Consider the following 57,671-nt stretch of genomic DNA (forward strand, 5'->3'; position numbering starts at 1 on the left):
ACTACATATGGGGAGAAGCTAATTCTGGAAAGTCATTAGCGAGGCCTATAGTAGCTCCAGAAGGGTATTGGGAGATACAAGTGGGTGAGTTAGGTACAAACGACAATGACTTTTCAATAGCAATTGCAGGACCTTATCCTAATCCTACTATTGGAGATGTTCAGTTTAAGCTAAATAATATTGTAGGAACTGTTTCTGTTAAAATCCGAAATATTCTAGGACAAGAACTTTATGCTACAACAATTCCACAAGGAAATGGTACAGTAACATTACAATTACAAGATAGCTGGAAAGGAACTCTTTTTGCTACATTCGAAGGAGCATTTGGAACTACAACCAAAAAAATTGTAAAGCTATAATAGTCAAAGTGTATAGTTAAAAGAGCCGTGTTTTACACGGCTCTTTTAATATAAATTCAGCATTAGAGGTGTATTTCGTCGATTAAATTTGCACTTTAAACTATATAGTTACATCTTGTAGGGGTATCTTTATTTCAATTCTGTTTGCTTATGAAATCCCCAAAATTCTTATTAATTATTTGTGCTATTTTATTTAGTTCGGTAATAGTAGCGCAACAACAAACGTCTACAATCGATGTAAATAAAGATGTTGATTTATTGGTAGTTTATGAAGCCTATGTTGCAGACGGATACGGTACTCCAGAAATTTATAAGAAATTAGCTAATGGAAATTATTTTAGAGATAATTATAAAGCTGCTGCAAAATGGTATGAAAAGCTATTTGAAACCGAGACTCCTATAAAAAAGATACATGCTTTTCGATATAAGCAATCGCTTAAAGTGTTGAAAAGAGATATAGCTTCAAATCCACACTTAGCTAAAACTAGTAAAATTTAAACTTTGCTATGTCTATGGCAATATGTGGCGTGATCATTTACCATTCCTGTAGCTTGCATAAAAGCATACATTACGGTGGTTCCAACAAATTTGAATCCGCGTTTTTTTAAATCTTTACTTATAGCGTCACTTAAAGCAGTATTGGCTGGAACTTCACTCATCGATTTAAAAGTATTGGTAATTGGTTTTCCATCTACAAAACTCCAAATGTATTTACTGAAACTCCCATATTCATCTTGAATATTCATAAAGAGTTTCGCATTTATTACAGCCGAATTTACTTTCAATTTATTTCTAATAATTCCAGCATCTTGAAGTAATGCGTCAATTTTTACTTGATCATAATGTGCTATTTTTTGATAATCGAAATCATCAAATGCAGCTCTAAAGTTTTCGCGCTTTCGTAATATTGTAATCCAACTCAATCCTGCTTGAAAAGTTTCTAATAGTAGAAATTCAAACAATGTGCGGTCTTCATAAACTGGAGTTCCCCATTCTTCGTCGTGATATGCCATGTATAATGGGTCATTTCCACACCATTCGCATCTTCTTTTTTCCATGAGTTTAAGTCAATATGTATTAAAATAAGGTTAAGTTTTATGAAATATTAAACCTTAAAAAATAAAGGTAGTAAGTTTAGCAATAAATTTACGTCATATCGCATATGAAAGCAGAAACTATTACTACAGAGTCAACAGCGTTGATTGAAAAGACATTAAACGCTTCCACTACCTATCAAGAATATAGGGATCTAGTGCACGATTTAGCTCAAAAAGATTTAAGTACTGGGCCAATTCAAACTGAAGCACTTGCAAATTATACAGGACTAAATAATGCGAGAATGCGTCGTTTAGATAAAACAATTAAAATTTCAGAAGAAACACAAACTCTTTTTACAAACTATTCAAAGAGCGTAACGTGGTTAGTACTAACTGAAAGTTGGTGTGGTGATGCTGCGCAATCAATGCCAGTAATAAACAAGTTAGCTAACATTGCACCTCATGTTGAAATGAAAGTGGCACTACGGGATGAAAATGTTGAACTAATGCAACATTTTTTGACAAATGGTGGAATGTCAATCCCTAAATTAATAGCAATAGACAATGCGTCTAAAGTTGTTTTAGGGGAATGGGGTCCAAGGCCTACTGTTGCTACAAAAATGGTAGCAGATTATAAAGAAGCTCACGGTGGTTTAACACCAGAATTTAAGCAAGATTTACAGGTGTGGTACACTAGAGATAAAGGGCAGTCAATTATTGATGATCTTGAGAAAATACTTTTATAATTATTCCTGACCAGGAAAATTATAGGTAATACTCCCTAATTGAATATTGGTAGTGCTTTTTGAAAACCGTGCTTCTTCAGCATAATTTATGGCGCTTTCAACTAGGCAGCCGTTAGTTGTTGAAGAGGCATTTTTATTATAATCTGTTTTAATTACAGCTCCGTTGGAATCTACTTCAATATTGATAACAACTTTTCCTACGCTTTCGCAGGTGTAAACAGGGTTTTTTAATAAAATAGCCGTTCTAGATTTTAAACTAAATGTGATGGTTGTTTTTCTACTGTAACCATTCGTTTTATTGTATTTCTTCTTTTTGCTTAGTGAACTAATATTTTCTTGATTTTTAGAAAGGCGATTTTTTGCTGCTTCAATAGCACTTTTAGTTTCACTACTAAGTGTGGTTCGGTTAGTTTCAATACTAGTATGTTTTTCTTGATTTAGAGGGTTTTCTAAACGTTCTTGTTCACTTTCTCTAATAAATTTCTCTGCTTCATTATAGGCTCTGTTTGTTTCAATAACCGAGTTGTTTAAAGCAGTTAATTTAGATTCTTCTTCTAATTCTGGATCAATTTCTAGAAATTCAATTGGAGCAGTTGTTGGTTCTTCAGGAATTTCTGCGGAAATATTAATACTCCATAAGCTTAGGTATAACATACCAAACAAAAGGCTTGTAATTAAAAATGCGCGATATGAATAATTGAAGTTCATGTAACTATTAAACGCAATTTTTATGCAAAAGTGAAGTTGCTAGCGTTAAAGTTAAACTAATTTATTTCTCTTCGGTGTTTGTTATTTCGGCTATAAATTGATCAACAGAAATTGCATTATCCACAGAGAAATCGCCAATTTTAGTTCTACGTAGGGCAGAAAGATGACCACCATTATTAAGTGCTTTTCCAAAATCGTGTGCTAACGATCTAATGTATGTGCCTTTACTACAAGCAACTCTAAAATGAATATTAGGCATTTCAATTCCTGTAATTTCAAACTCCGAAATGCTTATTTGGCGTTTAGGTATTTCAACCTCTTCACCTGCTCTAGCATATTCATAAAGCCTTTTGCCTTCTTTTTTTAATGCAGAAAACACAGGTGGTTGCTGCATAATATCACCAATAAACTGAGAAGTTGCTTCGTGTATCTGTGTTTCAGTAATATTACTAAAATCGAAAGTGTTATCAACTTCGGTTTCAAGGTCATAACTTGGTGTTGTTTCACCTAATGTAATTGTGCCTGTATACTCTTTATGTTGCGCTTGATAGGTTTCAATCTGCTTTGTAAACTTTCCTGTACAGATTATTAAAAGACCGCTAGCAAGTGGATCTAAGGTTCCTGCGTGACCTACTTTAATTTTTTTAATATCTCGTTCCTTTCTAATAAGCCAACGTAATTTATTGACTACTTGGAATGAAGTCCATTCTAGTGGTTTGTCAATAAGGAGTACTTGTCCTGTTTGGAACTCTTCTTTAGTAGTATTCTTGATATTCATTAATTAAGCATAAAGTCCTACTCCTATAGCAATAACACCTACAATTGCACAGTAAATTGCAAAGTAGCGTAGTTTACTTTTTTTAACGAGTGTAATCATCCAGGTACAAGCAACTAGACCGCAAATAAATGCAGCGATAAATCCAAGTCCAAGAGTTGTGAAGTTTGTAGTTTCGGTAGTTAATTCACCTCCTAAAAGGTCTTTTGCTATTTTTCCAAAAATTAGGGGAACTACCATTAAAAATGAAAATCGAGCAGCTTTACTTTTATCATTTCCTAACAATACCGAAGTAGAAATAGTAGCACCACTTCGTGAGATTCCTGGCAACATAGCCACTGCTTGAGATACACCTATGATGACCGCATCTTTAAAAGTTACAGGTTTTCCAGTATTTTTAGCTCTATCTGCAAACCATAATAATACTGCTGTTACAAGTAACATAGCTCCAACGAAAGCAACGTTTCCGCCAAAAAATGCTTCTAATTGTTCTTCAAAAAATAAGCCGACTACTACTGCAGGAATCATGGAAGCAATAATTTTCACTACAAATTGAGTTTCCTCATTCCAAGTAAATTTAAATAGTGCTGTTACAATTTCAATAATATCTTTTCTGAAGACTACTATAGTACTCAATGCTGTTGCGAAGTGTAAAACTACAGTAAAAAGTAAACTCTCTTCTGCAACTGAAGTGTCACCTAAAATTGCTTTTCCCAGCTCTAGATGACCACTAGATGAAACAGGTAAAAACTCAGTAAATCCTTGAATTACTCCAAGAATGATTGCGTCAATTACATCCATTAATTAATCGTTTTTTCTAGTGTCAAGTAAAATGGCGTAAACTTCAATTCCGAACCCAATTAATATTAATGCGGGAGCAAGTCTAATACGTCTCCAACTATAAATTTCTGGATTAAAAACATTTGGGTCGTCACTTCCACCACCAGCCATTAGGATAAATCCTAAAGCAATTACTGCAGCACCTATAAGCATAAACATATAGTTTTTACGCTCAAATATAAAGTGTACTTTTTCGTCTTCTTTTCGTTTTTTCTCTCCCATAATCTTATTTTATTTAAGAGTGATTTTGTGTTTTTTAAAATTCACTATAGCCATTTTGTGCTGTAAATTCTGTAAAAATTATTTCGTTTTCAATCCCTAATTGCGAGATGTGTTCACTAGTGCCAAACCAAAAATTATTGAGGTGCAAGGTAGCTTTTTTGTTCAATAACTTTTCTTTCAAAACCGAAATATCTACACCTCGCTCTAACCCTCTATCGATATAATAGAGATCTGTGTTCCCATCATAAATTACAATGTCAAATTCGGTACCTTTTCTAATTTTTGTTACTGTGATTTCTTTAATAATGCAATCTTCCGGTGTTACATTGTTACTAATGCAACCTTGCAATAGAAGTACTGTTAATACTAGTAAAAATCTAGTAATAAAGATCATCCGTTCTTAAATTTAAAAAACGTTGTGTTGCGATAAAAGTACTAATCCACGTGATGAATAATCCCATTAAAAATACAAAGCCAAATACCGCTCCTACCATTACTTTGTCTTCTATTAATTTTAATTCTGGAAAACTTTTATTGATGTAAAAAAGTACAGCAGCCATTCCAAGCATTGCTACTATAGCTCCAAAAAAGCCAAGTTTAATACTCTTCCAGATAAAAGGACGTCTAATAAATTGCTTTGTAGCCCCTACCATCTGCATTGTTTTAATTGTAAATCGTTTTGCGTAGACTGACAATCTAATAGAGCTGTTAATTAACAATACAGCAATTAATAAAAATAGTCCTGCAATTACTAAAACCCAAAAGGTGATTTTACGCACATTATCTGTTAACTTTTGAATTAAAGGTTTGTCATAAACCACATCATCTACAAAATCTTTACTTTTTAATTCGCTTACAATTTCTTCTACTTTTTCCGGAGTAACGTAATCTGCTCGCATACGTACATCAATACTGTTTTGTAATGGATTGTCACCCAAATACTCCATAAAATCTTCGCCTATTGTTGCAGCGTGTTCTTCTGCAGCTTCTTCTTTAGAAACAAAAACAGCATCCTTAGTGTAGTCAGCAAGTGCTAAACTTTGCTTTAATTGTGTAATTTCTACCTCTTTTGCCGTGTCTTTTAAAAATACCACAACAGGAATTTGTTCTTTAAAATAATCACCTAATTTTTTACTATTTAGGACTAACATTCCAAGTAATCCCAATAAAAACAACACAAGTGAGATACTTAATACGACAGAGAAGTATGAAGAAATCAATCGTCGTTTCTGAAATTTTTCAAAAGATGCTCCCATAGTGTGGTTCGTGGACTATTAAATTAAGTGTGTGTAAAAATACGAAAAACGAGCACAACATATTAGTGAATTTCAAATGGCTGTGAACATTAAAAATTAACGAAAATTTATAGGGTATGTTGTTGTATTAATATCAGTGTTTTTACTTCGGAAATTTCAAGTATTTGAAGCTTGTTAAATGTTAACTTCATTGAAAATATATATAGCTGAAAAATTATTATGACCAAACATCAAAATAATAGACAAATTTTCCCCCTTTAAAATTTCCGTCAGTACTTCTCATTTCCTAATTATAACCTTAAATTTGCCGCTTAAAATCTAGGAAACAATGAGTAAGTATTATTTTAATGAAATTGAGGCAAAGTGGCAAAAATATTGGGATTCACACCAAACATTTGCTGCAACTAACAATAGCGAAAAACCTAAATATTACGTACTAGATATGTTTCCTTATCCATCTGGTGCAGGGTTACACGTAGGCCATCCGTTAGGGTATATAGCGAGTGATATTTACGCACGTTACAAACGCCATAAAGGTTTTAATGTATTGCATCCACAGGGTTATGACTCATTTGGGTTACCTGCTGAACAATACGCAATCCAAACAGGGCAACACCCCGCAGATACTACAAGGGTTAATATTGAAGGTGGTGTTGACAAACAAGGAAACACCATTGCTGGTTACAGAAAGCAACTAGATAAAATAGGATTTTCGTTTGATTGGTCTCGCGAAGTACGTACCTCAAATCCAGCATATTATAAATGGACACAGTGGATATTTATACAATTATTTGAGAGTTGGTTTAATAACGAAACACTCAAAGCTGAAGACATAAAAACCCTAGTTACAATTTTCGAGAACTACGGAAATACTACAGTGCAAGCAGTTTGTGATGAAACTGTAAAAGTTTTCACTGCTGAAATGTGGCAGGCATTTTCAGAAACGAAGAAACAAGAAATTTTATTAAAATACAGATTAACCTACTTAGCCGAAACAGAAGTAAATTGGTGCCCAGCACTAGGAACTGTTTTAGCAAATGACGAAATTGTAAATGGTGTAAGTGAACGTGGAGGTCATACAGTTGTTCGTAAAAAAATGACGCAATGGAGTATGCGTATTTCAGCTTATGCAGAGCGTTTACTACAAGGGTTAGAGGGGATAGACTGGAGCGAATCTATAAAAGAAACACAACGTAATTGGATTGGTAAATCTGTTGGAGCTACGGTTTCATTTGAAGTAAAAGATCACGGAGTTAAAATTCCAGTATTTACTACTAGACCTGATACTATTTTTGGAGTTTCATTTATGACCTTAGCCCCAGAACACGAGTTAGTAGATCAACTAACAACAGCAGATCAAAAAGCTGAAGTTGAAGCCTACAGAGAAGCAACTTCTAAAAGAAGTGAGCGTGAGCGTATGGCAGATGTAAAAACCATCACAGGTGTGTTTACAGGAGCTTATGCAGAACATCCGTTTTCAAAAGAGCCTATTCCTATTTGGATTGGGGATTACGTATTAGCTGGTTATGGAACAGGAGCTGTAATGGCAGTACCTTGTGGTGATCAACGTGATTGGGATTTTGCAACTAAATTCAAAATACCAATCCCTAATGTTTTTGAAGGAGTTGATATTAGCGAAGCAGCACATACAGACAAAGAAGGAACTGTAATTGCAAATAGCGATTTTCTAAATGGATTAAAATATAAAAAAGCACTAAAGCTAGCCATTTACGAGTTAGAAAAATTAGGTGCAGGTAAAGGGAAAACAAATTATCGTTTGCGTGATGCTGTGTTTTCTAGACAACGTTATTGGGGAGAACCTTTTCCTGTGTACTATGTTGATGGAATGCCACAAATGATTGCAAAGGAACATTTGCCAATTCGTTTACCAGAGGTTGAAAAATACTTGCCAACCGAAGAAGGAGAGCCGCCATTGGGTAGAGCAGATGTGTGGGCTTGGGATAGCAACGCAAATGCTGTTGTAAGCAATGATTTAATTGATAATAAAACCGTATTTCCTTTAGAATTGAATACCATGCCAGGATGGGCAGGAAGTTCATGGTACTTCTTTAGATATATGGACTCTAAAAATGAAGACGTTTTTGCAAGTAAAGAAGCATTAGACTATTGGAAAAACGTAGACCTTTATATAGGAGGAAGCGAACACGGAACAGGGCATTTATTGTACAGCCGTTTCTGGGTTAAATTTTTACATGATAGAGGTTTTGTAACTGTTGATGAGCCATTCCAGAAAATGATTAATCAAGGGATGATTTTAGGAACAAGTGCTTTTGTAAATAGAATTGAAGGAACAAATACGTTTGTTTCTGCAACTAAAATTACTGACCAAAGTATACAGCCTCTACACGCAGATGTATCTTTAGTTAATACATCTGATGAATTAGATGTTGAAGCTTTTAGAAATTGGAGAGAAGAATTTAAAAATGCTGAATTTATAACTGAAGAAGATGGAACTTTTAAAGTAAGCCGTGAGGTTGAAAAAATGTCTAAGTCTAAATACAATGTTGTAAATCCAGATGAAATTTGCGAGCAATACGGAGCAGATACGTTACGTATGTACGAAATGTTCCTTGGGCCATTAGAGCAAGCTAAACCCTGGAATACAGCAGGATTGACGGGCGTACATTCATTCTTAAAGAAATTGTGGAAATTATACCACGGTGGAGAAAATGAAAGCTTTAACGTTTCAGAAGAAAATGGTTCTAAAGATGCATTAAAGACTTTACATAAAACAATTAAGAAAGTACAAGAGGATATTGAAAATTTCAGTTTTAATACTTCGGTATCAACTTTTATGATTGCAGTGAATGAATTAACTGCTCAAAAATGTAATTCACGCAATATACTTGAGCCTTTAGCAGTTTTGATTTCACCTTACGCACCACATATTGCTGAAGAGTTATGGAGTAAATTAGGAAAAACGGAAAGTATTGCTACAGTAGCATTTCCAGTTTTTGAGCCAAAACATTTAGTAGAAAGCAGCAAGAATTATCCTATTTCATTTAATGGTAAAATGAAGTTTACAATGGAGTTGCCGTTAGATTTGAGTAAAGATGATATTGAGGCTGCTGTTATGGCACATGAAAAAACACAGCAAATTTTAGATGGTAGAACACCTAAAAAAGTAATTGTTGTACCAGGAAAGATTGTAAACATCGTAGGTTAAGCTCAAGATGATGAAAAATTAATAGTGCTGAAAAAAGCGTGCAGCAAAAACTGCACGCTTTTTGCTATCTTTATTTTAAATAAAAACTCCTTAGGTATCTAAGGCAAAAAACAAGAAACAAAAATGATAGGATATTATATAGTTGCAGGTGTTATCTTTTTAGTAAGCTCATATGTAAGCAATAAACTGAAAAGTAAATTCAAAGAATATTCACAAATCCAGTTGCAAAACGGAATGAGTGGGAGAGAAATAGCTGAAAAAATGCTAGCTGATAATGGTATAACAGATGTTGAGGTAATCTCAGTGAAAGGCCAGTTGACAGATCACTACAATCCAGCAAACAAAACAGTAAATTTAAGTGAAGTGGTTTATTCGGAACGAAATGCAGCGGCAGCGGCAGTAGCTGCTCACGAAGTTGGTCACGCAGTGCAACATGCAACTGCATATAGCTGGTTGAAAATGCGTTCTGCTATTGTTCCAGCGGTAGGTATTTCTAGTAAGTTATCTAATATAGTTATTATGGCTGGGCTAGGTTTATCTGTAGCAGGAATGGCTTTTGGTAGCACAGTATTTTTAATAGGAATTTTGTTATTTGCTGTAACAACTGCTTTTACTTTCATCACATTACCAGTAGAGTATGATGCAAGTAATCGTGCATTAGCTTGGTTAGAAAATGAGAATATGGTAACACCAGATGAGCATGCAGGAGCAAAGGATGCGCTTAAATGGGCAGCAAGAACATATTTAGTAGCTGCATTAGGATCGTTAGCGACGCTTCTTTATTTTGTAAGTATGTTTTTAGGATCTAGAGATTAATTTCTAAAACAGTTCAAAATATTTCAGATAGTTTAAAAATATAAAAACCCCAATCAACTTAAGTTGATTGGGGTTTTTGCTTAACTATAAGTGCGATTAATTACCCAACAACAGTTGAAGGGTTATAGCCTAAGTATGGTACTTCAGTTTCAGTAAAATTAATACCGTAGCTTTCTAATTCTTTTAAAATAGGAGCGTATACTTCTTCTTTAATTGGTACTTGCACTCCTGGCGTTGTTATTTCACCGTTTAATATTTTTAATGAAGCCATTGCAACTGGTAATCCAACGGTTTTAGCCATTGCTGTGTATGTTTGGTCATCACCTTTAGCAACCATTTTACTGTCAATTTGATGTTTTTTGCCGTTAAGTTCGTAGCCGAACTTATGATACATAACAATCATATCTTTATCTTCAGGATCTAAAGTCCAGCTATCCTCAAGTATTTTTTGAAGGCATTGAGCTGGTGTAGCATCTTTGATTCCTATAACTTTTTCGTTGTTTAAAATATCAAGATCAACAAGTTTTTCCCACATAAGGTCATCTTGATCAATCTTTAAATTATGACGAAGTTTTAGCTCTACAGAATCTGTTGGTGAGTATGGTAAAAAACTATTTACAAATTCACGGTAACTTAGGTTTTCACTATCTGGTAAATAGTAGCTGTCATCTGTCATTCCTAATTGAACAAACATGTTCCAAGCTTTGCTGAAACCAACTCTTCTAATAGTACCTCTATATAAAGTAAGAACGTCTTCTAGTCCATAAATAGATTGATATTTCAGCGAATTTCTATTTGCGTAAACTTCAAACTTCCCGTAACCTTCTACTTCAATAAATTCGGTTCTACGGAACAATCTATTGTAAGGGATGTATTTGTATTTTCCTTCTTGTATAAACTCAGCTGCACCACCTTGCCCTGCTAAAACAACGTTTCTAGGGTTCCAAGTAAATTTATAATTCCATAAATTATTGTCACTTTCTGGAGCTACTAGACCGCCGGTAAAACTTTCGAAAAGGAGCATTTTACCACCCTTAGCCTTAATTCCATCGATGACTGACATTGCGCTCATGTGGTCTATACCTGGGTCAAGACCTATTTCATTCATAAACACTAAACCTTTCGCTTTCGCTCTAGTATCTAAAAGTTGCATTTCGTTACTAACATAAGATGCGGTAACTAAATGTTTTCCAAATTCAATACAATCCTTTGCGACCTCAATATGAAATCTAGCAGGCAGCATTGAAATTACTAAATCGCTATTTTCAACAGCTTCTTTACGTTGTGATTCATTAAAAACATCAAGTAATATTCCTCGGCCATTAGGGTGTCCACTTGTAAATTTTTGGGCATTCTGTATATTTAGATCGCCAATGGTTAAGAATAAATCTTCTTTCTCACTTTTGTCTAATAAATATTTAATCAAACTGGTAGCAGATCTACCTGCTCCTATGATAAGTATGTTTCTCATTTCTGCGTTTTTGGTTACCTTTACCTAAGGTAATAATTGTTACGAAAGTACTAAAATTGGAACAGTCTTCTATGGATATACTACATAAAAAAACAGTGCTCACCGCTTGCATTTTAGCAGCATCGTGCATAGCAATAGGCGCTTTTGGAGCCCACGGACTAAAGCAAATAGTGTCTCAGGATTCTTTAGCGATTTATGTAACTGGAACACATTACCATATGTATCATGCCTTAGCTTTATTAGTTTTAGGCTGCCTTCCTCAAATCTCTTCTAAAACACGTGCAACGGTGTTTTGGTTCTTTCTTTTAGGGACTGTCTTTTTCTCAGGATCTCTTTATGTATTAGCTTTAAAAAATGTGCTGCCTTTTAATGTTTCATTTTTAGGTCCTATAACTCCTTTAGGAGGTCTCTTGTTTATTTTAGGATGGTTGAGATTAGGATATGGAGTTGTTAAAAAATAAATTTTAAAACTTTTGCTTTATGGCAATGCCGAAATTTTAGTTACCTAAAAATAGCTATAAACAATTATAGCCTAGTGATAGGTGTATTTTGTTGATGAGGTTAAGCCAATGGGGTGTTTCGTTAATATTTCAGAATAAAAACAAAGTCTAATTGCCTTTAAATTAGAGGATAGTTTTATAGATAGTTGCCTAATTATTGTGGTTTGATATTTTGACTTATTAACAATCATCTGTAATAATAAAGGGGATAATATCACTAATAATATAAGCATTTTCTTATTTTTGCAGGACAACAATTAAAAACAAGTATGGCGGCTGATAACCAAACTACGAAAACGATTTCGATTGAACAATACGGAATCAACAATGCGAAAGTAAACTACCAACTTTCCTCTGAAGAACTTCATAATATAACAATACAAAAAGGTCAAGGTAAAGAAGCGTCTACTGGTGCTCTAGCTGTGAACACTGGTGAATTTACTGGACGTTCCCCTAAAGATCGTTTTATTGTTAAAGATGATGTTACCAGGGACAAGGTATGGTGGGGAAATGTTAATATCCCATTCCCAACGGATAAATTTGATCGTTTATACGATAAGGTTACTGATTATCTTGGTTCAAAAGAGATTTTTGTTCGAGATAGTTATGCTTGTGCAGACCCTGCGTATAAACTTAATATTAGAGTAATTACTGAGACTCCTTGGTCTAATATGTTTGCTCATAATATGTTTTTACGTCCAGAGGAAAGTGAATTAGATGGTTTTGACCCTGAGTGGTTAATCGTTAATGCACCTGGTTTTATGGCAGATCCTAAAGAAGACGGAACTCGCCAGCACAACTTTGCGATTCTAAACTTTACGAAGAAAATAGCTTTAATAGGTGGAACGGGGTATACTGGTGAAATCAAAAAAGGTATCTTCTCTGCTTTAAACTTTATTCTTCCAGTTTATAAAAACACATTGCCAATGCACTGCTCTGCTAACGTAGGGGATAATGGTGAAACAGCAATCTTTTTTGGACTTTCAGGAACAGGAAAAACAACATTGTCTGCAGATCCAGAGCGTAAGTTAATTGGTGATGATGAACACGGTTGGACTGCAGAAAACACAATCTTCAACTTTGAAGGTGGATGTTATGCTAAAGTAATTAACCTTTCAGCAGAAAATGAACCAGATATTTATAACGCTATAAAGCCTGGAGCGATATTAGAAAATGTAAAAATGGATGGTGAAGGCCACGTAAATTTTGCAGATACTTCTATAACACAGAATACTCGTGTTAGTTATCCAATATATCACATCGATAATATTGCAGTACCATCAATAGGGAAAAATCCTAAGAATATATTTTTCTTAACGGCAGATGCTTTTGGTGTGTTGCCTCCTATTTCAAAATTAACTCCTGGACAAGCTGCCTACCATTTTATTAGTGGGTATACGGCAAAAGTAGCAGGGACTGAAGAAGGAATAAACGAGCCAACACCAAGTTTCTCTGCGTGTTTTGGAGCGCCTTTTATGCCATTGCATCCTACTGCTTATGCTGAAATGCTAAGTAAGAAAATGCAAGATGCCGGAGTAAATGTTTGGTTAATCAATACAGGATGGACTGGTGGGCCTTACGGAACTGGAAGCCGAATGAAATTAAAGTACACTCGTGCTATGATTACTGCAGCCTTAGAAAACGAATTGAATAATGTTGAATATGCTAAGCATCCTATCTTTGGATTAGATGTTCCACAAACATGTCCTAATGTGCCGGATGAGATTTTAAATCCACGTGCAACTTGGGGTAATGAAAAAGCATACGATATTCAGGCTAAAGAATTATCAGATTCATTTAAAGATAACTTCAAGAAATTTGAAGAGCATGCAAATGAAGAAATTTTAGCTGGAGCACCAGCGGTTTAATTTTAAGACTTACAACAATTTAAAATACCCTATTTCATATAATGAAATAGGGTATTTTTATTTTAACTACTAATTGCACCTATTCTAGTTCAGCTTAGTTAAAATTAAACTATAAAAAAAGCGTCCAACGTTTTTAAGAACATTGGACGCTTTTACTATTGAGGTATAATCCTTCTTTGTTACTTCTTGTTAGCTTCTTTAATGTACTTTTCAAGAGCCATTGACATAGAAGGTGTTTCGGGAGTTGGAGCTAGTATATCGACTCTTAATCCTTTTTCTTTAACCGCTTTTACAGTAGTATTTCCAAAAACAGCAATACGAGTATCGTTTTGTTCGAAATCTGGAAAGTTTTCAAAAAGTGAATCAATACCACTAGGGCTAAAAAACACGAGTATGTCATAAAATACATCTCTTAATCCGCTCAAGTCACTTACTACAGTTTTGTAAAAAACTGATTCAGTCCAGTCAACTTTTAGGTCGTTAAGAACTAATGGTACTTCTGGCTTTAACTTATCACTTGCAGGAAGTAAAAACTTCTCTGTTTTGTATTTTTTAATAAGTGGGGAAAGTTCTGTAAAAGTACGTTTACCAACATAAATTTTACGCTTTCTATACACTACATATTTTTGCAGGTAGTATGCTACCGCTTCACTTTGACAAAAGTACTTCATAGAGTCTGGTACTTTAAATCTAAGTTCATCAGCAATTCTGAAAAAATGATCAACAGCATTTCGACTTGTAAGTATAATTGCTGTAAAATCTTTTAGGTCAACTTTTTGAGATCTTACTTCTTTTCCAGAGACGCCTTCAACGTGAATAAAAGGCACAAAATCTATTTTTACCTTTTGTCTTTCTATAAGATCAAAGTAAGGAGAATTCTCAACCTTAGGTTCAGGCTGTGAAATTAAAATAGTTTTCACTTTCATAAGCATGGCTTTTTATGAAAAATCGGTTACAAAACAACCTTGTAGATAATGATGTAAGGCGAAATTTCGAGAGCGCAAAGATACAAAATAAAATAAAAAAAATGCGGTAAAATAATACTGCGCTGTTCCTTGTAGCTTGAAAATAAGGCAATACCGTTCAAAATAGCTACTATACTGACAATAGTGAAGAAAATAAATGATGACATTGGGGTTATATAAACCAAAATAAGAACAATCGCCATAAATAAAATGGACATTAAATTGCGATAACTTAATTTTTGGTAAACATATTTGTCAACTATTGCTGAAATATTAAAAATCACCCCAATTAGTTTTTCAAGAAAAATTTTTGCACAAATAAAAAGGGTTAAACCAATACATATTTTTAAATATAGAAAGGAGTTGATAGATGTTATTGATGGGTTTTTCCATTTGTAAATAAGAAGTAGTAGTAAGCTAGCGAGTACAATTTGAACAATAAATAAGAACACATTAAATGGATGAATAACTCCGTCATTCCTTCCATAAACAAAAAAATATTTATTAGTTATTGGTAGTTTTAATAATTCTTGAAAACGTAATGGGTAAAGGATTTTGGTTAAAGCTACTAGAATGACACAACCTACTAAAATGAGGGTGATCCAATCAATATCAGTTGTATTTTTAAGCAAATATTCCAATCCTAAATTTTGAGATAAAGGTACGGTAAAACACAAAGTGTAAAAAGCTGCACAAACAAAATATTATATCCATCAACTCGTTTAAAAAAGGTAACTTTGCCAAAAAAAGAAGGATCTGCATGTCGCAAGCCCTAGTTGTAATTCCAACCTATAATGAGTTAGAAAACATTGAACGTATTATACGTAATGTTTTTTCACTACAACGTACATTTCATGTACTTATAGTAGATGATAACTCACCAGATGGAACGGCAGCTATTGTAGAAAACATGCAGGAAGAATTTTCTGGTAAGTTGCATCTTTTAAAACGAGAAGGTAAAATGGGCTTGGGAACAGCTTATATTGCTGGTTTTAAATGGGCTCTTAAAGAAACGTATGAGTACATTTTTGAAATGGATGCCGATTTCTCACACAACCCAAACGACTTAATTAAGTTGTATAAGGCTTGTGAAATAGATGGGTTTGATATGGCAATTGGTTCTAGATACGTAACTGGCGTTAATGTTGTTAATTGGCCTATGAACCGTGTTTTATTATCATGGGGAGCGTCAAAATATGTGAGATGGATTACTGGTATGGATATTGACGATACCACTGCAGGATTTATTTGCTATCGCCGAAACGTTCTTGAAAAAATTAATTTAGATAAAATTAAATTTGTTGGCTATGCTTTTCAAATTGAAATGAAGTTTAAAACTTATTTGAGTAAATTTAAAATTATAGAAGTACCAGTAATATTTACAGATCGTACAAAAGGAGTTTCAAAAATGAGTAGCGGGATTATTTCCGAAGCTATTTTTGGAGTTCTAAAAATGAAATTTAAAAGTATTTTTAATACACTAGACATATAATGAATACCGTACTTATTAAGAACGCGATGATTGTAAATGAGGGCAAAGTCTTTAACGGCGATGTGCTTATTGAAGGAGAGTATATTGTCGAAATTGACAAAAGTATTAGCGTAAAAACCGCAGATACACGCATTATTGAAGCAGATGGATTGTACCTTATTCCTGGTATGATTGATGATCAAGTCCATTTTAGAGAACCAGGCTTAACTCATAAAGCAACAATTAAAACGGAATCGCAAGCAGCTGTAGCTGGAGGAATTACAACCTTCATTGAAATGCCAAATACAGTGCCTCAAGCAACAACTATAGATTTACTAGAAGATAAGTTTGCTAAAGCAGCAAAGGATTCAGCAGCAAACTATAGTTTTATGTTTGGTGGAACAAATGATAACCTTGAAGAAATTTTAAAGGTTGACAAAAATAAAGTAGCTGGATTAAAATTATTTTTAGGGAGTTCTACAGGTAATATGCTTGTTGATAATCCTGAAATTTTAGAAGAAATTTTCTCTAAAACCGATTTGCTTATTTCTGTTCATTGTGAAGATGAAGAAACAATAAAAAGAAATTTAGCAGAAGCAATAAAAGAATTTGGGGAGGATATTCCAATTGAAAAGCATCCTTTGATTCGTAGTGAAGAAGCATGTTATTTATCCTCATCAAAGGCAGTTGAGTTAGCAAAAAAAACAGGAGCTAGGCTTCACGTTTTTCACCTATCAACAGCAAAAGAAACAAAACTATTTGATAAGCGTAAAGCTCTAAAAGATAAAAAGATTACTGCGGAAGTATGTGTACACCACCTTTGGTTTACAGATGAAGATTATGCTACAAAAGGGACTAAAATAAAGTGGAATCCAGCAGTTAAAACTGCAGCAGATAGAGATGGATTGTGGCAAGCACTTAATGAGGGTAGAATTGATGTGATTGCAACTGATCACGCACCTCATACATTAGAAGAAAAAGATAACGTTTATACTAAAGCACCTTCTGGTGGACCTTTAGTTCAACACGCTGTTGAGGCCTTGTTTGAAATGGTGAATAAAGGACGAATTACTGTTGAAAAACTTGTAGAGAAAATAGCTCATAATCCCGCTATATTGTTTCAGATAAAAGAGCGGGGATATATTCGTAAAGGCTATAAAGCTGATTTGGTTATTATAGATCCAAATTCTCCTTGGACAGTTACTAAAGAAAATATAGCATACAAATGTGGATGGTCTCCATTTGAAGGAACTACCTTTAAGTCTCGTGTTAAATATACGTTTGTTAATGGACAAATAGTTTATGATAATGGTAGAATATTAGAGGCAAATAAAGGACAACGTATAGAGTTTGATAGATAATTAATGAACCGTAGCGCTTATATATTATTAGTGAGTATTTTAGCTTTCGTTTCTTGTCAGGATGTAAAGAGGCCGGAAGAACCAGCTAATTTAATAGATAGGCCTACCATGGTGAAAATACTATCAGAGTCATATTTAATGAATGCTGCCCGTAGTGTTGCGAATAGGGATATTTCAAATAAGGGAATTAAGTTAGATTCAATTATTTATAATAAATATCAAATTGATAGTTTACAATTTGCGAAAAGTAATGCGTTTTACTCAGCAAATTTAGATGTCTACAAAGAGATTTTTCTTGAAGTACAACAAAATCTTATTAAAGAAAAAGAATTGCGAGATACATTGTATTCGCGTTATAAAAAAACACAGTTAGCAATTCGTTATCAAGATAGCGTTGATAAGGCGCAAATGGATAGCTTGAGAATTGTATTCCCTGAGATTTCGAAGGATAGTTTACAAAAGCAATTCGAATTACTTCAAGTTTTAGAGAATCAAAAAATAGTTTCAGGGATCGATGTTACACCTGCAGAATCTGATCAAGATTCACTTTTATAGCGGGGTATTACACGTGCTAGCGTTTCATTAAAAGGTGTGTATTTAAAATCTATTTCTTTCTCAATTTTACTACCGTCATACTTACTTATAGTATACAGTGAGTCTACGGTAGGTTTTAGTAATTTTCTTCTAGTTCTAAAGAGATTGTGCGAAAGCCAGTCAAGCTTACTGATGGTATTCAATTTCCATTTTGCAATAGATTTGTGTGGTGGTTTTTTGCCAAAATGTTGTGCCAATAATGTAAGTAGCTCCTTATAGTTTGGGTTTGTTCCAACAAGAATGAAGCGTTCGTTTTCTATTGAACTTTCCATAAGCAATGTTATTGCTTTAACAACGTCTATTACATCAACAACTCCTACACTTCCGGGAGTGTAAATTGGGATTCCTCTAGATCCAATATTCATAATAACACCGCTTCCTGTATTCCAAAATCCGGAACCAAAAATTACCCCAGGATTTACAATAACGGCATTTAGTCCTTCTTGTGTGCCTCGCCATACTTCCATTTCTGCACCATATTTAGTAAGGCTGTAAACATTGTTGTTTTCGTCTGGATTAAAATCAGTTTCTTCATTAATTAAACTTCCATCAATAGTATTGCCAATGGTTGCAATTGAACTTACATAACATAATTTTTCAATATTATTTGCTATTGAAAGATTAACAATGTTAGCTGTACCTTCAATGTTTGTTTTTTTTAAAGTATAATATTTCTTTGAGTCGAAACTTATATATGCCGCACAGTGATATACTTTTGTAATTCCTAAAAAAGCATCGTTCAATTGAGGAATATCGTTTAATGATGCAAAGTGCCAATTTATTTTATTGAAGAGCATTTCAGCATTAGAAGCGTTAGTGTAGTAATTGAAAACTTTTTTCACATTTTTAAAAGTGCTACTTTCCCTATGGATTGCTCGCACTTCTAGTCCTTTGCTTAATAGTGTATATAATAGGTGGCTGCCTACTAATCCTGTCCCTCCAGTTACTAAAATCATCCCACTAAATTACAGTATTATCAGCGGTAAAAAAAGAGGATTTATGTAAGTTTGCTTAAATTTAAATATGATGAAAATTTCAAATTTTATTGAAGAGTTACAATGGCGTGGAATGGTGCATGATGTAATGCCAGAAACTGAAACACACCTTATGGAAGCAATGAGAAGTGCATATGTAGGTTTTGATCCTACTGCAGATTCGCTTCATATTGGTCACTTAGTGCCTATAATGTTATTGTCTCATTTTCAAAAAGCAGGACACAAACCTTTCGCATTAGTAGGAGGAGCAACAGGAATGATTGGAGATCCATCTGGAAAATCTAATGAGCGTAATTTGCTTGATGAAAAAACATTACGTCACAATCAAGAGTGTGTACGTGTACAATTATCTCAGTTTCTTGACTTTGCATCGGGAGAGGATAATGAGGCTGTCATGGTTAATAATTACGACTGGATGAAAGAGTTTTCATTCTTAGAATTTATTCGTGATGTAGGTAAGCATTTAACGGTAAATTATATGATGGCTAAGGATTCTGTGAAAAGCAGATTGACTGGTGAAAATGTAGATGGAATGTCGTTTACTGAATTTACATACCAACTAGTTCAAGGGTATGATTTTTTACATTTATTTAAAAACAACGATTGCACACTGCAAATGGGTGGAAGTGATCAATGGGGAAATATCACTACAGGAACGGAACTTATTAGACGCGTAGCTGGTGGAAAAGGATACGCATTAACTTGTCCATTAATCACGAAGAGTGACGGGACTAAGTTTGGTAAAAGTGAAGGTGGAAATGTTTGGTTAGATCCGCAACGTACTTCGCCGTACAAATTTTACCAATATTGGTTAAATACAAGTGATGAAGATGCTGAAAAGTATATTAAAATATTCACTTTTATAGATAGATCTACTATTGAGGCTTTAGTCGCTGAGCATAAAGAAGCGCCACATTTAAGAGCATTACAAAAACGTTTAGCGCAAGAAGTTACTATTACAGTTCATAGTGAAGCGGCTTATGATAATGCAATTGCGGCTTCTGAAATATTATTTGGGAAATCAACTTCGCAAGATTTAAAAAACCTTGATGCCGAAACATTTTTAGATGTTTTTGAAGGTGTTCCTCAAGCCGAAGTTACAATGGCTGACGTTGAAGGTGGTCTGGATATTATTGGTGCTTTAGCCGAAAAAACTGGTTTCTTAAAATCTAATGGTGAGGCTAGAAGAGCATTGAAAGAAAATTCTATTTCGGTTAATAAAGAAAAAGTAAAAGACGATTATAAAATTACTAAAGCTGATTTACTAAATAATCAATTTGTTTTGTTGCAAAGAGGTAAACGTAATTACTTTGTATTACTTGTAAAGTAAAAGTGCCTACTATTCAATTCATATTTTTAACAAAAAAAATCCCCAAGCTTAAACTTGGGGATTTTCACATTAACTAACCAACCAATAATGAAAGAAAGTTAGAAACTTTCCTTTATCATAACATGGTAATAGACGGCAATTTATTAGTTCTCTTACAGGTTAGCTTTAACTTTAACATTATTTTAAACTATTAAAATTTCGGCTATAGAAAGTTAGTGACGTTAGGGTATGGTACTAAGGCACTTATTAGTAATGAAATGCTATCTTTTACTATAAGTGTAATACTTACTAAAATTGCCACAGTTAAAATAGCTACCGAAGTGTTATTGTTTTGTATTTCTTTAAACTCATCAACTCCTTTGGTTAGAATTGAGAATAATAGAAATGTTGCTCCATTGATAAATATGGACATGATAAAACCAATAAATAAATATAGTCCTGAATACATTATTAATTCTGGGATATCTACAATTTCAGTTTCTTGAAGTGATATGCGAATAACATTAGTTATAGATGGTAGTATTTCAGATAAAATTAAACCTATAGATACAATAATACCAGATGTGAAGATGGTAAATGCCATATTGTTTCCGCGAACGTCTGTTCCTTTTTTAAACAGTTTAATTAATACTTTATACGAGATAAAAATTATAAATATGGTAATGAGTATGGAGAATAGTATTTCCAATAGCGCAAGGGTGAATAATTGTGTGTTCATCTAGTTATTATTTACTTGTTAGTATGATGTTCCAGTGAGTTACGTCATCTGTATTTGGCGGGAGGTAGCCAAGTTTAAAATATTTACCTGTGGTTTCCCAAAGAGTGTATTTTTTACCCCTATATTCTTTATATGATCCTGTTGAAGGAATATTGAGTCCTATGATTGAATGTCTGTAAAAATCACTGTTTGCAATTGCAACATCGTAATTAAAATGCTTTAATATGCTGTAGATTATTACGGTTCGTGTATCACAATCGCCTTTTAAATTTTTAATAAACGAAACTGGATTTTGAACTCCAAAACGAACATTTCCAATACAGCAATCAGGACAATCATCTAATACATCCTTGATAGCATCTTCATAATATTTAGGCTCTAAGCAGGCTTCTTCAAATACAAATGAATAAGGTATGTCTTGTATACAAGAAACAACCATATCTGCAAATTGCATTTGATTTAGATTTTTTTCGGAATGAATATCTTTAAATAACTGCATAATCAAATCGAGTTTGGGAGCATCCATTTGGTCCATTTTAGCATACACTGAGCGCCAAAATGTTTCATTATTGTTATGTGTAAACGTACGCATATACCCTTGCAACTCTTGGTAATCATTTTTTCTAACAGTTAGATTTCCTTTGTAAGGATTACCGTAATTATCTTTCCAGTTTCTTACACTCGTATAAACAGGGATGGTATCGTTATTTTCAATGATGTATGAATTAGCGACAGTTTCTTCTTCGGAAAAAGAAGGATTAGGGGAGGCGAATTCAAGAAAGAAACTACCTATAAAATTTAATCCTGCTATGAGTATTCCAATAATAAGAAAATTACTGAGTAATGATTTCCAAGTGGGTCTGCCAAGTAAATAGTTACTCGCAATAATGGAAGCAATAGTTGCAACCATGAAACTAATAAAATCTGGTAAGCCTATAAAAAATTTAACTACCGCAAAGGAAACAATGGTGAAAACAAACACCACAAAAATCCAAAGACATCCACTATTTTTATTAGTTGCTTGTTGCATTAAAATACCATTAAATTACAACCTCTAATATCACTATTATCAAAGCGTCCTATAATTTCAAAACTTCCGTTAGATGCTATTTTTCCTAAATCTTGAGTAGCAATAAATGAACAGGAATAAACATTAGCTAAGTCAATAATATTAATGCCGCCAGTTTTGCCTTTAATAAGCTGTAGTGGGTCTTCTGGTTCACGCGTAAGTACTTTCATCCACGGAGGGCAATTGAATATGCCTTGACCTGTAGAGTATGCTTGAGATAACAACTCAGTCATTCCGTATTCACTGTGGATATTTTGAACTCCAAGTCCCTTGCTTAATTTTGCGTGTAGTTCCTGTTTAATTAGCTCTTTTCTTCGTCCTTTCATTCCACCAGTCTCCATGACAATGGTATTGTTAAGGTTGAAAGTTTCGTGTTCTATTAAATCTAGAAGTGCGTATGAAACCCCTATTAACAATGTTTTTTGTCCAGCAGCTTCTTGAATTTTTAAAATTTCGGCTAAAGCATTGAGGTCATTGAGGAAAAAACCACTTTGTGGATGGTGGCTATCCTTAATTAATTTGTCTGCCATATATACAAGACTAGATCCACCTTTTTCAAGGTAAGATGGTAACAATGCTAAAATGCAATAGTCACTTATTGCTCCGTATTGTTGTTCGAATGCTGTGGTGAAACTAGCTTCATAAAGGGAAAGGTCTGCAACGTAATGTTTACTTGTAATTGCTCCGGTTGTTCCGCTACTGCTAAATATAATTTCTGAAATTTTCTCTTTTGAAATAAGTGCTTTTTCTTTAAAAAACTGGATAGGAAGAAAAGGAATGTCTAAAACTTTACAAACCGTTTTAGGTGTTCTTTTTAGATGGTCACAAAATGTTTTATACACTGAAACGTTGTTATACTGATAATTGAAAACAGCAAGAGCTGTTGAGTCAAAATCTGTTTTCCAATTTATTTTATTGAGGTCTAGTTTCAAGTGTGTATTAGAATTAAAGTGAAGTAAAAATACATAATAAAAAAGGCTTCTGGAATCCAGAAGCCTTTTAAAATAGCATGTAAAACTAATTACTTAACGACTAATTTTTTAGTAGTTGTAGCATCACCTTGAGTTAATTGAACAAGGTAAACACCGCTAGTCAGGTTAGTGATGTTTAGTCTGTTTGTGTTTTGAGTTGCAATAACTTGCTTTCCTAATACATTAAAAACGGTAACTGTAATAGCTCCTTCGTTTTGTGAACCGATATTGATAAAATCGTTCGCAGGGTTAGGATAAATTGATAATGCCGAAAGGTCATTGTCATTAAGTCCTAAAATTGTATCAGCATCTTGACCGTCGCGTGCAGTGATGTAGTAACCACCATCATCTTCACGCTCTGTAATAATACCAGCAATAGTAGATTGTGTTGTAGGTACAACTTGGTCAATATAATCTGCATCAAAGAAAGAAGTACGGAAGTTAAATGATCCACCACCATTTGAAAGTGGGAATACTGTACCAACAGTCCAGTTTGTATTTGCAGAATTGTCAATTACAACATCTTGTTCAATTTGTACATATTCACTTTCGTAATCACCAGGATTAGCAGCTAACGTTGCGATACTTACCACTTGAGGTGTAATTGTATTTGCAGTACTTGAAGGTGCTCCAGGGTCTGCAGATGGAGAAAATTGAATCATTCCGTTAAATTCTCCTAATGTTCCAGCAATACCAGTTAATCCATCACCAATAGCGTATGTAGTAGTAATAATATCATTATTGTCATCAATTAAAATTGCAGCAGTAGCATCTTCAATAAACTTTTGAGATCTAAATGCTTGTTGGAAAGTTAAAATTGCTTCGCCAGTTAAAACATAGCTATTTCCAATTACACCTGCTCTTAATTCTGCTATAGTTGCAACGTTTGCAGTTGGTTCGCAAGTAGGAGCGTTGATAGTGTTTGAAAAGTCACATAATGTGCTAGTAACTGTGTAGTCAAAGTTTACACCTTCATTTACACCAGTAATAAGAATTTCACCTGTTACTGCTGTTGATGGATCATCACCACCTACCGTACCTGCAGTACTGTTAATAGTATAAGTTTCTGTTCCACCACCTGTAAATCCTAAAGTAGTAGTGTAAGTGTCAACACCTGAAGTTACAGCATCACAAGAAACTGAAACTACAAATAAGTTTAAATCGCATACTGAGCCACAATCAATATTTGTAGCTCTTAATGTAGGAAGTCCTACACAATATGTACCGTCACTTGCTCTTTGGATTGACTCTGTGTCAGCACCATTATTGTTAGCATCTTCGTTGTATTGAACAGTTTCTCCAAGACCAGTTAACAATTCTAGATCGTCATCATCATTAGTTCCATAAACAAGAGCGTCAATTAAACCAGTTGTAGTTGTAGCTGATCCACTTGGGAAAGAAGAAGCTGCAGCTTGGTAAATAGCAACTGCATCAGCACCATTTTGGATTACGTTATCTGCACCTAAAGCAATATCTACACCAGGAACTGCGTCACCTCCAATAATGAAGAATCCATTAGCATCAGTTGAAAATCCAGTTAGGTCAATTGCATCTGAATAACTTAAGTCATTGCTTCCATTAAATAGAACAACTACGTATCCATCAAGAGAAAAGTTAGGGGCTGCAGATAGTTCAATAAATTCCATAGTATCTGTACCAGTTTGATCTGCATCAAGCTCATTAATAGCTATTTGTCCAAAAGAAAGACTAGCGGTTAATAAAGCTAGTAAAAAAGTAATTTTTTTCATTTTAAAAATGGGTTTTGATTGTTCCGCAAAGATAGTCAATTGGTTGACTTACATTAAAATTCGATTTAATATTTAACGATAGCTTAATATTCGAGGGAAACATTCTAAGTATCTTTGATCTTTTAATAGATTATAGAGAATTTTTTGAGATATTTAATAATGTATCTTTGTTCTATATTTCAAAACTGACTTCGCGAGAATGAAAAAAAAAGAAATTACCATATTATTAGTTGATGACGAACCGGATATCCTAGAAATAATAGGGTATAATTTGTCTAGTGAAGGCTATCAAGTTGTAACTGCAGAGAATGGATTACAAGCATTGGCTAAGGCTAAAAAGCACAAGCCACATTTAATAATACTTGATGTGATGATGCCAGAAATGGACGGTATTGAGGCTTGTGAAAAACTAAGAGAGATTTCAGATTTATCCGAAACAGTTATTACATTTTTAACTGCTCGTGGTGAAGATTATTCTCAAGTAGCAGGTTTTGATGCGGGTGCAGATGATTATATTACTAAACCTATTAAGCCAAAAGTGCTTATAAGTAAAGTTAAGTCACTTCTTAGAAGGTTTAAAGCTCCTGAAGAAAGTCAAGATGTTAAGTTAGGGAACATGGTTATCAATAGGGAAGAATACAAAATTACTTTGGGTAAAGATGAAATTGTTCTTCCTAAAAAAGAATTTGAACTATTGTCTTTACTTACTTCTAAACCTGGAAAAGTATTTAAACGAGAAGAAATTTTAGATACTGTTTGGGGAAATGAAGTAGTAGTTGGAGGAAGAACTATTGATGTTCATATTAGAAAATTACGAGAAAAAATAGGAGATAAAAAAGTAAAAACTATTAAAGGTGTTGGCTATAAATTTGTAGTTTAATGACAGAAAATTTAGGGACAAAATATCGATTTGCTACTGTTACGACAACGTATATCACCTTGACACTTACTAGTGTTTTAGGTGTTTTTTTTTACATGTCGCAAACTCTTAATGTTTTGTATTTACTATTGTTCTTTGTTTTGTGCTTTTTAATATGCTTTCTTTTTATCCAATCTCGATTAGAAAAATTAATTTACAGGAAAATTAAAGATATCTATGATGAGGTTTCTCTTTTAGAAGCTACCTCTTTTTCTAAAAAACAGATTTCAACAGATATGGAAACCCTTACCAAAGAGATAGGGCGTTTTGCAGAGAATAAGAAGTTAGAAATTGAAACATTAAAAATTAGAGAGAATTATCGAAAGGAATTTATAGGAAATGTGTCTCACGAATTAAAAACGCCACTTTTTACTGTTCAAGGTTATATACTTACTTTGTTAGATGGTGCTATGAAGGATAAAAAAGTCCGGAAAAAGTATCTAAAACGAGCTGAAAAAGGTGTTGAGCGGCTTATTTATATAGTCAAAGATCTTGATATGATAACAAAACTCGAAGTGGGTGGGTTATCACTTAATAAAACAGATTTTGATATTGTTAAACTTATAAAAAATGTTTTTGACCTTTTAGAAATGAAAGCTTCAAAAAAGCATATAGTATTAACTTTTGACAAAGAATATGCCTCTCAAGTTTTAGTTTACGGCGATGAAGAGCGTTTGCAGCAAGTACTAACTAATTTAATTGTAAATGCAATTAAATACGGTAAAAAAGATGGTACAATTGAAGTGAGTGTTGAGCATTTAATTAAAAACAAAGTGATTGTTAGAGTGACTGATAATGGTGAGGGAATTGAAAAAGAACATATTCCTAGATTGTTTGAGCGTTTTTATCGCGTTGATAAAAGTGGTTCTCGAAAAGAGGGTGGAAGTGGTTTAGGCCTCGCTATTGTTAAGCATATTGTAGAAGCTCATAACGAAAAAATCTATGTTGAAAGTCAGTTCGGGATTGGATCTGAATTCTCATTTACGTTGGAAAAGGCAAAATAATTTTTTAAAATTTTGCTCTGTTTGTACATTCTTTAGACCTTTATATTTTGAGATTTTATCAAGTTTTTTTGCGCTAAATTTAGACTGTTTACACGAAGGAACTAGACCAAGTTCTTTTAATCTTTTTGCTAAGTATTCTTGTTCATATTGTCCTGGCGTAGGAATGAAAAATGCTTTTTTATTCATTACCGAAAGATCCATTATTGTTGTGTAACCTGATCTACATACTACCATCTCACATTCGTTAATAACTCTAGCTAAATCATCGGTTTTTAAGAAGTTTACTACTTCAACAGCACCTACAGTTGTTCGAATTTCTTTAGTTTCCACAACGCCTCTTACCATTAGAATAGTTCTTCGGTCGTTTTTAAATTCTTTTAAAAGTTTTTTTTCTAAAATACTTCTTTGTGGTTCTGGACCAGAAAGTAATATTAAAATGTCGTACTTCTTTGGTACGTTCTCGTATACCATTCTACTTAACGGACCAATGTATCTAGTGATGAATGTTTCTTCTGAAATATGCCCTAATTTGCCACTTAGGTTATCAGATTTTGCATGGTCAGGAATCCAACATTCATCAAATTTTTTAATAAGTTGTTGGTGTATGCTACTTGATAACGATGAAGTGATGCCACTTAGCACATTTAATTGATGGGTAAGAAAAACTGAAGGAATTTCTTTATGTCGAGCACCCCATCTATTATCACTAATTATTCCTTGAATATTAAATGCCTCAACAATCTGTGCCACTGCTTTTTTTTCGACCGAAATATTACTAACTATATGAGGTATCTGAGTAAGAAGTTTCCATTTTAAATTCTCTCCTTTTTTAGGGTATTTTATGTTGTAAGAAGGTAATTCGAAAGCGGTAAGCGTTGGAAATTCTTTTTTAAGTAACATTAAAGCATCACCATCACTAGCAATAATAACCCTATAACCAAGTATAATTAATTCGTTAATTATAGGAATACAGCGCGTTGCATGGCCTAAACCCCAATTGAGCGGAGCGATAAGTATGGTTTTGCGTTGCATCATAAAACAAAAGTACTAATAATTGCTGCCAGACTATATTTCCTTAATTTTACCAAAAAATTAAATTTTGGGTAGTAAAAATAAATTAAAGCGCTTTAGAGAGAACGATACGTTTTCAAATGTCCTACAACCAACACGTGAAGAAGCAGTTGGTGATTTACTAAATTTAAAAGGCAATTGGCGCAAAAACTTTTTCAAAAACGATAATCCTATAGTATTAGAATTAGGATGTGGTAAAGGTGAGTATACGGTAAATCTTGCAAAAAAGTTTAAAGACAAAAATTTTTTAGGAGTAGATATCAAAGGCGCAAGATTTTGGCGAGGAGCTAAAACAGCATTAGAAGAAGCTATTACTAACGCTGGCTTTTTGCGTACACAAATTGAACTTGTTGATTGTTTGTTTGCTGAAAATGAGGTTGATGAAATCTGGATTACATTTCCAGATCCACAGATAAAATACAAGCGTACAAAACACCGTCTCACTAATGAGGAGTTTTTGACTAAATATAAAAAAGTATTAAAACCAGACGGAACTATGCATCTTAAAACAGATAGCGAATTCATGCACGGTTATACATTAGGCTTACTTCATGGGTTAAAATTACCTATTGAATTTGCGCATCATGATGTGTATGGAATAGGTGACGAAGCTCCAAGTGAGGTAACAGGGATTCAAACCTATTATGAGTCGCAATATCTAGAAGTAGGTAAAAAGATTACTTATATTAGATTTAAGTTCAAAGCTTAAAATTTAGTACCTTCACGCTAGAACCCACTAGATGTCTATTTTTTTTAATTTTATTATTGGATTTGTAGCTGCCTTTATAGGGGTGATTCCGCCGGGATTGCTCAATATGTCAGCTGCAAAAATTAGTAGAAATGAGGGGAGAAAAAAGGCGCTACTTTTTTCAATTGGCGTATGTATAACTGTAATTATTCAAACATTTGTAGCATTACTTGCTGCACGATACTTAGATAATAATCCAGATATCATTAAAACACTGCAGCAGGTTGCTTTAGGGATATTTATTTGCCTTACAATATATTTCTTTTTCATAGCTAAAGATACAAGAAGAATGCCGCCAAAAGAGTTACAGTCTTCTAAAAAGCGATATTTCTTCAATGGCATGTTGATAGCTGCAATCAATTTATTGCCTTTGCCTTATTGGGTGTATATTAGTGTTACATTTTCAGCATTTGGTTGGTTTTCATTTGAAACCTATTCGTTATTAACGGCAGTAATTGCTTCAGCACTTGGAACATTTTCAATGCTGATAATTTACATTCAGTTTTTTAAAAGAAAAGATTCTACAAAGGAATCTAATGTAAATATGAATTATATTATAGGAGCCATTACTGCAATAATTTCCATTATTACAGCTTTTAAAATTTTCAAAGACTTTTAGGCATGGCCGAAATGGGATTTTTCGATAAAGTCTATGCTGTAGCAATACAAATTCCATTTGGAAGAGTTACAAGTTATGGTGCAATTGCTAAATATTTAGGTGCTGCTAAAAGTGCGCGAATGGTGGGCTGGGCAATGAATGCTTCGCATAATATGGAAGATGTGCCAGCGCATAGAGTTGTAAATAAAAAGGGTCTGCTTACAGGAAAGCATCATTTTGAAGGTACAAACCTAATGCAACAATTACTAGAGAGTGAAGGTGTTGAGGTTGTTGATAATCAAATTCAACAACTAGATGTAATTTTTTGGGATCCCCAAGTTGAACTACCAGAGTATTTAGGTGATAATTTGTAGTCTTTTTTCAAGATATAGTCAATAGTTTTCCCTTTTATTAAGTATTTATAATTCTAAAATTTCAGAAGAAATTTTACTTCTATATAGCTATAAATCATTTCGATTAGGCTGCTTTAAATTCTGAACATTTCGGAGTATATTTGCATTTAGAATCAATCTTAATAATGAACGTGAATAAACAAGATGTACTTCAGGCATTGTCTACAATTTCAATTGCAGGCGAAGGGAAAAATATGGTCGAAAGTGGAGCTGTTACTAATGTAATGACTTTTGCAGACGAAGTAGTAATAGATTTAAAAATTGCAACTCCAGCAATGCACATAAAAAAACGTGCAGAAGCAGATATCATTAAAACGATACAAGAGCAGGTTTTTAAAGATGCTAAAGTACAAGTTAATATTTCGGTTGAAGCTCCAGTGAAAGAGGCTAATCCTAATTTAATTAAAGGAAAAGCAATTCCTGGAATTAAAAATATTGTTGCCGTCGCCTCTGGAAAAGGAGGTGTGGGTAAATCTACAGTAACTGCTAACCTTGCGATTACCTTATCTAAAATGGGTTTCAAAGTTGGTATCCTAGATGCAGATATTTACGGACCATCAATTCCTATTATGTTTGATGTAGCTTTAGAACGACCATTATCTGTAACTGTAGATGGAAAAAGTAAAATGAAGCCGGTTGAAAATTACGGTGTAAAGGTACTCTCCATTGGTTTTTTCACAAAGCCAGATCAAGCAGTTATATGGAGAGGTCCTATGGCTGCAAAAGCATTAAACCAATTAATATTTGATGCAGATTGGGGAGAGTTAGACTTTATGTTGTTAGACTTACCTCCAGGAACTGGTGATATCCATTTAAGTATTATGCAATCATTACCTATAACGGGTGCTGTTGTAGTAAGTACGCCGCAAACAGTTGCACTTGCTGATGCTAAAAAAGGGGTTGCTATGTTTCAACAAGAAAGTATTGATGTTCCTGTGTTAGGTATCGTTGAGAATATGGCTTACTTTACGCCAGCAGAACTCCCTAATAATAAGTATTATATTTTTGGTAAAGAAGGTGCTATGCATTTAGCTGAAGATTTAAATGTACCATTTTTAGGAGCACTTCCTTTAATACAAAGCATTAGAGAAGCTGGAGATGCAGGGCATCCTGCGGCACTTCAATCAGGTACTAGTATTGAAGAGGCTTTTATTGAAATTACCAAAAATATTGTTCAGGAAACAGTAAAGCGTAATGAATCTTTACCTCCAACTGAAGCTATTAAAATAACAACAATGGCTGGTTGCAGCGCAGTAAAATAATACTATGACAGATACTGAATTAACTGAAAAAGTAGAAATAGCTTTAGACGAAATCCGTCCATTTTTACAGAGTGATGGTGGTGATATTGCATTGTTGTCAATTGAAAACGGTACTACGGTTCGTGTTCAGTTACAGGGTGCTTGTGTGGGATGTAGTGTTAACCAGATGACTTTAAAAAGTGGTGTGGAATTAACGATAAAAAAACATGCACCACAAATAGAAACAGTAATTAATGTGGAAGGATGATTTTTGTCATTTAAAGTATCTGTTACTTTAAATACATTTGTCTCAAATTTTGATTTTTTATGATTAAAACTGATATACTTATTATTGGAGCAGGTCCTACTGGACTTTTTACAGTATTTGAAGCAGGATTATTAAAACTGAAATGTCACTTAATTGACGCTCTTCCCCAACCTGGCGGACAGTGTAGTGAAATTTATCCAAAAAAACCCATATACGATATACCAGCTTTTCCTGAAGTATTAGCGGGTGATTTAGTGGATAATCTAATGAAACAGATTGAACCTTTTCAACCTGGCTTTACTCTAGGGGAACGTGCTCAAACTATCGAGAAATTAGAAGATGAGACTTTTGTAGTGACTACAAATAAAGGGACAAAGCATCACGCTCCTGTAGTTGCAATTGCAGGTGGATTAGGGAGTTTTGAGCCAAGAAAACCACCTATTACAGGAATTGCAGATTACGAAGATAAAGGTGTAGAATATATTATTAGGGACCCAGAATTATATCGTGACAAAGATGTAGTTATAGCGGGTGGTGGAGATTCAGCATTAGATTGGTCCATTTTTCTAACAGATGTAGCTAAGAGTGTAACGTTAATTCACCGAAGAAGTGAATTTAGAGGAGCGCTAGATTCTGTAGAGAAAGTTCAGGAATTGAAAGACGCCGGAAAAATAACGTTAATTACTCCTGCCGATGTCGTTGATGTTTATGGGGAGGATAAAGTTGAAGGTGTTTCTGTAAAAGTAGGTGCCGATGTTTCTAATCTAACTTGTGATCACTTTATTCCACTATTTGGATTAGCGCCTAAATTAGGACCTATTGCAGACTGGGGTCTTGAGATTGAAAAAAATGCAATAGTTGTAAATAATAGTTTAGATTATCAAACAAATATTCCAGGAATTTACGCGATAGGTGATGTGAATACCTATCCGGGAAAATTAAAATTAATACTTTGTGGTTTTCACGAGGCGACGTTAATGTGTCAGAGTGCTTATCAACGTATTTTTCCAGATAAACGTTATGTAATGAAATATACTACAGTGGGTGGTGTTGAAGGTTTTGATGGAACCAAAAAAGAAGCGCCAAAAGCCGTAGTAAAAGCTATAGAATAATGGATAACCCAGATATTACAATACATATCACAGACAGAGAAGGTGTTGAGCACGAAGTGCAAGCGCCTACTGATATGAATATGAATTTAATGGAAATAGTGCGTTCATACGAGCTTGCTCCTGAAGGTACAATAGGTATCTGTGGAGGTATGGCTATGTGCGCCTCTTGTCAATGTTATGTGGAAAGTGATACTCAGCTGCCAGAAATGGGAGATGATGAAGAAGCGATGCTTGCAGAAGCGTTTCACGTAAAGGACAATAGTAGGTTGGGTTGTCAATTACCAATTACTCCAGAATTAGCAGGATTGAAAGTAACTTTAGCTCCTGAGGAATAGAGTAAGTACTGGTTGTAAATATTAAAAAACGGAATGATGCCAAGGGTTTCATTCCGTTTTGTATTTTATTAACTTTTGAGGTCCCTCAAGTACTCTTTTATTAACTTTAAGTATACCGTCTTCTGTGGTAGTTATGTGCCATTTAATTAACGAAATAGCGCCATTTTCTATCTCAAGACCTGTAATGCTTCTTGGATGAACACAACTTCCATCATTGAAAAATGCGATGTCTCCAGGTTCAGGAAACCTTGGTCTATGTGTATGTCCAATTACGGTAAAAATATTTTTATTATCTGTAATCCACTTTTTTGTTCGGCGCTCAACCTTTATGAGTTCTTTGTAGTTTTTTGCGGGACTTGTAGGGTCTCCAATCCCGAAAATCTGCATTTGCCTCCATACAGCTCTTACCATAAACCTATTAAATTTCCATCCTCTGTAGTTCATCCAGTCTGCTTGGTGACCGTGAAGTAAAAAGAGCTCTTGCTTTGTAGTTTCGTGTTCTAGAATTAAACCTTCAGAAAAAGTGATTCCGGGGAAAAGTGGTTTGTTAGTATTGGTTACTTTATCAAAATAGGAGTATAGTGTTTTTTCAACATAGCTTTGATTCCTATAAACCATATCATGATTTCCAAGTAATCGATGCAGTCTTCCTTCCGCATAAAAAAGCTTCATTAAATTGAATATGTTTTTATGTGCTTCTAGTATTGATTGGAAATTATCGTTTTCCCATAATTCATCTCCATCACCAAGTTCACAATAGGTAAAACCTTCGGTGTAATAGTGTTTTAATGCGTGGTAATAGATGTTACGATTGTTAGAAAAGTCGTCCGCAAAACTATTATCTCCTCGATGACAATCACTAAAAATAACAAATTTGCTCTCGTCGTTAAATGAAACACGCTTTGCGGTTTTATAGGTATTAGAAATGCGAGATTGCGAGGACATATTTGATCTTTTGTTAAAGATACAATTTGCAATCAATTTTTTCTTCTGAAATTTTAATGAGATGTTACAGTTTTTAGTGAATTATACATTAAATACTGATAAGTAATTTCAATTATTAATTGAAGCCCTCATTTAAAAATATTTTACAGGTAGATTCAGATTTAATAGCCATTAGCTATTTATTGGAGTTGTTGTTAAGGCTTTTTTTATATTTCGCATAATTTGATCTTTTACAAATAATTATTGGGGTATTCTTTTAATTATTTTAAACTACTTAAGTTTAATTGCCGATAAATTAAGATTATCACTATCTGTTTATCTTCCTTCTTCAGTAAAGTCAAAGAAATTTAGTAATTTTTTTTGTATTTTTATAGTCTCCCTTGTTTATAGATGTATCGTTTTAATTTCTTTAATTAAATTTGTAATGCTATGAAATCCTCATTTAAATTATTTAGTTTACTTTTTTGGTCACTATTTTTACTTAGTTGTCAAAAAGAAGGATTTACATTAGAAAACACATCTATTGTAAACGATTCTCAACACGATTCACACTTGAGAGTGAGCGTTGTGAACGCAGAAGATATTCCAGAAATTTTAGATTACATAGAAGATAAAACAGATCAAAGTTTTAAGGTTTCTTTAAATGACAACTCAAATAGATCTGAAGGTAATATAGCTGTTGAAATAAATACTGATAATATTAAAGTGACTATAGATGTCGATAATATTATAAGTTATAGTTTTAAAGCCACACCAATTAATCATAATAACGAGATACAGATTATTAATTATATTGTTGCTAGGACAATTGATAATCAGCAATATTCTTATATAATAAATTACAAACCTAACCCTGATTGGTTTGTAAGTAACAGTGAGGCTTTTGATCTGACAACTTATACTGGGGAAATATTGTTTTATACAAACGATGGTACTCTAGTAAGTACGTCAAACTTAGAAGATGGGATATTAATAAATACTATAAACAGAGAACCCTGTCCACCAGATGATGGAAATAATACAGTTGGTGGAGGGGGTTCATCTGGTGGAGGTGGAAGTACAGGAGGGGGTGGTAGTACAGGAGGGGGTGGTAGTACAGGTGGGGGTGCTGCTGGAAGCCCTACTTCTGGTGGTAATGCTGTTTGTACTTGTTTGGGTCATGCATGGGGATCTGCAGGGTGTACTTGTAGTACTTATGAAATTATTACTACAATACAAATACAGCGTATCTCAGATCCTAATGTGCTTAGTATGCTACAAAGAGGTCCTTGTCCCGGACCAATAATAATCGAACCTTGTGAACGTACTTCTGGCGAGGATCCTTGTCCACCTGAAGGTGGAGGTATTGCTGTAAATATTTATGGTGATATTGCAGATATATTGAGTGGTTACGAATTGCTTAAAGAAACTTCATTGACATTTGTTGAGGAACAAGTAATTCAAGAAAATGCATTGGTTGCAAATCAACTACTTAACTTGATTGATGTTAGTCAAAAAGACATAGATTTAGCTGCAGCATTTATGACGTTGAAGGTTATGTCAAATGATAAAATAGATGGGCCTTATAATAATGCGTATTACAATTTAATTGATGGTTATACGGATACTGATTTAGCCGTACATAACCCAATCTGGGGAGCATATTTTTCAGCTTATTGTGCAGTCTTAAGTGCAGAAAACCCTGATTGGTCTGAATGGCGTATTTATTGGGAAGCTTCCAAGGAAGTAATTCATGTGACCCTAGATATTGGAGGGTTGGTTCCTGGGTTAGGAGAAATTTGTGATGTTGTTAATGGAGTAATTTACACAATAGAAGGAGATGGTGTAAATGCATCTCTTAGTTTTGCAGCAACAATACCTTTGGCTGGATGGATATCTACTGGTTCAAAATATGCTTTTAAAGCATCTACATTAAATGGTAGCCAAACAATTATTACTTGGGTTGTTAAGGCTAATGGTCTAATCGATTTTGGATCTAGAAGAAAGCTTGCTCAAGTTTTGGGTACAGTTGGTGTACCAGATACACACGCACATCATTTAATTACTTGGGCAAAAAGAGAACATCCTTTAGTTCAAAAGGCTGCTAATTCACCAAATGCTTTTCATATGAATGAAGCTCTGAATGGAATTCCAAGACCTTCGAGTTTACATTTGACAGGACATAATATTTATAATACGAAAATTGAACAGATATTAAATCAATTTGATAATTTATATCCTAATTTAGGCAATGATGAAGCTTATGATTTTATTGAAGGACTTACAAATCATATTAGAGATATTATTATGACAAACCCAAATTTAAATTCTGGACAAATTGCAGATTTAATAATATTTCCAAATTAATGAAATTTTACAAAATAAGTAATAGTAATAATTTAAATGAAGTTGGGTACTATCCTCATTGTGAAAGTATGAAGGAAGTAGGTGATATTCAAAAAGATATTATACCGTTTGATGGTAGGATAGAAATAAATTTTATTTTACCACAACCTAAACTAAATAAAAAAGCAAAACTTAATAACCTAATTGGTGTTGCTGCTATACCTTCTAGGTTTTTAGTAATAGATGATTCGTTTTTAACATTATTATCAAAATATGAAATCGGCACATATCAAAAGTGGAAATTACAGAGTTGGCAGAATAATAATTTAATTGATAAATACAATTTATTTATCATTAATGACACTGCACAACACAAATACATCAATTTTGCTCAAAGTGAGTTTTATGTAGGGAGTTTTAAAGATTTTAAGTATAAGGGTAATGTAATTGAAGTGAAAAATTATGAAGATTATCTTTTTAGAAAAGAAAAATTAAGAGAAAATAAATTATGGCTAAGAGAGTCAAAAGTAGTTTTTAATTTGCAAGATGTTGATGTAGATATGTTTCGGTTTATTAATGCTCCTTGTGGAGGGTATTATGTCTCTGAGAAATTAAAAAATACGATTGAAGAAAATGGCTTGTCTGGGATAGCATTTCAAGAAATATTGTGAATTGGTAATGTAAATAGAATTCAAGTTAAATTCTAAAAATTACAAAATTAGCTGATATGAAAAACTTATTATGAAAATGAAATCTTCATTACATCTTTTCTTTTTATTAGCTTTCACAAGTTGCTCAATTTCAAAAAAAGTGAATGACTCAATTTCTCAGCCCAAAACATTTGTGTTCAAAAAGGAAATGTTCTCTAATGAGGAAGGAATCATAAGTTTAGATACGAAAACCGACTCATTAATAGACACTGAGTATAATCAAAACAGATATGATTTATTAGCTATTAACAATCTTCTGAAAATGCAGATGACAGATTTTTTAACCAAAACCCCAATAGTAAATATTCACTTGGAGATTATTAAGGACTCCATCTGGCGACATAAAACGCAAGATGGAGTTATGCTGGGTGATTATATAATGATCCATAAAAATAGTGGTGTTCTGCATTATTATGATAAATTAAAATCTTGGAATTACAGAAAACATGATCTTTTCGCTGAAAATCATTTATACGAATTAATTGAAAATAGAGATAATCGAAAGGAAATAAATGGATATGATTGTTACCAACTAATCTTGATCCTTCAAGAAAATGATAGTGATTTTGGAAACACGATTTATGAAATGTATGTCACTAATCAAATTAATTTACCTATTCATTCAGTAATTAATCTCACTAAATTAGTTTCAAATACTTTTCCAATGGAAATTAGTATTTCATCAGAAAAATCACCTAATATCTCAGAAAAGTATACACTAATAGAAATGGATTAATATCATTTCTTGGTAATTATAGATATTTCTAATATTTCGGCATAAAAAAAGCGCCCAATGTATGAGCGCTTTTTAAAATTATTAAAATTTCGGCTTACTTAAAAGCGTTCAATCCTGTAATATCAAATCCTGTAATTAGTAAGTGAATGTCGTGAGTTCCTTCGTAAGTAACTACACTTTCTAGGTTCATCATATGACGCATTATAGAATACTCTCCTGAGATTCCCATACCACCAAGCATTTGTCTTGCATCGCGTGCAATTTTTAATGCCATATCTACATTGTTACGTTTTGCCATTGAAATTTGAGCAGAAGTTGCCTTGTTTTCATTTTTCAATTGACCTAAGCGTAAACAAAGTAATTGAGCCTTTGTGATTTCGGTAATCATTTCAGCTAATTTTTTCTGTTGTAATTGGAATTGACCAATTGGTTTTCCAAATTGGATACGCTCTTTTGAATATCTTAATGCTGTGTCATAACAGTCCATTGCTGCGCCAATTACACCCCAAGCAATACCGTATCTAGCAGAGTCTAAACATCCAAGAGGAGCTCCTAAACCAGATTTGTTAGGTAATAAATTTTCTTTAGGTACTTTCACATCTTGGAAAATAAGTTCGCCAGTTGCACTAGCTCTTAAAGACCATTTGTTGTGTGTTTCAGGAGTTGTAAAGCCTTCCATTCCACGTTCAACAATAAGACCGTGAATTCTTCCTTCTTCGTTTTTAGCCCAGACTACAGCAACGTCACAAAAAGGTGAATTTGAAATCCACATTTTAGCACCATTTAATAAATAATGGTCTCCTTTGTCTTTGAAATTTGTAACCATACCTCCTGGGTTTGAACCGTGATCTGGTTCAGTAAGTCCAAAAGATCCCATCCACTCACCTGAAGCAAGTTTAGGTAAATATTTAGTACGTTGCTCTTCATTACCGTACTTCCATATTGGGTACATAACAAGTGAAGATTGAACAGAAGCGGTAGATCTAACACCACTATCACCACGCTCAATTTCTTGCATGATTAAACCATATGAAATTTGGTCAAGTCCTGCTCCACCATATTGTTCTGGAATGTATGGTCCAAAAGCACCAATTTCAGCTAAACCTGGGATAATACTTTTAGGGAATTTAGCTTCTTGTGCAGCTTCTTCTATAATAGGAGAAACATCGCGCTTTACCCATGAACGGGCAGCATCTCTAATAAGTTTATGCTCTTCAGTTAATAAATCATCAATGTTATAATAATCTGGAGCTTCAAATAAATCGGGTTTCATATATTTTTTTTAAAATAATGGCTAAAAGTCTCTTTTACTGTTTTGTAAAATTAACTTTTAGCCATTAAATAATAGGATAAAATTAGAACTATTTTATTATCAATTTGTGTGTTTTAATGCTTCCTTCAATTGAAACATTCATAAAATACACACCACTTGGTATATTCTCAATATTAATAGTTCCAGTTGTTTGTGATATTGATTGATTGAGTAATTGCTTCCCAGAAAGATCAATAATAGATACTTGATCAATAATGTTATTGGCAGATAGGTTTACGTTGTTGCTTGCTGGATTAGGATAAAATTCGAATGAATTAAAAGCATTATTATTTGTACCTAATATGTTTTGAATATTTATAGGTCCAACCCAATTGCTAGTGAAATCACTATCACATAATGCGCGAACATAAAAACTGTTGTATCCGCCTTGTGGTACGTCAATAAGTTCTTGTGTGCTATTTACGATAATGTATGTTTCATCATTAATAAGACTGGTTCTTCCGTATAATACTTCCCATTGTGTTGCATCTCCATTTTCCATCCATTCTACAAGTATATCTCCGTCAGTATTTGTTTGATAACCATTAAAGTCAGTTGGATCAACACATAATGGCTGGAAGCTAGTTCTGTTTTGGAGGTACATTGAAACAGGAATATATCCTTCATCGTTTACAAACTGTGCATCTGGGACATCAATTTTGATTTCGTGTGTTCCTGCAGCAAGATTTCCTAGGCTTATTTCTCTAATAGGAATTACATCGCCAGGACACCAGTTGTTGAATGATAGCCAAAATCTAGTTGTTCTTGGGCTTGGAGAATAAATTCCATTTCCTTGTGTATTGTATTGACGCCAAGGTTCACATGATTTTCCTCCAGGAATGTATTCTTTAACAAGTGTATTGTCTAAATAAACAAAATGATCTCTTCGTTCATATTCTTCACCACCAGCATTTGCTCCGTGATTTGAAGTTATTAAGAATAAGCTCAAATCTTCAACAGCTTGGTCTAAAGTGAAACTTACAATTTTAGTTGTTTCGTCAGGGACATCTGTTCCGTTATAATTGTTTAGTTGATAATTGTCTAAGAGTGGAAGGATAAAATTGTCATTTGGAAATGTTTGACTACTATCTGTTTCAGTTGTTAAAACTAATGTGCCATAAAAAGTGTCTATTCGTCCATCACAACCAGCAACTTGTGTTTGTGCTGCATATGGTACTCCAAAAACATCAAGTTCCATCCAGAAATCATATTGAGCAGTTAAAGTTGGGTCATTTAATATTTCAGCAACATTGTCCATTGTAAATGTAAATGGCACCTCCATTGGAGCGTTATTTTTATTCATAAATGGAGTGATAAATCTTGAGATTTCAATTCTATCAACTTCAGATGAAACATACGTGGCTTGTCCTGTTGGAACCATTGCAAGGTAAACTCTTGCAATTCTATCATAGTTATCGCAAGCTGCTTTTAATGTAACGTCCAGTGTAAGTTTATTACCAATGGCACTTAACTGGTCTGCGGTCAATTTTACAGCATAATTAGAGTTACTATGTCTTAATACTTCAGGTGGCATAGGTTCGTATAAATCTGCTTCGTCTACTAATCCGGCATAGCCGTCATAGAATAGTACTTCATCAAATACAGTGATTGATGTTGATTGTGCGAAAATTGAATTTGCAAAGAGAGTTGTAAAAAACACTGCAATTGCAACTAGAGATGTAGCTTTTTTCATAAAGTAAGTTTTACATAAAGATACTGATTCTATAGTTTTTCACAACTCTCAAAAATTCAGGTAATTTAATGGAATGAAAAATCTATAAAACGTGCTTTTAAAACTACATTTTAAGGTAAAAGTCTTTAACTAATTCAATATATTCTGGGGTGTATTTATGACGTTCAATTTCAATAGTCAAAGTGGTAGTATTAGGAGTGATTTTGTCAAATCCTAATTCTAACATAACTCTTTTAATAGGTGAAGATTTTGTTCCTTTAACGTTACATTTTTTTTGAAGATGTAAATGATGTTCTTCGGAAATTTTAAGAAACTCAACCTCTTCCTTTTTAGGAATAATTACAACAAACTTTCCAATTTCAGAAAGTAAATGTGCTGCACAGACTATTAAATGTTGAAATGGCATAGCGTCTGTAAACCTAGCGGTATCTCTTGCTTTGTCATTCGTTTTATAATCTTCTGTGTAAAATGGCGGATTGCTTATTATAAGATCGTAAGGTTCTTCCTCGCTCATTTCTGTGGCAAATTCCTGAATTGACGCATGATAACAAAATAGGCGATCTCCCCAAGGAGAGTTTTCAAAATTTGACGTTGCTTGTTCAAAAGCGTTGTCATCAATTTCAACAGCTTCAATATTTTCAGCATTGCTTCTTTGTGCAAGTATCAGAGAAATTACTCCTGTTCCTGTACCAATGTCTAAAATATTTGAGGGATAGTTTTCAAGGGATGCCCAAGCTCCAATTAACACACCATCTGTTCCTATTTTCATAGCACATTGGTCTTGATTAACGGTAAACTTTTTAAATTTAAAAGGGTGGGTACTCACGATAGGTACAATTCAATCAATCCGTCTGGAACATCCATTGTTATAGTTTTAGATGCTCTGTCAAGTTCTAAAATAAACTGGTCGTTAATAGGGATAAGTATTTCGGTACCATCTCTGTCAATTACAAATAAATGCTGTGCTGTGTGATCATTCACTGCAGTTATAGTTCCCACTGCTCCAAAATTTTTATCGATAACTGTAAATCCAATAATTTCGTGATAGTAGAATTTAGTTCCTTCTAGTTCGGGAAGAAACGTAAGTGGTAGGAAAAGCTCTCTACCTATAAGTGCATCGGCACTTTCTTCGTCATAGCAATCTTCAAACTGAACACGTAAAAGTGTAGATTTATGAAGTGAGCTTGACTCAATAAAAAATGGAATCAGTGTTTTGTGTTGTTCCACAAAAACCGATTCCATTTCTAGAAATAGTTCGGGTTCGTCAGTATCTAGTTTGATAAGGAGTTCGCCCTTAAAACTGTATTTTTTAACGACCTTGCCTACGAAGAAACAGTCCTTCTTTTGCATAGTCTTTCAGTTTTATTCGTCTTCTTTAGCTACCTCAGTGTCCGCTGCTGCTGCACCTTCTTCTGCTGCTTGCTCTAAAGCTTCAACTTCTTCTGTCGCATCTACAGCAACTTCAACTTCTGGAGTTTGTGCAGCAATACGAGCTTCGTTAGTTGCTTTTTCAGCAGCTAAAGCTTCGGCCTTTAATTTTTCTTTAGCATCAGAAAGAGATGACTTTTTAGAATCTACAGCTTTCGCTTTTTCTTCTAACCAGTTATTGAACTTTTCTTCAGCTTGCTCTTCTGTTAAAGCACCTTTACGTACACCACCAGCTAAGTGATTTTTCATCATTGCTCCTTTGTAAGAAAGGATAGCACGAGCTGTGTCCGTAGGTTGTGCTCCATTTTGAAGCCATTGTACAGCTTCATCGATGTTTAGTTCGATTTGAGCTGGGTTTACTGTTGGATTGTAGATACCTAATTTTTTAAGGTATTTACCATCTCTTTTTGAACGGCTATCAGCCGCTACGATCCAGTAAAAAGGTTTCCCTTTTTTACCGTGTCTCTGTAGTCTAATTTTTACAGGCATAGAATTAATTTTTGAAGTACGCGACTTCGGTTTTAATTATAAATTGTTTCCCAATGAGGATTTTAAGATAAAGTTTTCGATAACTGACACTTATAATCTGATTTTGGGTCTGCAAAGATACTGTAAAATATCTTTGTAATTCAATCGTTTGTATTAAATTTTATACATTTGCACAACCTATTTATGTCCCCGTTTATTATGAAAAAGTTATTATACTTATTTTTTGCTACTTTAATTCTCGCATCTTGTTCTGAGAATATTGAAGATAATCGTCCTGCATTGCAGGGAGTCATTAATAATGAGTTGTATAGAGCGATCGATGCACAAGCTGTTAGAGGTCTCGATGGTGATTTGACTATAACAGGTTTAACAACAGGTGATGATTTGACACTGCGTCTTTCTAGTGCTACCGCTGGAACTTATAGCTTAGGTGACGATAGTCCAAACTACGCTAAGTTTACTACTCCCGGTGGTTTTACATATAATACCAACCCTGATGGTAAAGGTGAAGTTGTAATTACACGACTAGATCAAGCTAACCAAAAAGTATATGGTTCGTTTGAGTTTGACGCTATTATCGCTGGTTTAGATACCATTTATGTAAGAAACGGTGTCTTTTTTGAAGTTCCATACATTCAGCAAACAGAAGAAGATATAAACGATAATCCAGAGATAACTTGTTACGCTGGAAATTTTGTAGCGCTTATTGATAATGACCACACTTTGTCTCAAGGATTAAATATTTGTATAACGGCGGTGGCTAATGAAGATCAAATTGTAATTACTGCAACTGATCCTGATGAGAAAATTGTTGTTAGAGTACCTGTAACGGCTGGGGTAGGACAAAACCCATTACCTGCAGAAGGATTTAGTGCTTCGTATACTAATCTAGAAACAATGGTTACTGAAGAGGCAAATACAGGTAACTTCATTGTGTTAAGTCATAACATAAACGCGAGACTAATTAAAATAACTTTCAATTTTATTACAGATAATCACATAATTGATAGTGCAAGTTTAAATGTAACATATCAATAATAAGGTAGTGATCTTATTACTCATTTGATTGAGTATTTATAAAACTAAAACGTTCAGGATTTTTATTCTGAACGTTTTTTTTTGGTGTAAAACTGTGAACAACTCAACATAACTTTTAACAGAATAAAAAAGTAGAAATTATTACATTTACAAAGAGCAGTCTCTGTTTGTTTTCTTCGGAAATATTAAAGTTTCAATCACTTTAGGAGGTGTTAAATTCTTAAAATTTCCGAAGTGATACAGCTGCTCAATCCTCTTTAATTCTATATTTATTTATGTACTTAATCTTTGATACTGAAACTACTGGACTGCCACGTAATTGGAACGCGCCGTTAACAGATAGTGATAATTGGCCTCGTTGTATACAGATTGCTTGGCAACTGCATGATGCAATGGGTAACGTTATGGAGCATCAAGATTATTTAGTACAACCAGAGGGATTTAATATTCCTTTCGATGCTGAAAAAATTCACGGAATTTCAACAGAGCTAGCCCAACAAAAAGGTGTTACGCTAGATCAAATGATGACGAAGTTTCAAGAGGCATTAACTAAAACTAAATTTTTAGTAGGACAAAATGTTGGGTTCGATCTCAATATTATGGGAGCCGAGTTTTTACGTTTAGGAATAGAAAACCCGCTTCCCGAATTTCCTGTACTTGATACTTGTACTGAAACTACAGCACAATTATGTCAAATTCCTGGAGGACGTGGAGGTAAATTTAAATTACCAACACTTACAGAGTTGCATACCTTTTTATTCAATGAAGGTTTTGGAGAGGCGCATAATGCTACGGCAGATGTGGAGGCAACTACACGTTGTTTTTTAGAATTAGTACGTCGTCAATTATACACCATTGAAGAGCTTGATGTACAGCCAGATTATTTTGAAAATTTCAGCAAGGAAAACCCAAAAGAAATTGAAATAATTGGGCTCAAACACATCAACCTTAAAAAGGCTTCAGAGAAAATTAGGAAGCAGTTAGAGGCAACTAAAATAGTTGATGAGATTTCAACGAAAGAGCTTGAAGAAAACATTGCAAATCTTGAAGATGTTCCTTTTGCTCATTTACACAACCACTCACAATATTCCATTTTACAATCTACATCTAGCACGCAAGATCTAGTAAATGCTGCAGTTGCAGATAATCAACCAGCAGTTGCTATTACTGATAGTGGGAATATGATGGGTGCCTTTCACTTTACACGTTCAGTAAATAATTATAATAAAAGTCTTGATGATGCTTATAAGGAGGCATTAGCGGCATATGATGCTGTGGATGATACGGCAACAGATTTTGATGGAGAAGTGCCAGATAAACCTGAGAAACCTACGCATTTAAAAGCTGTTGTTGGTTGTGAGTTTTTTGTATGTGAAAATCACTTAGATAAAAGTCAAAAGGATAATGGTTATCAAATTATTCTTATTGCTAAAAACAAAAAAGGATATCATAATTTAGCGAAACTTTCGAGTATAGCATATACACAAGGGTTCTATTATGTACCTAGAATTGATAGGAAAATTATTGAAGAATATAAAGAGGATGTAATTGTACTTTCTGGTGGAATGTATGGTGAAATCTCAAGCAAGTTATTGAACATAGGTGAGAAGCAAGCTGAAGAAGCTTTGCTTTATTGGAAAGAAGCGTTTGGTGATGATTTCTATTTGGAAATAATGCGCCATAACCAAGAAGATGAGGATAGGATTAATGAGACGTTAGTGCAGTTTTCTAAAAAACACGACGTAAAGTTAATTGCTGCTAATAATACTTATTATATAGAAAAGGAAAGTGCTAATGCTCATGATATATTGCTTTGTGTTAAGGATGGTGAAAAGCAAGCAACACCTATAGGTAGAGGTAGGGGTTATCGTTATGGATTGCCAAATCAAGAATATTATTTTAAGTCGCAAGACGAAATGAAGTCTTTATTTAAAGATCTTCCACAGGCTATTCAAAATATTAGTGATGTTATAGAGAAAATAGAACCTTTCAGTTTACAACGAGATGTATTACTGCCTAAATTTGATATTCCAAAAGAATTTGAAGTTCCTGAAGATGCAGTTGATGGTGGAAATAGAGGGGAAAATAAATTTCTTCGTCACTTAACATATATTGGTGCAAAGAAACGATATGATGCCTTTAAGGAAGAAACTGAAGAGCAAAAAGAAGAGCTAGTTAAAATTAAGGAGCGTTTAGACTTTGAGCTAGATGTAATTGAAAAAACAGGGTATCCAGGATACTTTCTAATAACAGAAGATTTTATTAGAGAAGCCCGAAATATGGATGTTTCGGTAGGTCCCGGTCGTGGATCTGCAGCAGGATCTGTAGTTGCCTATTGTTTGTGGATTACAAATATTGACCCTATAAAGTACGATTTGCTTTTTGAGCGTTTCCTAAATCCAGATCGTGTAAGTATGCCCGATATTGATATTGACTTTGATGATGAAGGTCGAAGCAGGGTAATGGATTACGTTATTGAGAAATATGGTGCAAACCAAGTAGCTCAAATTATTACCTATGGTACCATGGCCGCAAAATCTGCTATTCGTGATACTGCTAGAGTACTAGATTTACCTTTGAGTGATGCAGATCGAATTGCTAAGTTAATTCCAAACATGACGAAGCTTAACAAGATCTTCGCAATGGATGAGAAAACACTTCGAAGTAAATTTAGAAGTGATGAGTTGCCTAAGGTGCTTGAATTAATAGCACTTAGTGATGGAATGGATTTAACAGCTGAGACTGTGAACCAAGCAAAAATTCTTGAAGGATCTGTTAGGAATACAGGAATACACGCATGCGGGGTTATTATAACACCGGGAGATATAACTAATTATGTTCCAGTTGCATTAGCAAAGGATAGTGATTTGTATGTTACACAGTTTGATAACAGTGTAGTTGAAAGTGCTGGATTACTTAAGATGGATTTCTTGGGTCTCAAAACCTTAACCTTAATTAAGGACACAGTAAAAATTGTAAAACATAAACACGATATATTACTTGATCCAGATACTTTTCCGCTGGATGATGTAAAGACATACGAGTTATTCCAGAGAGGGGAAACAGTAGGGATTTTTCAATATGAATCTGCCGGAATGCAGAAATATATGAAAGAATTGAAACCTACAGTATTTGCAGATTTAATTGCAATGAACGCCTTGTATCGTCCTGGACCTTTAGAGTATATTCCAAGTTTTATTAGACGTAAAAATGGAGAAGAAGATATAGAATATGACCTTCCAGCAATGGAGGAATATTTGAAGGAAACATACGGTATTACAGTATACCAAGAGCAGGTGATGTTGCTTTCGCAGAAATTAGCCAACTTTAGTAAGGGTGATGCCGATGTATTGCGTAAGGCAATGGGTAAAAAACAGAAAGCAGTACTTGATAAAATGAAACCGCGTTTTATTAAAAATGCAGTAGCGAATGGTCATGATGCAGAAAAGCTAGAAAAAATCTGGAAGGATTGGGAGGCATTTGCAAGTTATGCCTTTAATAAATCGCACTCTACGTGTTATGCTTGGATTGCTTATCAAACAGCTTATTTAAAAGCGCATTATCCAGCCGAGTATATGGCTGCGGTATTGAGTAATAATATGCGAGATATCAAACAGGTTACATTTTTCATGGAAGAATGTAAACGAATGGGGCTTGAGATTTTAGGTCCAGATGTAAATGAGTCTTTTTACAAATTTTCTGTAAACGATAGAGGAGCTGTTCGTTTTGGTATGGGAGCGATTAAAGGGGTTGGTGAAGGAGCTGTCGCTACAATAGTTGAGAATAGAAAAGAAGAAAGATATAAGTCAATCTTTGATTTGGCAAAACGAATTGATTTAAGAGCAGCAAATAAAAAAGCATTTGAAAATCTAGTACTAGCTGGAGGATTTGATAGTTTTGAGCATAATCGATCACAGTATATGCACGATGAGGGAGATGGGACTCCATTTTTTGAAAAGGTGTTAAAGTATGCTGCAAAATATCAAGAAACCGAAAATAGCAGTCAAGTAAGCCTCTTTGGTGGAAGTAGCGAAGTCCAAATTCCTGAACCAGTTGTGCCACCTTGTGAAACTTGGGGTACAATGAAAAAACTAAAACAAGAGCGCGAAGTTGTAGGTGTTTATATCTCCGGACATCCGCTAGATGATTTTAAAATTGAAATGCGCTCATTTACAAATTGTCAAGTTTCCGATTTTAATGAACTGGAACGCCATGTAGGTAAAGAGCTTAGTTTTGGAGGAGTAGTAAGTGATGTCCAGCATCGTGAAAGTAAGCAGGGTAAAGGTTGGGCAATATTTACGATTGAAGATTATAACGATAGTTATGAGTTCAAAATATTTGGCGAGGAGTATTTAAAACTTCGACACTTTTTAGTTCCTAATAGTTTTATACACGCCCGAGTTTATGTTAAAGACGGTTGGGTAAATCGCGATACAGGAAAGAAAAGTGAGCCTAGAATGCAATATAATGGCATGCAATTGTTGCACGATGTAATGGAGAGCAATGCTAAAAAATTGACCCTTCAAATGCCTATTGAGCAATTACAAGAAAAAGAATTAAAATTTCTTACCGAAACGTTAACGGCTCATAAAGGTGATCGTCCATTATACTTTACCATATATCAAATGGAAGAAAAAGTGAAGTTGCAAATGCCAAGTAGGACTCATAAAATTAAAATATCTAATGAGCTCATTGAGGCTTTAGATGAGCAGCAAATAAAATGGCGACTGAACTAAATGTAAAATTCAACTAAATTGTTTTCACTTTTGTTGCGTATTAAAATTTTGGCTTTGCTATAAAAATAGTTGATGTGTCTATCGACGATTCTAATATGCTGGTTGTAAGGTTTGGAACAAAAATTGACTACTTTTGTGTATAGATTTATTAACGTTATTTCCTCCGCAAGTAGGAAATCAAAATTTAAAAAAAATGGCATTAGAAATAACAGACGCAACATTCGAAGAAACAGTATTAAATAGTGATAAACCAGTAGTAGTAGATTTCTGGGCAGCTTGGTGTGGACCTTGCCGTATGGTAGGACCAATCATCGATGAACTAAGTAATGACTACGAAGGAAAAGCAATTGTTGGAAAAATGGACGTAGATGCAAACCAAGAATTTGCAGCTAAATACGGAGTTCGTAACATTCCTACAGTATTAGTTTTTCATAAAGGTGAATTAGTAGGTCGTCAAGTAGGTGTAGCGCAGAAAAGTGTTTATGCTGAAGCGATTGACGGTTTATTATAATCGACTATCACATAAAGTAAAAAAGACTCGGCAATATGTCGAGTCTTTTTTTTGGTTTAAAATTAAGGAGTAAAAATTGATGAGTAGGTTTAAAACTTCGGAAATTTTACTGATTGAAGCCTGTGATATTTAATAACATTATAGGACTTAAAATTAGTATATTTGAACGAATAATATGAATTTGACTGTCTATTTAGGCATACTATTAATGGCTTGATTTAAAGCAAGCGTAGAAATGAAATAAGAAATGAGTACAGAGAAAAAACAAAAAGTTCAAGATAGAATAGAGCAACAACAATTAGATGACCGCACCATATTTTTATGGGGTCAGGTAGATGATAAAAGTGCGCGTCACGTTGTTGATAGATTAATGTATTTAGATTTGCTTAATCACGAAGAAATTAAATTGTATATCAATAGTCCAGGAGGTTATGTAACATCTGGTTTTTCAATGTACGATACTATTAAAAATATTAAAAGTCCAGTTTCTACTATATGTACAGGTCTTGCTGCTTCTATGGGAAGTATTTTACTTTCAGTAGGAGAAAAAGGACGTCGTTTTATACAGCCTAATGCTAAAGTGATGATTCATCAGCCAAGTGGTGGAGCTAGAGGTCAAGCAAGTGATATCGAAATCACGGCTCAGGAAATTTTAAAAACTAAAGAAGTTAGTGCAAAAATTTTAGCTGAAAACTGCGGACTCGAATTCGATAAAGTGATGAAGGATTTCCAAAGAGATCATTGGATGGATGCAGCTGAGAGTGTAAAGTATGGTATTGTTGATGGAATAATGGAATAATTTATTAGTCAATAAATTTACCAATAGATTAGAATAAAAAGATGTTGCTAAGTGGTTTTATTTAAAATCACTTAGCAATTTATTATAAAACTATCCCGAAGGATGAATATAGAAAAAGAAATAAATGAAATTACAGGTTTTAAAAATCTGGAGCTTTTAGCGATGCAAGTTGTTGAGGGGTTTATTTCTGGTTTGCATAAGTCCCCTTTCCACGGGTTTTCAGCTGAGTTTGCTGAGCACAAAATTTATAATAATGGTGAGAGTACTAAACATATTGACTGGAAATTATATGCCAAAACTGATAAGTTGTACACCAAGCGTTATGAAGAAGAAACTAATTTACGTTGTCATTTAATATTAGATAACAGTAGTTCTATGCATTATCCCTCTATGAAAGAGATGGATATTCATCATTTAAATAAAATTGGTTTTTCTGCACTTGCTTCTGCTGCTATTATGAATTTAATGAAAAGGCAGCGTGATGCAGTAGGGATGAGTATATATAGTGATGAATATGAATACTACGCAAGTGAAAAAGGAAGCGAACGTCATCATCAACAATTATTAAGTAATCTTAATAATGCAATATCACAATCACGTGTTTCTGTACAGACAAAAACATACAGTCATTTACATTTAATAGCTGAAAAGTTAAAACGACGAAGCCTAGTGTTTTTGTTTACTGATATGTTTCAAAGTGATAAAGAAGAAGAGAAGCTTTTTGAAGCTTTACAGCATTTAAAATATAATAAGCACGAGGTTGTTTTATTTCACACTTATGATAAAGAGAAGGAATTAAAGTTTGATTTTAACAATCGCCCAAAGCGTTTTATAGATGTTGAAACTGGAGAACATGTAAATGTATATGCAGATAATGTAAAGGAAAACTACGAAGCAGCAGTTCAATTTTACTTCGATGAGCTTGCTGTAAAATGTGGACAGTATAGAATAAAATACGTTCCTGTAGATATTAATGAAAGCTTTAATGCTATTTTGACCACATATTTGGTTGAAAGAGGTAAGTTTGGATAATATATTTTAAAATTATTTTTATTGTATTCTGTTAGTTTTGAATATTTTAAAAAATCTTTTTATTTTTTTTTGAATTTTTTTAAAATAAATGTTTGTAGATATCAAAGGTAGTTTTATATTTGCACTCGCTTGTAGCAATATAAGCAGAGACATGCTAGTAAAGTCTTTAAAATAGTAGCACGGTCTGGTAGTTCAGTTGGTTAGAATACCTGCCTGTCACGCAGGGGGTCGCGAGTTCGAGTCTCGTCCAGACCGCAACTTTTTGATAACACTTCTAAAGTGGTTTAAATCAAAATAAAGATGTTGTGTTGAGTTACTTAAATGTAACTTGTGGTTTAAGAAATTAGACCGATGAGAAGCTTTATCAATCTTATGATTGGTGGGCTTTTTTTGTTTTAGGGCAGTTTTCAAATCCCTTAATATTTCAGAAACAATCTTACTTATTATTATGTGCAGGGCTTTCTAAGGCTCGCTAATGCCCATTTTTATTTATAAATTTATTAATAAAGTACTCATTAAAATATTGATTTTTTATTAATTTTTAAATAGCTATCTCTCTATTATTTATCCTTTTAGCGTTGATTTAACATTTAGTGTTAATCTATATTAATGTTCTATGAGCTTACTGATATGACAAGTATATTTATGTGAACTTTAAATTTTATAGCAATGAGTACAGATGAAAAAACACCAAATCAAGACGAGTTAACCTCGAAAAAGGATAGTGCAATAAATAAAAAAGCTAATGAAGCTGATGGTCGTGAAATCAATCATCAAGTGGAGCAGCGTCGCGATCAACACAAACCTAGAGATAATGCCTAAATTAATAAGTTATGGAAGATAAAAATAAGAAAGATACAGATAAACAAGAAAGTCTAAATCCGGATAGAATAAAGGGGCCTCAAAAGGAGAAACATCAAAATCAATACGGAAATCAAGACGAAAGAACAAGAGTCCAATAATTTAAAACTATAATATGAGCAATACTAAAAAAGCGCCCTTGTTAAAAAAGAACTTGAAAAACGAACAAAACATAGAGAATCAAGACTATCCTGGAGAACCTAATGCTAAAACAGATCCAGATGTTAAAGGTTCAAAGAATACTAAAGACGTGCCTGAATCTAACGATCCAGCTGGATATGATAATAAAGGTAATGACAAAGAATCTCCTTCTGGACAACGCGATAATAATTAATGTTTTTAGAAATAAATAATTAAAAACCTGTACTATATGTGCAGGTTTTTGTAATTAAAGGACAACTTTTATATACAACTAATCAATACCAAATGATACAGATAGCGATAATAGGATTTGGACCTAGAGGACTAGCTTGTTTAGAAAATATAATTTTAGAAGTTAGTAATCAATCTAAATCTAATGAATTACAACTTTATGTTTTTGAACCCTCTAAAAACCTAGGTACTGGTAAAGCTTGGAATATAGACCAACCTAAAACCAACTATATTAACATTTCAGATCACGCCTTGCAAAATTTGAAAGGACGTGAAACTATACATTTTAATGATGTTGAAATCCCTTCATTTCCTTCATATACACAATGGTGTCTAGAAAACAACAAAGTTGAAAAAACAGACGGTAATAAAGATTTTTATCCTCCACGTTCGCAAATGGGTAATTATCTTAATGAACGTTCAAATAGTATATGTGCTATTTTAATCAAAAATGATATACTGACAGTTTATCGCGAAAAAGTGATTTCTATAATCAACAAGAACGATTTTCAAATTATTAATACAATTGAACGAGCTGTCAAAGTACAAGAGTGTTTACTAACATTAGGTCATACCTCAACACGAGATAGCGAGGAGACAAAGCTATTTAAAGAGCATAGTACCAATAATGATGTTCAATATATTCATAATCCATACGAAACTACATTTGTTCAAGATGATATGTCTAATACTGTTGTTGCGATAAAAGGTTTCGGGCTTTCAATGTTAGATATTACTAGACAACTAACTAATTATAAATTCGGAAATTTTAAAGAGAAGGAAAATTCTAATTACTTAGAATTTTGTGCTGAAAAGGGCTGCGTTTCTAAGATTGTGCCGTATAGTTTTGATGGTTTGCCTTGTGTGCCAAAACCATATGGAAGAATTGTAGACGATCTATTTAAACCATCTATACAGCAATTAAACACATTTGAATTATTCCTTCGGAATGCATTGTCACAACCTGAAAATTGTGAAAATTTAGACTTTATTATCACTCCTTTTTCTGAAATAGTAACCGAGTTGTTTATTAAAATTTCAGACACCAATTGCTCTGAAGATGAAATTAATTACGTGGCTAAAAAGTGGTTGGGCGATATGAAAACAACACATAGACTCGTTTTAGATACAAAGTTACCCACGGTTGATTATATGAGGAAAACTGTAGAAATGGCTAGGGGAACTATCAAACCATCATTAGATTTTACAATAGGGCAGGTGTGGCGTCATGTTCAACCCACTTTGTATAGGCTCTTTGCTTTTAGTGGAATTAGGGGTGAGCTTATGAAAGACGTTGTAGATTTAGATCAAAGCACAAAGCGATATTCTTACGGACCGCCACTTGAAAGTATTTTACAACTTATAGCTTTAAGTGAGGCTTCGATTTTAGACTTAAATTACGTTTCGGATCCAAAAGTCACAACAGTCTCAAATGGTTGGAAAATTGAAAATGAATTTGAAAACAATAAAGAAGTTATAGCGGGTATGATGTGTAATTCGGTTATGGATAGTCCGATTTTGAAAGAATTTGATAGCCCAATTTTTGATAGTTTAAAAAAACAGAATTTAATTACATCGGTAGTTAATGACTTAGGTGTGGCTACACGACCTGACGCAACAATGATATCTCCACAAGATAATGATGAGGTTGTTTCCATTTCAGTTGTAGGTAGGAACGCTAAAGGAAGTGTTTTGGGTACTGATGCAATTTTAGAATGTTTTAGTCCTGAAACCCAGGATTGGGCAAAAGGAATTGTATCAAGACGGTTTTAATACTTCAGTATCTGTTGAATAAATTGTCAAATGGTTTGTTTATAGATAATTATCACAAAAATACCCCAACTTTATGTTAAACAGGAATTAGAATTAGATTATATCTGTTGTATGGTCTATTTTTATCGCCATAATGAAAAAAGCCTACTTATCATTTTAATTAAACCCCACTTTAATGAAAAAAGTTAGCTCACAAATAATACAAAATAATGACATTGTCACTGATTCTCTAATACAAGAGAAGCTGTTGTCTTTGCTATCTATTGGTATCTGGAAGTATAATTTTAGTACTGAAGAGCTAATTATTGATGAATCATTACTTCAGATAATAGGATATAATTCATTATCTATGGAAATTAAGCACTTAGATACTATTCTAGACTTAGTACATCCACGTGAAAAATCGAATTTTGATTTCTTAAAACCTCCATTCACATCTAAGCTTCCTAAAAATAAAACTTTCGAGTTTAGAATTCTACACGAAAATAAAGAGTGGGTTTGGATTGAAAATAAATGTGAAATAGTAAGTTATACTAGTAATAATAAACCCGAATGGCTTGTGGGTTATGTTCAGGATATTTCAGAAAAGAAAAACAAAGAATTTCTATCTATTAAATATGAAGAACTTCTAAACAAAACTAATGAAGTTGCTTTAATAGGAACGTGGGAAGTTGACCTTATTGATAATACTATAAGCTGGAGTAATGTTACAAAAAAAATTCACGGTTTGGGGGATGATTATTCACCTGTATTAGAAACAGCTATTAACTTTTATAAAGAAGGCACACACCGAAATAAAATCAATGACTTGTTCAATAAATGTGTTACTGAAGGAGAGCCATTTGACGAGGAATTGATGATTGTAACAAATGACAACATTGAAAAGTGGGTTCGATCTATTGGATTTCCTGTGATGGAAAAAGGTGTTTGTACAAGAGTTTATGGTGTGTTTCAAGATATCGACGAAAAAAATAAAGTTTTAAAACAACTTTCAAATACTGAGCAAAAATTTAGAAAAACATTCGACTTTGCTGGGCTAGGGATGGCATTAGTAGGTATGGATACTAAATGGTTGAGAGTAAATAAGAGTTTGTGTAATATGCTTGGTTACACAGAGGAAGAATTTCTTAAACTTAAATATCAAGACTTTACACACCCAGAAGATTTAGTTGATGATGAGGTTTTATTAAAGGAGGCTCTTGAAGGAAATCTAGACGATTATAAAATTGAGAAAAGATATATCCATAAAAATGGTGAAATTATATGGACTAATTTAACGGTTTCAGTTGTTAAAGATGATGAAGGGAAACCAATACATTTTGTAACTCAAATTAATGATATTTCTACTATAAAAAAGGCAAATAAAAAGGTGACTAATTTACTTGAAATCACAAAAGACCAAAACAACCGTCTATTAAATTTTGCTCATATTGTTTCGCATAATCTAAGATCGCACTCAGGTAATTTACAGATGTTGTTAGACTTGATGGAAATTGATACGCCAGAACTCACTCAATTAGAAACTTTTCCTTTACTTAAGGATGCTGTTGGGCAATTAGATGAAACTGTGCAGAACCTAAACGAGGTTGCTGTTTTAAATACCAAAACTGAGCTAAATCTTGAAAATCTAGATTTAAGTAGCTATGTTACAAAAGCAATTTCTAATATCAACTCTGTTATATTAGATGATTCAGTTTCTATTATTAATAAAGTTGATGACAGTTTTATTGTGTCGGCAATTCCAGCATATGTTGATAGTATTATTTTGAACTTTTTAACTAATGCAATTAAGTATCAATCTGCACATAGATATCCTGTTGTAACCATTAACGCAAAGCGAAAAGATAAATTTATAGTGCTAAGTGTAGAAGACAATGGTATGGGTATTGACCTAAATACTCACGGCGAAAAGCTTTTTGGGATGTATAAAACATTTCATAAACATAAAGATGCTAGAGGGTTGGGGTTGTTTATTACTAAAAACCAAATTGAAGCAATGGGCGGAAGGGTTGAAGTATTAAGTGAAGTTGAGAAAGGAACTACTTTTAACATATATTTGCAAAATGAAAAAAATTGATATTGCTTGTATTGTAGATGATGATCCAATATTTGTTTATGGAGCTAAGCGAATGATGTAATTAGCTAACTTCTGCAACGGTTTCTTGATATTCAATAATGGAAAAGAAGCATTACGAAAATTAAAATCTATTATAGACTCCGGTGAGGATTTACCAGATTTGATATTATTAGATTTAAATATGCCTATTATGGATGGGTGGCAATTTCTAGATAATTTTACTCAAATTGAAGTCGATAAAAAAATTATAATTTACATAGTAAGTTCTTCCATTGACCCTGTAGATATTGAGCGCTCTAAAAAATATGGTATGGTAAGTAACTTTGTGGTTAAGCCAATTTCAACAGATAAAGTAAAAGAGATTATGCAGGAGATTGCAGAAAATAACTTCCTGTAATAATTAAAAAATATTGAACCTTAATCCAAGCTAAAAAGTCCACATGTTTTAAACGTGTGGACTTTTTAGTTAGTAGTAGTTATAGCTATAACTATCTACGGAAATATTAAAGTTTCTATTTCTGTTATTAAATAATCCAATTCTACTTTAATTACTAATACTTATATTTATTGAAAATTATTTAAACACAGTATTACAGTAATAATTCTCATTACTAATACAAAATATCAGAATGCCTAAAACAACGACTAAACGATCCCTGAAAGACATTTTAAGAGAGCTTATAGAGCTTATTTTAGACAGTATGAATAAGCGTAAGCGTACTTGGCATCAACATGTTGTGCCGTATGAGGATGATTGGGCGGTACGCCGTGAAGGAAATAAACGAATCACCTCTAAGCATAGAAAGCAATCAACCGCTATAAATAAAGCCAAAACAATCGCTAGAAAACATAAAGCAGATGTTATTGTTCATAGAGCAGACGGAACAATAAGAGATCGAATAAATTATGATTAATCTTGTTACAAATTACCTATTATTAAATTTTGAATATTTCGGTTTAAACCTAAATGCCAATAACAATATATTCAGTTCCTGTACTTTGAATTGTGTACCTTGTCGAGGCTGCAATAACTGTTAAAGGTATACCCGCAACATCATCTGTAATTGATAAAGGAGATCCTATAGCATCTTGGATAGGCACTAATGTAGTGTTTGTTGTCATTCCAATTAACACAAATATTTTACCTGCATTAGCCGCGCTGGGAGCCGGTAGTCTAACACTTAATGTATTGTCTACAACTCTAATAGTGTGATTATCCATTGTTGCAATAAAATCTACTCCTGAAGTAGTTTCTGAATATGATGAAGAAGATGTTGCTGTTTTAACAACTCCAGTACTAGTTATTACAAGGGTTTTGTCTCCAGTTGAGGTAGATGCGTTAAGTCCTTCAACGCGTAAAGGGTCACTCGATAGATCTTTTACGTGAAGTTTGTTTGTGGCATCAATACTTGGAATGTCTTGATCAACTTTTTTAAACAAACCAACATTTCCTTTGTCATTAATCATTATTCCAGATTGAAAACCTGAATTAGGAGTATTAGCATTGTAGGTGTAAAAGTCCATTTTAGAAGATCTTGTAACATCGTTATTGTCAACTAACCTAGCAACTATTCCTCCCATTTCTCTAGTTCCTGCAAATCCTTGGGTAGCCATTCTGTATGTAAATTTAGGACCATATCCAGCAAGACCAGAGATGTCAATCATAGTAAATGTATTCGCATTGGAATTTAAGTTAGTTCTAAGTACTCTTAAAGTTCCTTCATTTATGGTTGTAGAACCGTTTACAAATAGTTTATCTAAAGCATATACCTGCGTAGCAGTTGTAGGAGAATCTGTATTGATGTAAACAGCAGCATCGTCTGTAACAACAATGTTATTTGAGTTTGTATTAGGTCTATTAGCAAATGTATATGTGTTTGACGCATCGTAAGTCCATTCTGATGTGTCTGTATCAATTGCAGACCAAACAGAATCAGCTTCGTTCCAGAAATAAAATCCTTTAGCCATTATTACTGTAGGAGTGGGAGCCCCATCAGTTATATCAGCAATTAAAAAAACGAGTTGGCCATTTTCGGTTCCGTCTATAGCTAAATCGCTTACACGAGGTACTAAAATACCATCTTCTCCAGTTACGGCACCTTCGTCATTAACTCCTAA

58 protein-coding genes and 1 tRNA gene (2 of these 59 cut by a window edge) are annotated in these 57,671 nt (G+C 33.6%); 36 read left to right on the plus strand and 23 right to left on the minus strand.

Annotation, left to right across the window (positions count from 1 at the left end; all coding sequences use genetic code 11):
- Together GBH57_RS12275 and GBH57_RS12280 are read left to right on the plus strand one after the other, a co-directional pair.
- A protein-coding gene (locus GBH57_RS12275) for an agmatine deiminase family protein (RefSeq protein ID WP_151674792.1) crosses the window boundary here: on the plus strand, positions 1 to 359 show its 3' portion. The gene continues 1,378 nt to the left of window position 1, outside the view; only the last 359 of its 1,737 coding nucleotides appear in the window; its start codon lies beyond the left edge, outside the window; it ends in the stop codon at positions 357 to 359.
- 150 nt (positions 360 to 509) lie between these two features.
- Entirely contained in the window at positions 510 to 857 is a 348-nt protein-coding gene (locus GBH57_RS12280) for a hypothetical protein (protein WP_151674793.1), read from the plus strand.
- Here the strand turns inward: GBH57_RS12280 and GBH57_RS12285 are convergent.
- Positions 854 to 1,417, minus strand: coding sequence for a DNA-3-methyladenine glycosylase I (locus tag GBH57_RS12285; protein WP_151674794.1), 564 nt, complete (start codon positions 1,415 to 1,417; stop codon positions 854 to 856). The two genes, GBH57_RS12280 and GBH57_RS12285, sit on opposite strands and share 4 nt — an antisense overlap.
- A gap of 104 nt (positions 1,418 to 1,521) precedes the next feature.
- On the opposite strand from GBH57_RS12285, the gene GBH57_RS12290 reads away from it, so the two are divergent.
- Positions 1,522 to 2,142 (plus strand): thioredoxin family protein, encoded by a 621-nt coding sequence (locus tag GBH57_RS12290; RefSeq protein ID WP_151674795.1) that lies wholly within the window; start codon positions 1,522 to 1,524, stop codon positions 2,140 to 2,142.
- Here the strand turns inward: GBH57_RS12290 and GBH57_RS12295 are convergent, their stop codons facing one another.
- The 6 genes from GBH57_RS12295 to GBH57_RS12320 all read right to left on the minus strand — a co-directional run bounded on the left by GBH57_RS12295 (position 2,143) and on the right by GBH57_RS12320 (position 5,943).
- Entirely contained in the window at positions 2,143 to 2,796 is a 654-nt protein-coding gene (locus GBH57_RS12295) for an energy transducer TonB (RefSeq protein WP_151674796.1), read from the minus strand. It abuts the gene before it with no gap.
- A gap of 115 nt (positions 2,797 to 2,911) precedes the next feature.
- The gene (gene truB / locus GBH57_RS12300) at positions 2,912 to 3,628 is read right to left on the minus strand and encodes a tRNA pseudouridine(55) synthase TruB (RefSeq protein WP_151674797.1); all 717 of its coding nucleotides are present in this window, start codon (positions 3,626 to 3,628) and stop codon (positions 2,912 to 2,914) included.
- 3 nt (positions 3,629 to 3,631) lie between these two features.
- A complete protein-coding gene (locus GBH57_RS12305) occupies positions 3,632 to 4,426 on the minus strand; it encodes an undecaprenyl-diphosphate phosphatase (protein ID WP_151674798.1) in 795 nt (264 codons plus the stop codon).
- Between the two features lie 3 nt (positions 4,427 to 4,429).
- Positions 4,430 to 4,687 carry a DUF3098 domain-containing protein gene (locus tag GBH57_RS12310; protein ID WP_151674799.1) on the minus strand — a complete coding sequence of 86 codons (258 nt, stop codon included), beginning with the start codon at positions 4,685 to 4,687 and terminating at the stop codon, positions 4,430 to 4,432.
- 34 nt (positions 4,688 to 4,721) lie between these two features.
- Positions 4,722 to 5,081, minus strand: a complete 360-nt coding sequence (locus GBH57_RS12315; protein WP_151674800.1) for a hypothetical protein — start codon at positions 5,079 to 5,081, stop codon at positions 4,722 to 4,724.
- A complete protein-coding gene (locus GBH57_RS12320; protein WP_151674801.1) occupies positions 5,065 to 5,943 on the minus strand; it encodes a cell division protein FtsX in 879 nt (292 codons plus the stop codon). The genes GBH57_RS12315 and GBH57_RS12320 overlap by 17 nt, the downstream gene beginning before the upstream one ends.
- Positions 5,944 to 6,271: 328 nt before the next feature.
- Between GBH57_RS12320 and leuS the strand changes: the two genes are divergently transcribed.
- Together leuS and GBH57_RS12330 are read left to right on the plus strand one after the other, a co-directional pair.
- Positions 6,272 to 9,130: a leucine--tRNA ligase gene (gene leuS, locus GBH57_RS12325; protein WP_151674802.1), complete on the plus strand. Its 2,859-nt coding sequence runs from the start codon at positions 6,272 to 6,274 to the stop codon at positions 9,128 to 9,130.
- 123 nt (positions 9,131 to 9,253) lie between these two features.
- Positions 9,254 to 9,946 carry a zinc metallopeptidase gene (locus GBH57_RS12330; RefSeq protein ID WP_151674803.1) on the plus strand — a complete coding sequence of 231 codons (693 nt, stop codon included), beginning with the start codon at positions 9,254 to 9,256 and terminating at the stop codon, positions 9,944 to 9,946.
- A 100-nt stretch (positions 9,947 to 10,046) separates the two neighbouring features.
- Here GBH57_RS12330 and GBH57_RS12335 read toward each other — a convergent pair whose 3' ends face one another.
- On the minus strand, positions 10,047 to 11,417 hold the full coding sequence (locus tag GBH57_RS12335) for a saccharopine dehydrogenase family protein (RefSeq protein ID WP_151674804.1): 1,371 nt from the start codon (positions 11,415 to 11,417) through the stop codon (positions 10,047 to 10,049).
- 71 nt (positions 11,418 to 11,488) lie between these two features.
- Here GBH57_RS12335 and GBH57_RS12340 point away from each other — a divergent pair, with 71 nt between their 5' ends.
- Together GBH57_RS12340 and pckA are read left to right on the plus strand one after the other, a co-directional pair.
- Entirely contained in the window at positions 11,489 to 11,878 is a 390-nt protein-coding gene (locus GBH57_RS12340; RefSeq protein ID WP_151674805.1) for a DUF423 domain-containing protein, read from the plus strand.
- Between the two features lie 308 nt (positions 11,879 to 12,186).
- Positions 12,187 to 13,785: a phosphoenolpyruvate carboxykinase (ATP) gene (pckA, locus tag GBH57_RS12345; RefSeq protein WP_151674806.1), complete on the plus strand. Its 1,599-nt coding sequence runs from the start codon at positions 12,187 to 12,189 to the stop codon at positions 13,783 to 13,785.
- 179 nt (positions 13,786 to 13,964) lie between these two features.
- Here the strand turns inward: pckA and GBH57_RS12350 are convergent, their stop codons facing one another.
- Both GBH57_RS12350 and GBH57_RS12355 read right to left on the minus strand, forming a co-directional pair.
- A complete protein-coding gene (locus tag GBH57_RS12350) occupies positions 13,965 to 14,711 on the minus strand; it encodes a uroporphyrinogen-III synthase (RefSeq protein ID WP_151674807.1) in 747 nt (248 codons plus the stop codon).
- A 26-nt stretch (positions 14,712 to 14,737) separates the two neighbouring features.
- Positions 14,738 to 15,391, minus strand: coding sequence for a DUF4271 domain-containing protein (locus tag GBH57_RS12355; RefSeq protein WP_161596100.1), 654 nt, complete (start codon positions 15,389 to 15,391; stop codon positions 14,738 to 14,740).
- A gap of 119 nt (positions 15,392 to 15,510) precedes the next feature.
- Here GBH57_RS12355 and GBH57_RS12360 point away from each other — a divergent pair, with 119 nt between their 5' ends.
- Genes GBH57_RS12360 through GBH57_RS12370 form a run of 3 tightly spaced genes read left to right on the plus strand, consistent with a single transcriptional unit; the run spans position 15,511 to position 18,137 of the window.
- A complete protein-coding gene (locus GBH57_RS12360; RefSeq protein WP_151674809.1) occupies positions 15,511 to 16,242 on the plus strand; it encodes a polyprenol monophosphomannose synthase in 732 nt (243 codons plus the stop codon).
- Positions 16,242 to 17,582: a dihydroorotase gene (locus GBH57_RS12365; protein WP_151674810.1), complete on the plus strand. Its 1,341-nt coding sequence runs from the start codon at positions 16,242 to 16,244 to the stop codon at positions 17,580 to 17,582. The genes GBH57_RS12360 and GBH57_RS12365 overlap by 1 nt, the downstream gene beginning before the upstream one ends.
- Positions 17,583 to 17,585: 3 nt before the next feature.
- On the plus strand, positions 17,586 to 18,137 hold the full coding sequence (locus GBH57_RS12370) for a DUF4296 domain-containing protein (protein ID WP_151674811.1): 552 nt from the start codon (positions 17,586 to 17,588) through the stop codon (positions 18,135 to 18,137).
- On the opposite strand, the gene GBH57_RS12375 is transcribed toward GBH57_RS12370, so the two are convergent.
- On the minus strand, positions 18,119 to 19,132 hold the full coding sequence (locus tag GBH57_RS12375; RefSeq protein ID WP_151674812.1) for an NAD-dependent epimerase/dehydratase family protein: 1,014 nt from the start codon (positions 19,130 to 19,132) through the stop codon (positions 18,119 to 18,121). The genes GBH57_RS12370 and GBH57_RS12375 overlap by 19 nt on opposite strands.
- A 70-nt stretch (positions 19,133 to 19,202) precedes the next feature.
- On the opposite strand from GBH57_RS12375, the gene tyrS reads away from it, so the two are divergent.
- On the plus strand, positions 19,203 to 20,501 hold the full coding sequence (tyrS, locus tag GBH57_RS12380) for a tyrosine--tRNA ligase (protein WP_151674887.1): 1,299 nt from the start codon (positions 19,203 to 19,205) through the stop codon (positions 20,499 to 20,501).
- A 202-nt stretch (positions 20,502 to 20,703) separates the two neighbouring features.
- Here the strand turns inward: tyrS and GBH57_RS12385 are convergent, their stop codons facing one another.
- The 4 genes from GBH57_RS12385 to GBH57_RS12400 all read right to left on the minus strand — a co-directional run bounded on the left by GBH57_RS12385 (position 20,704) and on the right by GBH57_RS12400 (position 25,007).
- A complete protein-coding gene (locus GBH57_RS12385; RefSeq protein WP_151674813.1) occupies positions 20,704 to 21,219 on the minus strand; it encodes a DUF350 domain-containing protein in 516 nt (171 codons plus the stop codon).
- A gap of 7 nt (positions 21,220 to 21,226) precedes the next feature.
- The gene (locus GBH57_RS12390; protein ID WP_151674814.1) at positions 21,227 to 22,249 is read right to left on the minus strand and encodes a hypothetical protein; all 1,023 of its coding nucleotides are present in this window, start codon (positions 22,247 to 22,249) and stop codon (positions 21,227 to 21,229) included.
- Complete coding sequence (locus tag GBH57_RS12395) at positions 22,249 to 23,220, minus strand: long-chain-fatty-acid--protein ligase (protein WP_151674815.1); 972 nt, start codon at positions 23,218 to 23,220, stop codon at positions 22,249 to 22,251. The genes GBH57_RS12390 and GBH57_RS12395 overlap by 1 nt, the downstream gene beginning before the upstream one ends.
- Positions 23,221 to 23,309: 89 nt before the next feature.
- Positions 23,310 to 25,007: a T9SS type A sorting domain-containing protein gene (locus GBH57_RS12400; RefSeq protein WP_151674816.1), complete on the minus strand. Its 1,698-nt coding sequence runs from the start codon at positions 25,005 to 25,007 to the stop codon at positions 23,310 to 23,312.
- A gap of 199 nt (positions 25,008 to 25,206) precedes the next feature.
- Here GBH57_RS12400 and GBH57_RS12405 point away from each other — a divergent pair, with 199 nt between their 5' ends.
- Both GBH57_RS12405 and GBH57_RS12410 read left to right on the plus strand, forming a co-directional pair.
- Entirely contained in the window at positions 25,207 to 25,887 is a 681-nt protein-coding gene (locus tag GBH57_RS12405) for a response regulator transcription factor (RefSeq protein WP_151674817.1), read from the plus strand.
- Positions 25,887 to 26,930 carry a sensor histidine kinase gene (locus GBH57_RS12410; protein ID WP_151674818.1) on the plus strand — a complete coding sequence of 348 codons (1,044 nt, stop codon included), beginning with the start codon at positions 25,887 to 25,889 and terminating at the stop codon, positions 26,928 to 26,930. The genes GBH57_RS12405 and GBH57_RS12410 overlap by 1 nt, the downstream gene beginning before the upstream one ends.
- On the opposite strand, the gene GBH57_RS12415 is transcribed toward GBH57_RS12410, so the two are convergent.
- Complete coding sequence (locus GBH57_RS12415) at positions 26,904 to 27,965, minus strand: glycosyltransferase (RefSeq protein WP_151674819.1); 1,062 nt, start codon at positions 27,963 to 27,965, stop codon at positions 26,904 to 26,906. The genes GBH57_RS12410 and GBH57_RS12415 overlap by 27 nt on opposite strands.
- 64 nt (positions 27,966 to 28,029) lie before the next feature.
- On the opposite strand from GBH57_RS12415, the gene trmB reads away from it, so the two are divergent.
- The 7 genes from trmB to GBH57_RS12450 all read left to right on the plus strand — a co-directional run bounded on the left by trmB (position 28,030) and on the right by GBH57_RS12450 (position 32,716).
- On the plus strand, positions 28,030 to 28,710 hold the full coding sequence (gene trmB / locus GBH57_RS12420; RefSeq protein WP_151674820.1) for a tRNA (guanosine(46)-N7)-methyltransferase TrmB: 681 nt from the start codon (positions 28,030 to 28,032) through the stop codon (positions 28,708 to 28,710).
- A 31-nt stretch (positions 28,711 to 28,741) separates the two neighbouring features.
- Positions 28,742 to 29,368, plus strand: coding sequence for a lysine transporter LysE (locus GBH57_RS12425; RefSeq protein WP_151674821.1), 627 nt, complete (start codon positions 28,742 to 28,744; stop codon positions 29,366 to 29,368).
- Positions 29,369 to 29,370: 2 nt separating this feature from the next.
- Positions 29,371 to 29,721, plus strand: coding sequence for an MGMT family protein (locus GBH57_RS12430; RefSeq protein WP_151674822.1), 351 nt, complete (start codon positions 29,371 to 29,373; stop codon positions 29,719 to 29,721).
- Between the two features lie 164 nt (positions 29,722 to 29,885).
- The gene (locus tag GBH57_RS12435) at positions 29,886 to 31,022 is read left to right on the plus strand and encodes an Mrp/NBP35 family ATP-binding protein (protein ID WP_151674823.1); all 1,137 of its coding nucleotides are present in this window, start codon (positions 29,886 to 29,888) and stop codon (positions 31,020 to 31,022) included.
- Positions 31,023 to 31,026: 4 nt separating this feature from the next.
- Positions 31,027 to 31,269 (plus strand): NifU family protein, encoded by a 243-nt coding sequence (locus GBH57_RS12440; protein WP_151674824.1) that lies wholly within the window; start codon positions 31,027 to 31,029, stop codon positions 31,267 to 31,269.
- A 59-nt stretch (positions 31,270 to 31,328) separates the two neighbouring features.
- A complete protein-coding gene (locus tag GBH57_RS12445; RefSeq protein WP_151674825.1) occupies positions 31,329 to 32,381 on the plus strand; it encodes an NAD(P)/FAD-dependent oxidoreductase in 1,053 nt (350 codons plus the stop codon).
- The gene (locus GBH57_RS12450; protein WP_151674826.1) at positions 32,381 to 32,716 is read left to right on the plus strand and encodes a 2Fe-2S iron-sulfur cluster-binding family protein; all 336 of its coding nucleotides are present in this window, start codon (positions 32,381 to 32,383) and stop codon (positions 32,714 to 32,716) included. Before GBH57_RS12445 ends, GBH57_RS12450 begins: the two co-directional genes overlap by 1 nt.
- A gap of 48 nt (positions 32,717 to 32,764) precedes the next feature.
- On the opposite strand, the gene GBH57_RS12455 is transcribed toward GBH57_RS12450, so the two are convergent.
- Complete coding sequence (locus GBH57_RS12455) at positions 32,765 to 33,661, minus strand: metallophosphoesterase family protein (protein WP_151674827.1); 897 nt, start codon at positions 33,659 to 33,661, stop codon at positions 32,765 to 32,767.
- A gap of 429 nt (positions 33,662 to 34,090) precedes the next feature.
- Here GBH57_RS12455 and GBH57_RS12460 point away from each other — a divergent pair, with 429 nt between their 5' ends.
- The 3 genes from GBH57_RS12460 to GBH57_RS12470 all read left to right on the plus strand — a co-directional run bounded on the left by GBH57_RS12460 (position 34,091) and on the right by GBH57_RS12470 (position 37,432).
- The gene (locus GBH57_RS12460; RefSeq protein WP_151674828.1) at positions 34,091 to 36,007 is read left to right on the plus strand and encodes an AHH domain-containing protein; all 1,917 of its coding nucleotides are present in this window, start codon (positions 34,091 to 34,093) and stop codon (positions 36,005 to 36,007) included.
- Complete coding sequence (locus GBH57_RS12465) at positions 36,007 to 36,657, plus strand: hypothetical protein (protein ID WP_151674829.1); 651 nt, start codon at positions 36,007 to 36,009, stop codon at positions 36,655 to 36,657. The genes GBH57_RS12460 and GBH57_RS12465 overlap by 1 nt, the downstream gene beginning before the upstream one ends.
- A 76-nt stretch (positions 36,658 to 36,733) precedes the next feature.
- On the plus strand, positions 36,734 to 37,432 hold the full coding sequence (locus GBH57_RS12470; RefSeq protein ID WP_151674830.1) for a hypothetical protein: 699 nt from the start codon (positions 36,734 to 36,736) through the stop codon (positions 37,430 to 37,432).
- A gap of 94 nt (positions 37,433 to 37,526) precedes the next feature.
- Here the strand turns inward: GBH57_RS12470 and GBH57_RS12475 are convergent, their stop codons facing one another.
- From GBH57_RS12475 to GBH57_RS12495, 5 genes are all read right to left on the minus strand, one after another.
- The gene (locus GBH57_RS12475) at positions 37,527 to 38,705 is read right to left on the minus strand and encodes an acyl-CoA dehydrogenase family protein (protein WP_151674831.1); all 1,179 of its coding nucleotides are present in this window, start codon (positions 38,703 to 38,705) and stop codon (positions 37,527 to 37,529) included.
- 88 nt (positions 38,706 to 38,793) lie between these two features.
- Positions 38,794 to 40,437, minus strand: a complete 1,644-nt coding sequence (locus GBH57_RS12480) for a peptide-N-glycosidase F-related protein (protein WP_151674832.1) — start codon at positions 40,435 to 40,437, stop codon at positions 38,794 to 38,796.
- Positions 40,438 to 40,540: 103 nt separating this feature from the next.
- Positions 40,541 to 41,206 carry a tRNA1(Val) (adenine(37)-N6)-methyltransferase gene (locus GBH57_RS12485; RefSeq protein WP_174844037.1) on the minus strand — a complete coding sequence of 222 codons (666 nt, stop codon included), beginning with the start codon at positions 41,204 to 41,206 and terminating at the stop codon, positions 40,541 to 40,543.
- A gap of 53 nt (positions 41,207 to 41,259) precedes the next feature.
- On the minus strand, positions 41,260 to 41,787 hold the full coding sequence (rimM, locus tag GBH57_RS12490; protein WP_151674834.1) for a ribosome maturation factor RimM: 528 nt from the start codon (positions 41,785 to 41,787) through the stop codon (positions 41,260 to 41,262).
- A gap of 12 nt (positions 41,788 to 41,799) precedes the next feature.
- Entirely contained in the window at positions 41,800 to 42,354 is a 555-nt protein-coding gene (locus GBH57_RS12495; protein ID WP_151674835.1) for a 30S ribosomal protein S16, read from the minus strand.
- A gap of 198 nt (positions 42,355 to 42,552) precedes the next feature.
- Here GBH57_RS12495 and GBH57_RS12500 point away from each other — a divergent pair, with 198 nt between their 5' ends.
- From GBH57_RS12500 to GBH57_RS12550, 13 genes are all read left to right on the plus strand, one after another.
- Positions 42,553 to 43,392 (plus strand): DUF6252 domain-containing protein, encoded by an 840-nt coding sequence (locus tag GBH57_RS12500; RefSeq protein ID WP_151674836.1) that lies wholly within the window; start codon positions 42,553 to 42,555, stop codon positions 43,390 to 43,392.
- A 275-nt stretch (positions 43,393 to 43,667) separates the two neighbouring features.
- Entirely contained in the window at positions 43,668 to 48,128 is a 4,461-nt protein-coding gene (dnaE, locus tag GBH57_RS12505) for a DNA polymerase III subunit alpha (RefSeq protein ID WP_151674837.1), read from the plus strand.
- Between the two features lie 193 nt (positions 48,129 to 48,321).
- Positions 48,322 to 48,639: a thioredoxin gene (gene trxA / locus GBH57_RS12510; RefSeq protein ID WP_151674838.1), complete on the plus strand. Its 318-nt coding sequence runs from the start codon at positions 48,322 to 48,324 to the stop codon at positions 48,637 to 48,639.
- Between the two features lie 247 nt (positions 48,640 to 48,886).
- Positions 48,887 to 49,438 carry a ClpP family protease gene (locus tag GBH57_RS12515; RefSeq protein WP_151674839.1) on the plus strand — a complete coding sequence of 184 codons (552 nt, stop codon included), beginning with the start codon at positions 48,887 to 48,889 and terminating at the stop codon, positions 49,436 to 49,438.
- 102 nt (positions 49,439 to 49,540) lie between these two features.
- Complete coding sequence (locus GBH57_RS12520) at positions 49,541 to 50,470, plus strand: DUF58 domain-containing protein (RefSeq protein WP_151674840.1); 930 nt, start codon at positions 49,541 to 49,543, stop codon at positions 50,468 to 50,470.
- 181 nt (positions 50,471 to 50,651) lie between these two features.
- Positions 50,652 to 50,725, plus strand: a tRNA-Asp gene (locus tag GBH57_RS12525).
- Positions 50,726 to 51,139: 414 nt separating this feature from the next.
- A complete protein-coding gene (locus GBH57_RS16125) occupies positions 51,140 to 51,292 on the plus strand; it encodes a hypothetical protein (RefSeq protein ID WP_162851994.1) in 153 nt (50 codons plus the stop codon).
- Positions 51,293 to 51,303: 11 nt separating this feature from the next.
- Entirely contained in the window at positions 51,304 to 51,432 is a 129-nt protein-coding gene (locus tag GBH57_RS16315; RefSeq protein ID WP_262714260.1) for a hypothetical protein, read from the plus strand.
- 14 nt (positions 51,433 to 51,446) lie between these two features.
- A complete protein-coding gene (locus GBH57_RS12530; protein WP_151674841.1) occupies positions 51,447 to 51,665 on the plus strand; it encodes a hypothetical protein in 219 nt (72 codons plus the stop codon).
- Positions 51,666 to 51,703: 38 nt separating this feature from the next.
- Positions 51,704 to 53,476, plus strand: coding sequence for an FAD/NAD(P)-binding protein (locus tag GBH57_RS12535; RefSeq protein WP_151674842.1), 1,773 nt, complete (start codon positions 51,704 to 51,706; stop codon positions 53,474 to 53,476).
- 175 nt (positions 53,477 to 53,651) lie between these two features.
- Positions 53,652 to 55,553, plus strand: a complete 1,902-nt coding sequence (locus GBH57_RS12540; RefSeq protein WP_151674843.1) for a sensor histidine kinase — start codon at positions 53,652 to 53,654, stop codon at positions 55,551 to 55,553.
- An 85-nt stretch (positions 55,554 to 55,638) separates the two neighbouring features.
- Complete coding sequence (locus tag GBH57_RS12545) at positions 55,639 to 55,950, plus strand: response regulator (RefSeq protein ID WP_235904715.1); 312 nt, start codon at positions 55,639 to 55,641, stop codon at positions 55,948 to 55,950.
- Positions 55,951 to 56,182: 232 nt separating this feature from the next.
- Entirely contained in the window at positions 56,183 to 56,467 is a 285-nt protein-coding gene (locus GBH57_RS12550) for a DUF2188 domain-containing protein (protein WP_151674844.1), read from the plus strand.
- A gap of 49 nt (positions 56,468 to 56,516) precedes the next feature.
- On the opposite strand, the gene GBH57_RS12555 is transcribed toward GBH57_RS12550, so the two are convergent.
- Positions 56,517 to 57,671: the 3' portion of a hypothetical protein gene (locus GBH57_RS12555; RefSeq protein ID WP_151674845.1), read on the minus strand. 102 nt of this gene lie beyond the right edge of the window; only the last 1,155 of its 1,257 coding nucleotides appear in the window; its start codon lies beyond the right edge, outside the window; it ends in the stop codon at positions 56,517 to 56,519.

It is taken from the genome of Patiriisocius marinus, from assembly GCF_008974325.1.
In the GTDB taxonomy this organism is placed as follows: Bacteria; Bacteroidota; Bacteroidia; order Flavobacteriales; family Flavobacteriaceae; genus Patiriisocius; species Patiriisocius marinus.

Bases quoted from the DNA above. Each gene is read 5' to 3' on its own strand.
- dnaE (WP_151674837.1), top strand. From the start codon at position 43,668: ATGTACTTAATCTTTGATACTGAAACTACTGGACTGCCACGTAATTGG.
- GBH57_RS12305 (WP_151674798.1), bottom strand. From the start codon at position 4,426: ATGGATGTAATTGACGCAATCATTCTTGGAGTAATTCAAGGATTTACT.
- GBH57_RS12405 (WP_151674817.1), top strand. From the start codon at position 25,207: ATGAAAAAAAAAGAAATTACCATATTATTAGTTGATGACGAACCGGAT.
- trxA (WP_151674838.1), top strand. From the start codon at position 48,322: ATGGCATTAGAAATAACAGACGCAACATTCGAAGAAACAGTATTAAAT.
- GBH57_RS12415 (WP_151674819.1), bottom strand. From the start codon at position 27,965: ATGATGCAACGCAAAACCATACTTATCGCTCCGCTCAATTGGGGTTTA.
- GBH57_RS12470 (WP_151674830.1), top strand. From the start codon at position 36,734: ATGAAATCTTCATTACATCTTTTCTTTTTATTAGCTTTCACAAGTTGC.
- GBH57_RS12350 (WP_151674807.1), bottom strand. From the start codon at position 14,711: ATGAAAGTGAAAACTATTTTAATTTCACAGCCTGAACCTAAGGTTGAG.
- GBH57_RS12365 (WP_151674810.1), top strand. From the start codon at position 16,242: ATGAATACCGTACTTATTAAGAACGCGATGATTGTAAATGAGGGCAAA.
- GBH57_RS12400 (WP_151674816.1), bottom strand. From the start codon at position 25,007: ATGAAAAAAATTACTTTTTTACTAGCTTTATTAACCGCTAGTCTTTCT.
- GBH57_RS12375 (WP_151674812.1), bottom strand. From the start codon at position 19,132: ATGATTTTAGTAACTGGAGGGACAGGATTAGTAGGCAGCCACCTATTA.
- GBH57_RS12320 (WP_151674801.1), bottom strand. From the start codon at position 5,943: ATGGGAGCATCTTTTGAAAAATTTCAGAAACGACGATTGATTTCTTCA.
- GBH57_RS12540 (WP_151674843.1), top strand. From the start codon at position 53,652: ATGAAAAAAGTTAGCTCACAAATAATACAAAATAATGACATTGTCACT.
- GBH57_RS12315 (WP_151674800.1), bottom strand. From the start codon at position 5,081: ATGATCTTTATTACTAGATTTTTACTAGTATTAACAGTACTTCTATTG.
- GBH57_RS12455 (WP_151674827.1), bottom strand. From the start codon at position 33,661: ATGTCCTCGCAATCTCGCATTTCTAATACCTATAAAACCGCAAAGCGT.
- GBH57_RS12310 (WP_151674799.1), bottom strand. From the start codon at position 4,687: ATGGGAGAGAAAAAACGAAAAGAAGACGAAAAAGTACACTTTATATTT.
- GBH57_RS12520 (WP_151674840.1), top strand. From the start codon at position 49,541: ATGAATATAGAAAAAGAAATAAATGAAATTACAGGTTTTAAAAATCTG.
- GBH57_RS12425 (WP_151674821.1), top strand. From the start codon at position 28,742: ATGTCTATTTTTTTTAATTTTATTATTGGATTTGTAGCTGCCTTTATA.
- GBH57_RS12550 (WP_151674844.1), top strand. From the start codon at position 56,183: ATGCCTAAAACAACGACTAAACGATCCCTGAAAGACATTTTAAGAGAG.
- GBH57_RS12290 (WP_151674795.1), top strand. From the start codon at position 1,522: ATGAAAGCAGAAACTATTACTACAGAGTCAACAGCGTTGATTGAAAAG.
- GBH57_RS12440 (WP_151674824.1), top strand. From the start codon at position 31,027: ATGACAGATACTGAATTAACTGAAAAAGTAGAAATAGCTTTAGACGAA.
- GBH57_RS16315 (WP_262714260.1), top strand. From the start codon at position 51,304: ATGGAAGATAAAAATAAGAAAGATACAGATAAACAAGAAAGTCTAAAT.
- GBH57_RS12475 (WP_151674831.1), bottom strand. From the start codon at position 38,705: ATGAAACCCGATTTATTTGAAGCTCCAGATTATTATAACATTGATGAT.
- pckA (WP_151674806.1), top strand. From the start codon at position 12,187: ATGGCGGCTGATAACCAAACTACGAAAACGATTTCGATTGAACAATAC.
- GBH57_RS12445 (WP_151674825.1), top strand. From the start codon at position 31,329: ATGATTAAAACTGATATACTTATTATTGGAGCAGGTCCTACTGGACTT.
- GBH57_RS12460 (WP_151674828.1), top strand. From the start codon at position 34,091: ATGAAATCCTCATTTAAATTATTTAGTTTACTTTTTTGGTCACTATTT.
- GBH57_RS12465 (WP_151674829.1), top strand. From the start codon at position 36,007: ATGAAATTTTACAAAATAAGTAATAGTAATAATTTAAATGAAGTTGGG.
- GBH57_RS12370 (WP_151674811.1), top strand. From the start codon at position 17,586: ATGAACCGTAGCGCTTATATATTATTAGTGAGTATTTTAGCTTTCGTT.
- rimM (WP_151674834.1), bottom strand. From the start codon at position 41,787: ATGCAAAAGAAGGACTGTTTCTTCGTAGGCAAGGTCGTTAAAAAATAC.
- GBH57_RS12480 (WP_151674832.1), bottom strand. From the start codon at position 40,437: ATGAAAAAAGCTACATCTCTAGTTGCAATTGCAGTGTTTTTTACAACT.
- GBH57_RS12330 (WP_151674803.1), top strand. From the start codon at position 9,254: ATGATAGGATATTATATAGTTGCAGGTGTTATCTTTTTAGTAAGCTCA.
- GBH57_RS12435 (WP_151674823.1), top strand. From the start codon at position 29,886: ATGAACGTGAATAAACAAGATGTACTTCAGGCATTGTCTACAATTTCA.
- GBH57_RS12295 (WP_151674796.1), bottom strand. From the start codon at position 2,796: ATGTTATACCTAAGCTTATGGAGTATTAATATTTCCGCAGAAATTCCT.
- GBH57_RS12335 (WP_151674804.1), bottom strand. From the start codon at position 11,417: ATGAGAAACATACTTATCATAGGAGCAGGTAGATCTGCTACCAGTTTG.
- GBH57_RS12340 (WP_151674805.1), top strand. From the start codon at position 11,489: ATGGATATACTACATAAAAAAACAGTGCTCACCGCTTGCATTTTAGCA.
- GBH57_RS16125 (WP_162851994.1), top strand. From the start codon at position 51,140: ATGAGTACAGATGAAAAAACACCAAATCAAGACGAGTTAACCTCGAAA.
- GBH57_RS12485 (WP_174844037.1), bottom strand. From the start codon at position 41,206: ATGAAAATAGGAACAGATGGTGTGTTAATTGGAGCTTGGGCATCCCTT.
- GBH57_RS12385 (WP_151674813.1), bottom strand. From the start codon at position 21,219: ATGAACACACAATTATTCACCCTTGCGCTATTGGAAATACTATTCTCC.
- GBH57_RS12500 (WP_151674836.1), top strand. From the start codon at position 42,553: ATGAAAAAGTTATTATACTTATTTTTTGCTACTTTAATTCTCGCATCT.
- truB (WP_151674797.1), bottom strand. From the start codon at position 3,628: ATGAATATCAAGAATACTACTAAAGAAGAGTTCCAAACAGGACAAGTA.
- GBH57_RS12390 (WP_151674814.1), bottom strand. From the start codon at position 22,249: ATGCAACAAGCAACTAATAAAAATAGTGGATGTCTTTGGATTTTTGTG.
- GBH57_RS12450 (WP_151674826.1), top strand. From the start codon at position 32,381: ATGGATAACCCAGATATTACAATACATATCACAGACAGAGAAGGTGTT.
- GBH57_RS12430 (WP_151674822.1), top strand. From the start codon at position 29,371: ATGGCCGAAATGGGATTTTTCGATAAAGTCTATGCTGTAGCAATACAA.
- GBH57_RS12360 (WP_151674809.1), top strand. From the start codon at position 15,511: ATGTCGCAAGCCCTAGTTGTAATTCCAACCTATAATGAGTTAGAAAAC.
- GBH57_RS12410 (WP_151674818.1), top strand. From the start codon at position 25,887: ATGACAGAAAATTTAGGGACAAAATATCGATTTGCTACTGTTACGACA.
- GBH57_RS12515 (WP_151674839.1), top strand. From the start codon at position 48,887: ATGAGTACAGAGAAAAAACAAAAAGTTCAAGATAGAATAGAGCAACAA.
- GBH57_RS12285 (WP_151674794.1), bottom strand. From the start codon at position 1,417: ATGGAAAAAAGAAGATGCGAATGGTGTGGAAATGACCCATTATACATG.
- GBH57_RS12530 (WP_151674841.1), top strand. From the start codon at position 51,447: ATGAGCAATACTAAAAAAGCGCCCTTGTTAAAAAAGAACTTGAAAAAC.
- GBH57_RS12495 (WP_151674835.1), bottom strand. From the start codon at position 42,354: ATGCCTGTAAAAATTAGACTACAGAGACACGGTAAAAAAGGGAAACCT.
- leuS (WP_151674802.1), top strand. From the start codon at position 6,272: ATGAGTAAGTATTATTTTAATGAAATTGAGGCAAAGTGGCAAAAATAT.
- GBH57_RS12280 (WP_151674793.1), top strand. From the start codon at position 510: ATGAAATCCCCAAAATTCTTATTAATTATTTGTGCTATTTTATTTAGT.
- tyrS (WP_151674887.1), top strand. From the start codon at position 19,203: ATGAAAATTTCAAATTTTATTGAAGAGTTACAATGGCGTGGAATGGTG.